This is a genomic window from Bacillus sp. GW821-FHT01G09 (assembly GCF_059422205.1).
The window spans coordinates 1-55,294 of the sequence record NZ_JBWKWL010000008.1; the positions used below are offsets into that span (position 1 = coordinate 1).

At 42.7% G+C, this 55,294-nt stretch carries 59 protein-coding genes, 2 tRNA genes and 1 rRNA gene; 61 read left to right on the top strand and 1 reads right to left on the bottom strand.

Annotation, left to right across the window (positions count from 1 at the left end):
* From rrf to rsmI, 14 genes are all read left to right on the top strand, one after another.
* Positions 1-74, top strand: a 5S ribosomal RNA gene (rrf, locus tag AC07VD_RS20345); the annotation flags it as partial.
* Positions 75-252: 178 nt separating this feature from the next.
* Positions 253-447, top strand: a complete 195-nt coding sequence (csfB, locus tag AC07VD_RS20350) for an anti-sigma-G factor (RefSeq protein WP_003243294.1) — start codon at positions 253-255, stop codon at positions 445-447.
* A 119-nt stretch (positions 448-566) separates the two neighbouring features.
* Positions 567-1,181 carry a 5-bromo-4-chloroindolyl phosphate hydrolysis family protein gene (locus AC07VD_RS20355; protein WP_014475561.1) on the top strand — a complete coding sequence of 205 codons (615 nt, stop codon included), beginning with the start codon at positions 567-569 and terminating at the stop codon, positions 1,179-1,181.
* An 18-nt stretch (positions 1,182-1,199) separates the two neighbouring features.
* A complete protein-coding gene (locus tag AC07VD_RS20360) occupies positions 1,200-2,360 on the top strand; it encodes a toxic anion resistance protein (protein ID WP_015715091.1) in 1,161 nt (386 codons plus the stop codon).
* A gap of 81 nt (positions 2,361-2,441) precedes the next feature.
* The gene (locus AC07VD_RS20365; RefSeq protein WP_494721969.1) at positions 2,442-3,884 is read left to right on the top strand and encodes an aminotransferase class I/II-fold pyridoxal phosphate-dependent enzyme; all 1,443 of its coding nucleotides are present in this window, start codon (positions 2,442-2,444) and stop codon (positions 3,882-3,884) included.
* Positions 3,881-4,519 carry a dTMP kinase gene (gene tmk, locus AC07VD_RS20370; RefSeq protein WP_003226776.1) on the top strand — a complete coding sequence of 213 codons (639 nt, stop codon included), beginning with the start codon at positions 3,881-3,883 and terminating at the stop codon, positions 4,517-4,519. Before AC07VD_RS20365 ends, tmk begins: the two co-directional genes overlap by 4 nt.
* Positions 4,520-4,592: 73 nt before the next feature.
* A complete protein-coding gene (gene darA / locus AC07VD_RS20375) occupies positions 4,593-4,922 on the top strand; it encodes a cyclic di-AMP receptor DarA (RefSeq protein ID WP_003242755.1) in 330 nt (109 codons plus the stop codon).
* Positions 4,923-4,934: 12 nt separating this feature from the next.
* The gene (locus AC07VD_RS20380) at positions 4,935-5,375 is read left to right on the top strand and encodes a YaaR family protein (RefSeq protein WP_009966249.1); all 441 of its coding nucleotides are present in this window, start codon (positions 4,935-4,937) and stop codon (positions 5,373-5,375) included.
* Positions 5,376-5,386: 11 nt separating this feature from the next.
* Entirely contained in the window at positions 5,387-6,376 is a 990-nt protein-coding gene (gene holB / locus AC07VD_RS20385) for a DNA polymerase III subunit delta' (RefSeq protein ID WP_003226770.1), read from the top strand.
* Between the two features lie 2 nt (positions 6,377-6,378).
* The gene (gene ricT, locus AC07VD_RS20390) at positions 6,379-7,206 is read left to right on the top strand and encodes a competence/sporulation regulator complex protein RicT (protein ID WP_003226767.1); all 828 of its coding nucleotides are present in this window, start codon (positions 6,379-6,381) and stop codon (positions 7,204-7,206) included.
* Between the two features lie 14 nt (positions 7,207-7,220).
* On the top strand, positions 7,221-7,580 hold the full coding sequence (gene yabA, locus AC07VD_RS20395) for a DNA replication initiation control protein YabA (RefSeq protein ID WP_003218308.1): 360 nt from the start codon (positions 7,221-7,223) through the stop codon (positions 7,578-7,580).
* A 58-nt stretch (positions 7,581-7,638) separates the two neighbouring features.
* Positions 7,639-8,382, top strand: coding sequence for a tRNA1(Val) (adenine(37)-N6)-methyltransferase (locus AC07VD_RS20400; protein ID WP_003244526.1), 744 nt, complete (start codon positions 7,639-7,641; stop codon positions 8,380-8,382).
* Entirely contained in the window at positions 8,369-8,668 is a 300-nt protein-coding gene (locus tag AC07VD_RS20405) for a GIY-YIG nuclease family protein (RefSeq protein ID WP_003242983.1), read from the top strand. Before AC07VD_RS20400 ends, AC07VD_RS20405 begins: the two co-directional genes overlap by 14 nt.
* A complete protein-coding gene (rsmI, locus tag AC07VD_RS20410; protein ID WP_003243457.1) occupies positions 8,643-9,521 on the top strand; it encodes a 16S rRNA (cytidine(1402)-2'-O)-methyltransferase in 879 nt (292 codons plus the stop codon). Before AC07VD_RS20405 ends, rsmI begins: the two co-directional genes overlap by 26 nt.
* A 48-nt stretch (positions 9,522-9,569) precedes the next feature.
* On the opposite strand, the gene abrB is transcribed toward rsmI, so the two are convergent.
* A complete protein-coding gene (gene abrB, locus AC07VD_RS20415; protein WP_003226760.1) occupies positions 9,570-9,860 on the bottom strand; it encodes a transition state genes transcriptional regulator AbrB in 291 nt (96 codons plus the stop codon).
* A 494-nt stretch (positions 9,861-10,354) separates the two neighbouring features.
* Here abrB and metG point away from each other — a divergent pair, with 494 nt between their 5' ends.
* From metG to lysS, 47 genes are all read left to right on the top strand, one after another.
* On the top strand, positions 10,355-12,349 hold the full coding sequence (gene metG, locus AC07VD_RS20420; RefSeq protein WP_342819784.1) for a methionine--tRNA ligase: 1,995 nt from the start codon (positions 10,355-10,357) through the stop codon (positions 12,347-12,349).
* Positions 12,350-12,427: 78 nt separating this feature from the next.
* Positions 12,428-13,195 (top strand): TatD family hydrolase, encoded by a 768-nt coding sequence (locus AC07VD_RS20425; RefSeq protein WP_336805678.1) that lies wholly within the window; start codon positions 12,428-12,430, stop codon positions 13,193-13,195.
* Positions 13,196-13,350: 155 nt separating this feature from the next.
* A complete protein-coding gene (locus AC07VD_RS20430) occupies positions 13,351-14,664 on the top strand; it encodes a ubiquitin-like domain-containing protein (protein WP_015715099.1) in 1,314 nt (437 codons plus the stop codon).
* Between the two features lie 144 nt (positions 14,665-14,808).
* Positions 14,809-15,369 (top strand): ribonuclease M5, encoded by a 561-nt coding sequence (gene rnmV, locus AC07VD_RS20435; RefSeq protein WP_015253010.1) that lies wholly within the window; start codon positions 14,809-14,811, stop codon positions 15,367-15,369.
* Positions 15,362-16,240: a 16S rRNA (adenine(1518)-N(6)/adenine(1519)-N(6))-dimethyltransferase RsmA gene (rsmA, locus tag AC07VD_RS20440; protein WP_040081077.1), complete on the top strand. Its 879-nt coding sequence runs from the start codon at positions 15,362-15,364 to the stop codon at positions 16,238-16,240. Before rnmV ends, rsmA begins: the two co-directional genes overlap by 8 nt.
* A gap of 161 nt (positions 16,241-16,401) precedes the next feature.
* Entirely contained in the window at positions 16,402-17,274 is an 873-nt protein-coding gene (prtG, locus tag AC07VD_RS20445; RefSeq protein ID WP_014475574.1) for a sporulation-specific protease PrtG, read from the top strand.
* A 210-nt stretch (positions 17,275-17,484) separates the two neighbouring features.
* Positions 17,485-17,745 (top strand): biofilm formation stimulator Veg, encoded by a 261-nt coding sequence (veg, locus tag AC07VD_RS20450; RefSeq protein ID WP_003218330.1) that lies wholly within the window; start codon positions 17,485-17,487, stop codon positions 17,743-17,745.
* A 158-nt stretch (positions 17,746-17,903) separates the two neighbouring features.
* Positions 17,904-18,089 carry a small, acid-soluble spore protein, alpha/beta type gene (locus tag AC07VD_RS20455; RefSeq protein ID WP_003218333.1) on the top strand — a complete coding sequence of 62 codons (186 nt, stop codon included), beginning with the start codon at positions 17,904-17,906 and terminating at the stop codon, positions 18,087-18,089.
* 147 nt (positions 18,090-18,236) lie between these two features.
* The gene (gene ispE, locus AC07VD_RS20460) at positions 18,237-19,106 is read left to right on the top strand and encodes a 4-(cytidine 5'-diphospho)-2-C-methyl-D-erythritol kinase (protein ID WP_003226742.1); all 870 of its coding nucleotides are present in this window, start codon (positions 18,237-18,239) and stop codon (positions 19,104-19,106) included.
* 55 nt (positions 19,107-19,161) lie between these two features.
* Entirely contained in the window at positions 19,162-20,019 is an 858-nt protein-coding gene (gene purR / locus AC07VD_RS20465) for a pur operon repressor (protein ID WP_003218342.1), read from the top strand.
* The gene (gene ridA, locus AC07VD_RS20470) at positions 20,016-20,393 is read left to right on the top strand and encodes a 2-iminobutanoate/2-iminopropanoate deaminase (RefSeq protein WP_003226738.1); all 378 of its coding nucleotides are present in this window, start codon (positions 20,016-20,018) and stop codon (positions 20,391-20,393) included. Before purR ends, ridA begins: the two co-directional genes overlap by 4 nt.
* A gap of 194 nt (positions 20,394-20,587) precedes the next feature.
* Entirely contained in the window at positions 20,588-20,881 is a 294-nt protein-coding gene (gene spoVG / locus AC07VD_RS20475) for a septation regulator SpoVG (protein ID WP_003218346.1), read from the top strand.
* Positions 20,882-21,073: 192 nt separating this feature from the next.
* Entirely contained in the window at positions 21,074-22,444 is a 1,371-nt protein-coding gene (glmU, locus tag AC07VD_RS20480; protein ID WP_015382564.1) for a bifunctional UDP-N-acetylglucosamine diphosphorylase/glucosamine-1-phosphate N-acetyltransferase GlmU, read from the top strand.
* Between the two features lie 22 nt (positions 22,445-22,466).
* The gene (locus AC07VD_RS20485; protein WP_003218353.1) at positions 22,467-23,420 is read left to right on the top strand and encodes a ribose-phosphate diphosphokinase; all 954 of its coding nucleotides are present in this window, start codon (positions 22,467-22,469) and stop codon (positions 23,418-23,420) included.
* Positions 23,421-23,504: 84 nt separating this feature from the next.
* The gene (locus tag AC07VD_RS20490) at positions 23,505-24,119 is read left to right on the top strand and encodes a 50S ribosomal protein L25/general stress protein Ctc (protein ID WP_029317167.1); all 615 of its coding nucleotides are present in this window, start codon (positions 23,505-23,507) and stop codon (positions 24,117-24,119) included.
* A gap of 106 nt (positions 24,120-24,225) precedes the next feature.
* A complete protein-coding gene (pth, locus tag AC07VD_RS20495) occupies positions 24,226-24,792 on the top strand; it encodes an aminoacyl-tRNA hydrolase (RefSeq protein WP_003226727.1) in 567 nt (188 codons plus the stop codon).
* A gap of 59 nt (positions 24,793-24,851) precedes the next feature.
* The gene (gene fin, locus AC07VD_RS20500; protein ID WP_003243417.1) at positions 24,852-25,082 is read left to right on the top strand and encodes an anti-sigma-F factor Fin; all 231 of its coding nucleotides are present in this window, start codon (positions 24,852-24,854) and stop codon (positions 25,080-25,082) included.
* Positions 25,083-25,151: 69 nt separating this feature from the next.
* Positions 25,152-28,685, top strand: a complete 3,534-nt coding sequence (mfd, locus tag AC07VD_RS20505) for a transcription-repair coupling factor (protein ID WP_494721968.1) — start codon at positions 25,152-25,154, stop codon at positions 28,683-28,685.
* Positions 28,686-28,820: 135 nt separating this feature from the next.
* Positions 28,821-29,357 (top strand): stage V sporulation protein T, encoded by a 537-nt coding sequence (gene spoVT / locus AC07VD_RS20510; RefSeq protein WP_003218365.1) that lies wholly within the window; start codon positions 28,821-28,823, stop codon positions 29,355-29,357.
* A gap of 181 nt (positions 29,358-29,538) precedes the next feature.
* Complete coding sequence (locus AC07VD_RS20515) at positions 29,539-31,137, top strand: putative polysaccharide biosynthesis protein (RefSeq protein ID WP_494721967.1); 1,599 nt, start codon at positions 29,539-29,541, stop codon at positions 31,135-31,137.
* Complete coding sequence (gene yabN, locus AC07VD_RS20520) at positions 31,127-32,596, top strand: bifunctional methyltransferase/pyrophosphohydrolase YabN (protein ID WP_257437835.1); 1,470 nt, start codon at positions 31,127-31,129, stop codon at positions 32,594-32,596. Before AC07VD_RS20515 ends, yabN begins: the two co-directional genes overlap by 11 nt.
* A gap of 2 nt (positions 32,597-32,598) precedes the next feature.
* Positions 32,599-32,859: an RNA-binding S4 domain-containing protein gene (locus tag AC07VD_RS20525; RefSeq protein WP_003226716.1), complete on the top strand. Its 261-nt coding sequence runs from the start codon at positions 32,599-32,601 to the stop codon at positions 32,857-32,859.
* Positions 32,860-32,937: 78 nt separating this feature from the next.
* Positions 32,938-33,240 carry a sporulation protein YabP gene (gene yabP, locus AC07VD_RS20530; protein WP_003226714.1) on the top strand — a complete coding sequence of 101 codons (303 nt, stop codon included), beginning with the start codon at positions 32,938-32,940 and terminating at the stop codon, positions 33,238-33,240.
* A complete protein-coding gene (yabQ, locus tag AC07VD_RS20535) occupies positions 33,237-33,872 on the top strand; it encodes a spore cortex biosynthesis protein YabQ (RefSeq protein ID WP_003226711.1) in 636 nt (211 codons plus the stop codon). The genes yabP and yabQ overlap by 4 nt, the downstream gene beginning before the upstream one ends.
* Before the next feature lie 17 nt (positions 33,873-33,889).
* Positions 33,890-34,267 (top strand): cell division protein DivIC, encoded by a 378-nt coding sequence (gene divIC, locus AC07VD_RS20540; protein WP_003243211.1) that lies wholly within the window; start codon positions 33,890-33,892, stop codon positions 34,265-34,267.
* An 80-nt stretch (positions 34,268-34,347) separates the two neighbouring features.
* Positions 34,348-34,734 carry a S1 domain-containing RNA-binding protein gene (locus AC07VD_RS20545; protein WP_003218379.1) on the top strand — a complete coding sequence of 129 codons (387 nt, stop codon included), beginning with the start codon at positions 34,348-34,350 and terminating at the stop codon, positions 34,732-34,734.
* A 168-nt stretch (positions 34,735-34,902) separates the two neighbouring features.
* Positions 34,903-34,979, top strand: a tRNA-Met gene (locus tag AC07VD_RS20550).
* Positions 34,980-34,988: 9 nt separating this feature from the next.
* A tRNA-Glu gene (locus AC07VD_RS20555) sits at positions 34,989-35,060 on the top strand.
* A gap of 199 nt (positions 35,061-35,259) precedes the next feature.
* Positions 35,260-37,743, top strand: coding sequence for a stage II sporulation protein E (gene spoIIE / locus AC07VD_RS20560; protein ID WP_015253002.1), 2,484 nt, complete (start codon positions 35,260-35,262; stop codon positions 37,741-37,743).
* A gap of 84 nt (positions 37,744-37,827) precedes the next feature.
* Entirely contained in the window at positions 37,828-38,565 is a 738-nt protein-coding gene (locus tag AC07VD_RS20565; RefSeq protein WP_003243782.1) for a vWA domain-containing protein, read from the top strand.
* Positions 38,531-39,547: a serine/threonine protein kinase PrkT gene (gene prkT / locus AC07VD_RS20570; protein ID WP_185184624.1), complete on the top strand. Its 1,017-nt coding sequence runs from the start codon at positions 38,531-38,533 to the stop codon at positions 39,545-39,547. Before AC07VD_RS20565 ends, prkT begins: the two co-directional genes overlap by 35 nt.
* Before the next feature lie 103 nt (positions 39,548-39,650).
* The gene (gene tilS, locus AC07VD_RS20575) at positions 39,651-41,069 is read left to right on the top strand and encodes a tRNA lysidine(34) synthetase TilS (protein ID WP_185184623.1); all 1,419 of its coding nucleotides are present in this window, start codon (positions 39,651-39,653) and stop codon (positions 41,067-41,069) included.
* Positions 41,066-41,608, top strand: a complete 543-nt coding sequence (gene hpt / locus AC07VD_RS20580; protein ID WP_003226700.1) for a hypoxanthine phosphoribosyltransferase — start codon at positions 41,066-41,068, stop codon at positions 41,606-41,608. Before tilS ends, hpt begins: the two co-directional genes overlap by 4 nt.
* Positions 41,609-41,705: 97 nt before the next feature.
* The gene (ftsH, locus tag AC07VD_RS20585) at positions 41,706-43,619 is read left to right on the top strand and encodes an ATP-dependent zinc metalloprotease FtsH (protein WP_003243881.1); all 1,914 of its coding nucleotides are present in this window, start codon (positions 41,706-41,708) and stop codon (positions 43,617-43,619) included.
* Positions 43,620-43,813: 194 nt separating this feature from the next.
* Positions 43,814-44,590: a type III pantothenate kinase gene (locus AC07VD_RS20590; RefSeq protein ID WP_010886388.1), complete on the top strand. Its 777-nt coding sequence runs from the start codon at positions 43,814-43,816 to the stop codon at positions 44,588-44,590.
* 11 nt (positions 44,591-44,601) lie between these two features.
* Positions 44,602-45,477 (top strand): redox-regulated molecular chaperone HslO, encoded by an 876-nt coding sequence (gene hslO / locus AC07VD_RS20595; protein WP_003226695.1) that lies wholly within the window; start codon positions 44,602-44,604, stop codon positions 45,475-45,477.
* A 46-nt stretch (positions 45,478-45,523) separates the two neighbouring features.
* A complete protein-coding gene (locus AC07VD_RS20600; RefSeq protein ID WP_024571698.1) occupies positions 45,524-46,417 on the top strand; it encodes a peptidyl-prolyl cis-trans isomerase in 894 nt (297 codons plus the stop codon).
* 75 nt (positions 46,418-46,492) lie between these two features.
* Positions 46,493-47,419, top strand: coding sequence for a cysteine synthase A (gene cysK / locus AC07VD_RS20605; RefSeq protein WP_003218399.1), 927 nt, complete (start codon positions 46,493-46,495; stop codon positions 47,417-47,419).
* Between the two features lie 165 nt (positions 47,420-47,584).
* Positions 47,585-48,997, top strand: a complete 1,413-nt coding sequence (locus AC07VD_RS20610) for an anthranilate synthase component I family protein (protein ID WP_044052656.1) — start codon at positions 47,585-47,587, stop codon at positions 48,995-48,997.
* A gap of 13 nt (positions 48,998-49,010) precedes the next feature.
* Positions 49,011-49,595: an aminodeoxychorismate/anthranilate synthase component II gene (gene pabA, locus AC07VD_RS20615; RefSeq protein ID WP_015715111.1), complete on the top strand. Its 585-nt coding sequence runs from the start codon at positions 49,011-49,013 to the stop codon at positions 49,593-49,595.
* Positions 49,595-50,476 carry an aminodeoxychorismate lyase gene (gene pabC / locus AC07VD_RS20620; protein ID WP_003226685.1) on the top strand — a complete coding sequence of 294 codons (882 nt, stop codon included), beginning with the start codon at positions 49,595-49,597 and terminating at the stop codon, positions 50,474-50,476. Before pabA ends, pabC begins: the two co-directional genes overlap by 1 nt.
* Positions 50,458-51,315, top strand: coding sequence for a dihydropteroate synthase (gene folP, locus AC07VD_RS20625; RefSeq protein ID WP_144530805.1), 858 nt, complete (start codon positions 50,458-50,460; stop codon positions 51,313-51,315). The genes pabC and folP overlap by 19 nt, the downstream gene beginning before the upstream one ends.
* Positions 51,308-51,670, top strand: a complete 363-nt coding sequence (folB, locus tag AC07VD_RS20630) for a dihydroneopterin aldolase (RefSeq protein WP_024571694.1) — start codon at positions 51,308-51,310, stop codon at positions 51,668-51,670. Before folP ends, folB begins: the two co-directional genes overlap by 8 nt.
* A complete protein-coding gene (gene folK / locus AC07VD_RS20635) occupies positions 51,667-52,170 on the top strand; it encodes a 2-amino-4-hydroxy-6-hydroxymethyldihydropteridine diphosphokinase (RefSeq protein WP_124060169.1) in 504 nt (167 codons plus the stop codon). The genes folB and folK overlap by 4 nt, the downstream gene beginning before the upstream one ends.
* The gene (locus tag AC07VD_RS20640; RefSeq protein WP_003226678.1) at positions 52,122-52,331 is read left to right on the top strand and encodes a helix-turn-helix domain-containing protein; all 210 of its coding nucleotides are present in this window, start codon (positions 52,122-52,124) and stop codon (positions 52,329-52,331) included. The genes folK and AC07VD_RS20640 overlap by 49 nt, the downstream gene beginning before the upstream one ends.
* A gap of 23 nt (positions 52,332-52,354) precedes the next feature.
* On the top strand, positions 52,355-53,356 hold the full coding sequence (gene dusB / locus AC07VD_RS20645) for a tRNA dihydrouridine synthase DusB (protein WP_494721966.1): 1,002 nt from the start codon (positions 52,355-52,357) through the stop codon (positions 53,354-53,356).
* A gap of 91 nt (positions 53,357-53,447) precedes the next feature.
* Positions 53,448-54,947 carry a lysine--tRNA ligase gene (lysS, locus tag AC07VD_RS20650; RefSeq protein ID WP_003226674.1) on the top strand — a complete coding sequence of 500 codons (1,500 nt, stop codon included), beginning with the start codon at positions 53,448-53,450 and terminating at the stop codon, positions 54,945-54,947.
* The last annotated feature ends 347 nt before the right edge of the window (positions 54,948-55,294 follow it).

Genomic DNA, 55,294 nt, shown 5'->3' on the forward strand with positions numbered 1-55,294 from the left:
AACACGGAAGTTAAGCTCTTCAGCGCCGATGGTAGTCGGGGGTTTCCCCCTGTGAGAGTAGGACGCCGCCAAGCAAGTTTAAACCCAGCTCATTGAGCTGGGTTTTTTGTTTACTCAAGATCGAGAAAATCAAACAAATACAAACACCGAGGGCTTATATAGCCCATATACTGATTTAAAGTTTCAAAAAGATCTAAATAGTGTATACAATATCCGTTTTAAGGGGAGGCTAATTGTACGGAGGTGGAGAAGATGGACGAAACAGTTAAACTTAATCATACATGTGTGATTTGTGATCAAGAGAAGAATAGAGGCATTCATCTTTATACGAAATTCATATGCTTAGATTGTGAGAGAAAAGTAATTTCTACATCAACTTCTGATCCTGACTATGCCTTTTACGTAAAAAAATTAAAGAGCATTCATACACCGCCATTATATTCATAGACCTGAAAAGGTCTTTTTTTGTACTCTTAATAATAAAAAGAAGATGAAACTTGTTTAAGGATTGAACGTAGTAGATAATAATATTAAAACTGAGTATAGACACAGGAGTCGATTATCTCATGCAGAGATTTTTTCACTTTTTGATGTGGAGTTTAACTAGCAGTGCGACTTTTGTTTTCATAGGAATATTGAGCTTTTTTGGTTTAAACCAGTCGCTTTTTTTATCTTTTGTTTATGGGCTTGCTTCTGGAGCAGCCGTATATACAGCTGGCATCTGGAATGCAAGACGGTTATTTCTTAAAAAGCATGAATTGACAGGAAGAGAGTATGCTTACATTAAGAAAAACTTAGAGGAAGCAAGGCAGAAAATGATCCGTCTTAGAAAAGCCTTGTTTCAGGCTAAAAGCATTCAAATGTTTAAGCAAAATGCAGAAATGCTAAGGATTGTGAGAAGGATTTATCTCCTCACCAAAAAAGAGCCAAAACGGTTTTATCAGGCAGAACGATTTTTTTATCAAACTCTCGATTCGGTTGTTGAATTGACAGAGAAGTATGCTTTTCTATCATCTCACCCAAAAAAAAGCAAAGAACTGTCGATGTCGTTAAGTGAGACACGCATCACTCTTACTGAATTGACCAAGCGTTTAGAGGAAGATTTAACTCAAGTAATGGGTGATGAAATTGACGAGTTGCAGTTTGAATTAGACGCAGCAAAACATTCATTAAAGAAATAAGGGAAGAGGGTAAGAGCGATGAACCGAGACCAAAGCGACCTTCATATAGATGAATTATTGGCAGATCCTTTTGGTGGTAACATAGAGATACCAGGTTCGGAGGCTGTAAAAGCAGAGAAAGAGCAAGTACGGCTTGTTGATGTTCTTCCTGAGGAAAACAAGGAAAAAGCAATTCAGCTTGCTGGACAGATTGATCATAAAAATATGCAAAGTATTGTCTTATACGGTTCACAAGCTCAATCTAAACTGCTGAACTTTTCTCATGATATGATTAATCATGTTCAAAAGAAGGATGTCGGGGAGATTGGCGAAATACTTGGAGAGCTGATGAAAAAGCTGGAGCAAGTAAATCCTGATGATCTCCAATCTAAGAAAAAGGGTTTTTTGGCACGCATGTTTGGAAGAGTATCAAGTTCTCTTCAAGAGGTGCTGTCTAAATACCAAAAGACCAGTGTGCAGATAGACAGAATCAGCTTGAAGCTGGAGCACTCTAAAAATGCTTTAATCAGTGACAACAAGCTGTTAGAGCAGTTATATGAAAAAAATAAAGAATATTTTGCCGCGCTGAATGTTTATATTGCTGCAGGAGAACTGAAGCTGGAGGAATTAAAAACAAAAACGATTCCTGAACTGAAGCAACAGGCTGAATCGAGTGATCATAACCAAATGGCCGTTCAAGAGGTGAATGATTTAATTCAATTTGCTGACCGGTTAGATAAAAGGGTGCATGATTTGCTGCTGAGCAGGCAAATTACAATCCAAAGTGCACCGCAAATCAGGCTGATTCAAAATACAAACCAAGCGTTAGCTGAAAAGATTCAGTCATCCATTGTGACAGCGATTCCGCTATGGAAAAATCAAGTTGCCATTGCACTGACGCTTTTAAGGCAGCGCAATGCAGTGGATGCACAACAGAAAGTATCTGATACAACCAATGAGCTTTTGTTGAAAAATGCGGAGCTTTTAAAAACCAATACAATTGAAACTGCACGGGCAAATGAACGGGGCCTGGTTGATATAGATACCTTGAAGAAGGTGCAGGAAAGCTTAATAAGCACGCTTGAAGAAACACTGACTATACAAGAAGAAGGACGAATCAAACGCCGTCAGGCAGAAGAAGAGCTTATGATGATGGAAGGCGACCTGAAGCAAAAGCTGCTTACAATAAAGGAAAGATAGTTACCAGTAAGTCTGGCTTTAAGTTCTCTCAGAGGCACGATATAATAAGGTGTAAGAAGACACATTCAAAGGATTGTTTTCATGAACACACCTTTATATAAAGCATTAATTCAACATGCGAGAAGAAATTCTCATTCATTTCATGTTCCGGGACATCACAATGGAGATGTCTTTTTTGATGACGCTAAGTCAATATTCGATCCGCTTCTCACCATTGATGTAACTGAACTGGCAGGACTGGATGATCTCCATCATCCTTCTGGGGTGATTAAGGAAGCTCAGGAGCTTGCCAGTCAATTATATGGATCAGCAGAAAGTTTTTTTCTGGTAAATGGTACGACTGTCGGAAACTTAGCGATGATTTTATCTGTTTGTGAACCTGGTGATACAATTCTGGTTCAAAGAAACTGTCATAAATCTGTATTTCATGCTGTTGATTTTGCCGGTGCTGAGCCGGTTTATCTTGCACCTGACGTTGATTCAGCGATGCATGTGCCTACGCATGTTCCGCTTGGAACAATTAAAGAGGCCCTGGAAGCATATCCAGATGCGAAAGGCTTGGTACTGACCAATCCGACATATTACGGACATAGTGCTGATTTGACTGAGATCATTACTGAAGCCCATCATTACGGAATTCCTGTTTTGGTCGATGAAGCTCATGGCGCACATTTTATTTTAGGTGAGCCTTTTCCGGTCTCAGCTTTAAAAATGGGGGCAGATATTGTTGTTCAGTCGGCCCACAAAACGTTGCCTGCCATGACGATGGGTTCTTATTTGCATCTCAACAGCAGCTGCAGGATTAACAGGGATCGGGTTGCAGAGTATTTATACCGATTACAAAGCAGCAGCCCGTCTTATCCGATTATGGCTTCGTTAGATATTGCCCGCGCTTATGTACAGCATATTATAGAAGAACAAAAGCTTTCTGACATTCTGCAGCGGATACAAACACTTAAACAAACGTTTGATTCACTTACAAATGCAGAAGCTGTTAACCCTGCTAATCCACTGATCATCACGGACCCGCTGAAGCTCACAATTCGTTCAAAACGCGGGCATTCTGGCTATACGCTGCAAAGCATTTTAGAGCGTGCCAACATATTCACTGAGCTTGCTGATGAAAATCAAGTTCTGCTCGTTCTCCCATTGGGAGGAAAACGGAGAATAAACGCTGAAACCATTAGAAGCATCGATGAAGAGATTGAGAAAACACCTCCGGATCAGACGTTTGTTTCTGCAGAATGGGGTGTGCAGCCTGTTACTGTCTTGCCTTATCCAAAAAAGGTCTTACATTCGTTTAAGAAAGAATATGTGAGCTTTGAGGAAGCAGCTGGCCGGCTGAATGCAGAAGATATCATCCCTTATCCTCCGGGTATCCCGATGATTATGGCGGGAGAAAGAATAACAAAAGAAAGTGTGCAAAAGCTCAGCCGCTTGATCAGCATGAAAACGCATGTTCAAGGGAATATGAAAATCAAAGAGAAACAACTACTTGTTTATATAGAAGAGGAGAAATCATGAGCGGTTTATTTATTACATTCGAAGGTCCTGAAGGTGCAGGGAAAACGACTGTTCTGCAGGAGATCAAAAACATACTGACAGCAGAAGGCCTTCAGGTTATGGCAACTCGAGAGCCAGGCGGAATAGATATTGCAGAACAAATTCGAGAGGTTATTCTGAATGAGAACAATACATTAATGGACCCAAAAACAGAAGCTCTCTTATATGCGGCTGCAAGACGCCAGCATTTAGTTGAAAAAGTAAAACCTGCTTTAGAACAGGGGTTTATCGTTCTTTGCGACAGATTCATAGACAGTTCTCTTGCGTATCAAGGATATGCAAGAGGGCTTGGAATTGATGAGGTTCTGTCCATTAATGAATTTGCCATTGGAGATATGATGCCCCATGTAACGGTTTATTTTTCAATTGATCCGGAAGAAGGACTGAAGCGTATTTACGCAAACGGCTCACGGGAGAAAAACAGGCTCGATTTAGAAAAACTGGACTTTCATACAAAAGTACAAGAAGGTTATCAAGAGCTGATGAAGCGATTTCCGGAAAGATTTCATTCAGTTGATGCCGGGCAATCCAAAGGCCTCGTCGTTCAGGATGTTCTAAAGGTAATCGATGAAGCGTTGAAAAAAATTCAATTGTGACCTGTTTCCCAATAGTTGATATAATAATGTAAACGAGATCACGTTGTTTCCAATCTAAAGGAGGCCTTCACAGATGAAATTGATAGTGGCAGTTGTACAAGATCAGGACAGCAACAGACTTTTGAAAACCTTAACGGATCACAACTTCAGAGTCACAAAGCTTGCGACGACAGGAGGATTTCTTAAATCAGGCAATACAACGTTTATGATCGGTGTCGAGGATATACGCGTCAATAAAGCGTTGAGTCTCATTAAAGAAAACGGGCAGAAACGTGATCAGATGATTGCCCCTGTATCTCCAATGGGTGGAAATGCTGATTCCTATGTCCCTTATCCAGTCGAAGTTGAAGTTGGCGGAGCGACAGTATTTGTCCTTCCAGTCGATGAATTTCATCAATTTTAAGGATCTGAAACTGTGAAAATTAATAAAGATATACGTACATTTATAGATAATAAGCAGATTCCCTCTGTGAAAACATCTGAGATCACAGCATCGTTTAAAACATCAATGGAAAACCAAAGCAGCAAAATGAAGCTTGATCAGCTTACCAGGCTGTTATCTGATATAGAAGCATTCGGAAAAAGGCTAACGAAATCTCGGAATTTTAAAGACTTAGCGAGATTTAAAGGACTTGTGAAACGTTTTGTCAAAGAAGCTGTGGACAGCGGCCTTTCACATGAAACATCGAAAAGCTTTGACCTTTACGGGAACAGCAGAACGCTGGGACTTGTGAAAGAAATAGATGACAAATTGATACAGCTTACGGAAGAGATGATGGATCAGGAAAAACCGGCAATAGATTTGCTGGAGCGTATTGGCGAAATAAAAGGTTTATTAATTAACCTTTACACATAGAGAGTGATACAATGGCAATATCCTGGAAGGAAATGAACGAGCTTCAGCCCAGAGTGATGAAGCTTTTATATAATAGTATTGAGAAGGACAGACTATCACACGCTTATTTGTTTGAGGGGAAAAAAGGAACAGGCAAGCTTGATGCCGCGCTGCTTCTTGCAAAAAGCTTCTTTTGTCTGGAGGATGGCGCGGAGCCTTGTGAGAGCTGCCGAAACTGTAAACGGATAGAGTCAGGGAACCATCCTGATCTCCATCTTGTTCAGCCTGATGGCTTATCAATCAAAAAGGCGCAAATTCAAGCGCTCCAAGAAGAGTTTTCTAAGACAGGACTTGAATCGCATAAAAAGCTGTATATTATTTCGCACGCAGATCAAATGACAGCAAATGCGGCGAACAGCCTGCTGAAGTTTTTAGAAGAACCGAACAAAGACACAATGGCCGTCCTCATCACTGAGCAGCCCCAAAGGTTATTGGATACCATCATTTCAAGATGCCAAACCCTTCCTTTTCAGCCTTTGCAGCCGAAAGCAATTGAAGACAGACTGATCGAACAGGACGTCTCGCCTCATATGGCAAGGCTTCTGGCCAACATGACTAATAATGTAGCAGAAGCAGTCGAATTAAGTCGAAATGATGAGTTTGCAGAGTCTAGAGCGAAAGTGATAAAATTGTATGAAGTCCTACACCAGCGGAAAGGACATGCTTTTTTCTTTATTCAAGATCAATGGATGCCCTTTTTCAAAGAAAAAACCCATCAAGAAATGGGTCTTGATATGCTCTTATTGATATATCGTGATGTGTTGTCCATCCAAATAGGAAATGAAGATAAATTGATTTATCAAGACTTATTCCAATCAATAAAACAGCATGCGCTACAATCAACACAACAAAGCGTTACGAATCAGATACTTGCTGTTTTAGAAGCAAAGAAACGGCTTCATTCCAATGTGAATGTACAAGGATTAATGGAGCACTTGGTGTTAATGTTGCAGGAGGGATAAGCTTGTACAATGTAATTGGTGTCCGCTTTAAGAAAGCGGGTAAAATATATTATTTTGATCCGAATGGATTTCATATAGAACATGACAGCTGCGTAATTGTAGAAACTGTCAGAGGCGTTGAGTACGGCCAGGTCGTAATTGCAAATAAACAGGTGGATGAGCATGATGTGGTGCTTCCCCTTCGAAAAGTGATACGTGTGGCAGACGAGCGCGATCTTCTCATTGTAGAAGAAAATAAACAGGAAGCACTATCAGCATTTGATATCTGCCAAAAGAAAGTGATTGAGCATGGCTTGGATATGAAGCTGGTCGATGTTGAATTCACGTTTGATCGCAATAAAGTCATTTTTTACTTCACTGCTGACGGCCGAGTCGACTTTAGAGAGCTTGTAAAGGATTTGGCTTCTATCTTTAAGACAAGAATTGAGCTGCGCCAAATCGGAGTAAGGGATGAGGCAAAAATGCTCGGAGGAATCGGTCCTTGCGGAAGAATGCTTTGCTGTTCAACGTTCCTTGGAGATTTTGAACCCGTTTCCATTAAAATGGCCAAGGATCAGAACTTGTCTTTAAATCCTACGAAGATTTCGGGCCTTTGCGGACGATTGATGTGCTGTCTAAAATATGAGAACGATGAGTATGAGACGGCAAAAGAACAGCTTCCGGATATAGGAGAAATGATTACGACAGCAAACGGTCCCGCGAAGGTCGTCGGACTAAATATTCTGGAACGGGTGCTTCAGGTGGAACTGATAAACCGTGAAAAAGTGATAGAATATACTTGGGAAGAGCTCTTGGAAGAGGGCGTCGTATCCGCACAAACCACAGATTAACGAGGTGTGGAACCTTGGATAAAAAAGAGTTATTTGATACAGTCATTAACTTAGAAGAACAAATTGGCTCACTGTACCGGCAGCTGGGGGATTTGAAGCAGCATATCGGTGAGATGATTGAGGAAAATCATCATTTACAGCTTGAAAACAAGCATTTGCGCAAACGGCTGGACGATACGACGCAGCAGATTGAAAAGTTCAAAGCTGATAAAAAAGAATCAAAAACACAGAAGACAGAGCAAACTGATATAGGGGAAGGATATGATAATCTGGCACGTCTGTATCAAGAAGGATTTCATATCTGCAATGTCCACTATGGAAGTGTTCGAAAAGAGGATTGTCTTTTCTGTCTGTCATTCTTAAATAAAAAATAGGGAAAAGGCTTCCGCATAAGACGGGAGCCTTTTTCAAAGGTACTGAAAGGATAAGAAGATGGTTTCATTACATGATGATGAAAGATTAGATTATTTGCTGGCAGAGGACATGAAAATCATACAAAGCCCAACAGTGTTTGCTTTTTCGTTGGACGCTGTGCTTCTGTCCAAATTTGCGTACGTTCCGATTCAAAAAGGGAAAATCGTTGATTTATGCACCGGCAATGGTATTGTGCCGCTGCTGCTCAGTACAAGATCAAAAGCAGACATTCTGGGAGTCGAAATTCAAGAAAGGCTGCATGATATGGCTGTTCGCAGCGTGGAGTATAATAAGCTGGACGATCAGATCCAGATCATACATGATGACCTGAAAAACATGCCGGAGAAACTTGGACATAATCGATATGATGTTGTCACCTGCAATCCGCCGTATTTTAAAACGCCGAAACAAACTGAACAAAACATGAACGAGCATCTCCGAATCGCAAGACATGAAATCCACTGCACGCTGGAGGATGTCATTTCAGTCAGCAGCAAACTGCTCAAGCAAGGGGGAAAAGCAGCTCTTGTTCACCGGCCGGGAAGGCTTCTGGAGATTTTTGAACTGATGAAGGCTTATCAAATCGAGCCGAAACGTGTACAATTTGTCTATCCGAAGCAAGGGAAAGAAGCCAATACCATTCTGGTTGAAGGTATCAAAGGCGGGCGTCCAGATTTGAAAATTCTTCCTCCCTTATTCGTTTATGATGAACAAAATGAATATACAAAAGAAATCAGGACCATTTTATATGGAGACAAATAACCATTTCTTCTACGTCGTGAAATGTAAGGACAATAGCTGGTATGCCGGATATACCAACGATCTGCATAAACGAGTGAAAACGCACAATGATGGAAAGGGCGCAAAGTACACAAAAGTAAGACGTCCGGTTGAATTAATTTTTGCCGAGAGCTTTTCAACAAAGCGGGAAGCTATGCAGGCGGAATATTATTTCAAAAAACTAACTCGGAAGAAAAAAGAGCTTTATATAGAAGAAAAGCGGAACAGCAAGGAGGCTGTATATGTTAAGGCGCCAAATGAGCTTTAATGGAAAGTCGGACATGGGGATTCTTTACTTGGTCCCAACCCCAATCGGAAATCTAGAGGATATGACATTCCGGGCGATCGACACGCTGAAATCAGTGGATGCGATTGCTGCGGAAGATACGAGGCAAACGAAAAAGCTTTGTCATGTATATGAAATTGAAACACCGCTCGTCAGCTATCACGAACACAATAAAGAAAGCAGTGGGCACAAAATTATTGAATGGCTGAAGTCGGGAAAAAACATTGCTCTTGTCAGTGATGCCGGTCTGCCGACGATTTCTGATCCCGGAGCGGAAATTGTAAAGGATTTTACGGATATAGGCGGTTATGTTGTTCCGTTGCCGGGAGCAAATGCCGCATTAACAGCTCTTATTGCTTCAGGTATTGTACCGCAGCCTTTTTTCTTTTACGGTTTTCTCAACAGACAGAAAAAAGAAAAGAAGAAGGAGCTTGAAGCCCTTAAAAAACGGCAGGAAACAATCATTTTTTATGAAGCGCCCCACAGATTGAAGGAAACCTTGTCAGCGATGGCAGAGATATTAGGAGATCGGGAAATTGCTGTAACGCGTGAACTCACTAAGAAATATGAAGAGTTTATCCGAGGAACCATATCTGAGGTCATTGGATGGGCAAACGAAGATCAGATACGCGGCGAGTTTTGTCTTGTCGTAGAAGGAAGTAATAATGAAGAGGTAGATGAGGAAGAACAATGGTGGGAAACCCTCACTGCGAAAGAACATGTCGAGCATTACATCTCGAAAGGCGCTACGTCTAAAGAAGCCATTAAAAAAGCAGCAGTCGATCGCAATGTACCAAAGCGTGAAGTGTACGATGCTTACCATATTAAGCAATAAAAAAACGTTCTTGTGTCATAACAAGAACGTTTTTTGTACAAGAAATGATTATTTAAGGTTTTGAAGCTGGTTTTGGATTTCGCTGATGATTTGCTCAGCGCCTTCTTTACTAAGAACCAATTTACCGCCTGCAAGTTTAAGGTTATCATCAGAAACTTCACCAGTTACTTGGCAAGTCATGTTTGGTTTATATTTTTTAAGGATGATTTTTTCATCATCAACATAGATTTCAAGAGCATCTTTTTCTGCGATTCCAAGAGTACGACGCAGTTCGATAGGAATAACTACACGTCCTAATTCATCAACTTTACGTACAATACCAGTAGATTTCATAAACATTCTCCTCCCAAGAGATACTTATTTGTTTAAATTATATTTTTCTTCGTCATTATTCGACAAAATCCTTACCTTCATAGCATAACAAGGTTTCCAATAATCGTCAATCATTTTGTTTACTATTGATTGTAAGAATTAGTTCTTATAGTCAGTAATGTCTTAGAAACTACCGAAATAACAGCATTTTATAAATATTTAATAAAGCTATTATCCTACTAAAAATCCTTTTAAATCAAGACTTTCGAACCAAAGTTTTTTATTTCATTTGATTATATACGACAAAATTCGACACGAACAGACTTTTTTTATTTTCATTAAAGATTTTTAATTTTAATTATTCTTTTTCAGGGTGTATGTATATATTCTTGATCTTAAAGGCTAAGATGGTATCATAGATAAAGGATAAATATAAATAATATTCATATATGATTTGCACTTATCGCCGCTCTCGTCCTTTGGGCGGGAGCTTTTTGACATTCTGATTAGGAGGTTTCAAGATGCCGCAAGAAAACAATACATTTTACATTACAACACCGATTTATTATCCGAGCGGAAAATTACATATCGGCCATGCATATACGACAGTCGCAGGAGATGCAATGGCACGTTACAAAAGATTAAAAGGGTTCGATGTTCGCTATTTAACGGGAACGGACGAGCATGGACAAAAGATCCAGCAAAAAGCTGAACAGGAAAACATTACACCTCAGGAGTATGTGGATCGCGCAGCGGCAGATATTCAAAAACTGTGGAAGCAGCTTGAAATCTCAAACGACGACTTTATCCGCACGACAGAAAAACGGCATAAAGTTGTCATTGAAAAGGTGTTTCAAAAGCTTCTTGATAACGGGGACATCTATCTTGATGAGTATGAAGGCTGGTACAGCATCCCTGATGAAACGTTCTACACGGAAACTCAGCTCGTTGATATTGAGCGGAATGAAAAGGGAGAGGTCATCGGCGGAAAAAGCCCTGACAGCGGTCACCCAGTTGAATTGATCAAAGAGGAATCTTATTTCTTCCGCATGGGGAAATACGCGGATCGCCTTCTGAAATACTATGAAGAAAACCCGACATTCATTCAGCCAGAATCACGCAAAAACGAAATGATTAATAACTTTATCAAACCTGGACTTGAGGATTTGGCAGTATCACGTACCACTTTTGATTGGGGCGTGAAGGTGCCGGGAAATCCAAAGCATGTTGTATATGTTTGGATTGACGCACTATTTAACTATTTAACGGCACTCGGTTATGATACAGAAAATGATGAGCTTTATCAAAAATATTGGCCTGCCGATGTTCATTTAGTCGGTAAGGAGATTGTACGGTTCCATACTATTTACTGGCCAATTATGCTGATGGCGCTGGATCTTCCGCTGCCGAAGCAAGTATTCGCGCATGGCTGGCTTTTGATGAAAGACGGAAAAATGTCGAAATCAAAAGGAAACGTTGTAGATCCGGTTACATTAATTGAGCGCTATGGTTTAGACGAGCTTCGCTATTACCTGCTTCGCGAAGTGCCGTTCGGATCTGACGGTGTATTCACGCCGGAAGGATTTGTTGAGCGGATTAACTATGATTTAGCGAATGATTTAGGAAATCTATTGAATCGTACTGTTGCGATGATTAATAAGTATTTTGACGGACAAATCGGTTCTTACAAAGGTGCTGTTACGGAATTTGACCAAACGCTCACTTCGGTTGCTGAAGAAACAGTGAAAGCTTATGAGAAAGCAATGGAAAATATGGAGTTCTCGGTAGCACTTTCGACTTTATGGCAGCTCATCAGCCGCACAAACAAATACATTGATGAGACAGCTCCATGGGTGCTTGCGAAAGATCCGGCAAAAGAAGAAGAATTGCGATCAGTTATGTATCATCTCGCTGAATCATTGCGTATTTCAGCGGTACTGCTTCAGCCATTCTTAACAAAAACACCAGAAAAAATGTTCGAGCAGCTGGGCATTACCGATGAATCTCTAAAAGCTTGGGACAGCATTACAACTTTCGGCCAGCTGAAAGATACAAAAGTACAAAAAGGCGAGCCATTGTTCCCTCGTTTAGAGGCAGAAGAAGAAATTGCTTACATCAAAGGGAAAATGCAAGGTTCGGCACCAGCGAAAGAAGAAACAAAAGAAGAAGAGCCGCAAGAGGTCGATCGTTTACCTGAAATTACGATTGATCAATTTATGGATGTAGAGCTTCGCGTAGCTGAGGTCATTGAGGCAGAACCAGTGAAAAAAGCAGACCGTTTATTGAAGCTGCAGCTTGATCTTGGTTTTGAAAAGCGCCAAGTGGTATCCGGCATTGCGAAGCATTATACGCCTGAAGAGCTTGTTGGAAAAAAACTCGTTTGTGTAACAAATCTAAAACCGGTTAAACTCAGAGGAGAGCTTTCTCAAGGTATGATCCTTGCAGGAGAAGCAGACGGCGTTTTAAAGGTCGTATCTATCGATCAGTCGTTACCAAAAGGCACAAGAATTAAATAATGATAAACAAAAGGTGTTTCACGTGTAACAATTCGTCGAACACCTTTTGTGTTTCGACAAGAAAGGAGTTTTTCACTTATGTTGTTTGACACTCACGCGCATTTAAATGCAGAACAATATGATACTGATCTGGATGAGGTTATTGAACGGGCAAAAGCTGAAAAAGTTGAACGAATTGTCGTAGTTGGTTTTGACCGTCCGACGATTACCCGTGCGATGGAAATGATTGAGGAATATGATTTTATTTATGCAGCCATTGGCTGGCACCCTGTTGACGCTATTGACATGACAGAGGAAGACTTAGCGTGGATTAAAGAGCTTTCTGCTCATGAGAAAGTGGTAGCGATAGGGGAAATGGGACTGGATTATCATTGGGATAAATCACCTAAAGATATTCAAAAAGAGGTGTTTAGAAAACAAATCGCCTTAGCGAAAGAGGTCAATTTGCCTATTATCATTCATAACCGTGATGCAACGGAGGATGTCGTGAGCATTTTGAAAGAGGAAGGCGCAGAAGCTGTGGGCGGAATCATGCACTGCTTTACAGGAAGTGCGGAAGTGGCAAGAGAATGCATGAAAATGAATTTTTATTTATCATTTGGGGGACCGGTGACATTTAAAAATGCGAAGAAACCGAAGGAAGTAGTGAAGGAAATTCCCAATGACCGGTTGCTGATTGAAACGGACTGCCCGTTTCTCACACCGCACCCTTTCCGCGGGAAAAGAAATGAGCCAAGCTATGTGAAATATGTGGCAGAACAAATCGCCGAATTAAAAGAAATGACCTTTGAAGAGATTGCGTCAATCACGACTGAAAATGCGAAAAGACTTTTCCGTATAAACTGACAAAAAACGCTAGCGGGTTTTGTAAGAGCTTGTCCCTTACAGCGTTTTTCTATAAAAGTTCTACATGCTTTCTTCTCCTCATAGGATAGGTTTGTCGACAAGTCTTTCTTCCGTTTCTCAGTGTATTTCAGGATAATGAAGAGGACACTGAGCTTTTGGGAGAAAGAGAAGGGAGGGTTGACAGCCTTTTAGATACTCTATATAATCTCTCCGAGGAGAAGGAGGCGTTTTTCATCACACAAAAAATGAAAAAGCTGTTTTCCGTAAAGCTTAGCAAAAGCAAAGTCATTCTGGTTGCTGCTTGTTTGCTTTTGGCAGGAAGCGGGACTGCGTACGCGGCTCATGAGCTGACGAAACAATCAGTCTCAGTTTCTATCAATGGCAAAAAGAAACATATACGCACACATGCAAATACAGTCGGTGATCTTTTGGAGACGCTTGATATAAAGACAAGAGACGAAGACAAGATCACACCTGCTAAACAGACAAAGATAACAGCAGACATGGACGTTGTGTATGAGGCTGCAAAACCTGTGAAGCTTACAATAAACGGGGAAGAAAAGACATTATGGTCAACAGCAAAAACGGTCGGTGCATTACTGGACGAACAAGATGTTGATGTGAAAGAACAAGATCAAATTGATCCTGCAATAGATACAGATATTTCGAAAGACATGAAGATTAACATAGAGCCCGCATTTCAGGTTACTGTGAATGATGCAGGGAAACAAAAGAAGATCTGGACGACTTCGACTACGGTCGCTGACTTTTTAAAACAGCAAAAGATGAACATAAAAGACGAAGATAAAATCAAGCCTGCGTTAGATGCAAAGCTGACGAAAGGAAAGGCTGATATTACAATTACTCGTATCGAAAAGGTCACCGATGTAGTTGAAGAGAAGATTGCGTTCGATGTGAAAAAGCAAGAAGACGCTTCTCTTGAAAAAGGGAAAGAAAAGGTCGTCCAAAAAGGAAAAGAAGGCAAGCTAAAAAAACATTTCGAAGTCGTTAAAGAAAACGGTAAAGAAGTGTCCAGAGAGCTTGTAAAAGAAGAAACAGCTGAACAAAGCAAAGATAAAGTGATTGCTGTCGGCACAAAGCAAAGCAGTCCAAAAGTTGAAACGGTTAGTGCTTCAGGTGATTCAAAAACAGTTGTGTCCCGCAGCAATGAATCAACAGGCAAAGTCATGACTGTATCATCTACGGCTTATACGGCAAGCTGCAGCGGTTGTTCAGGACATACAGCGACAGGCGTCAATTTAAAAAATAATCCGAATGCCAAAGTCATCGCTGTGGATCCAAATGTCATTCCGCTAGGCTCCAAAGTCCACGTGGAAGGCTATGGATATGCCATTGCTGCAGATACCGGTTCAGCGATTAAAGGGAACAAGATAGACGTCTTTTTCCCAGAGAAATCATCGGCGTACCGATGGGGAAATAAAACAGTCAAAATTAAAATCTTAAATTAATATGTACTTATGTATTCAGAGGGTTTTGCGCCCTCTGTTTTTTTCGTTATAATAGACAAAGTGCATTTTCTGCTTATTAGACGCTCGACATAAGAAAAAGTTTCATGAATATACAAAAGTTTTTATTTTGTCTTGGAGGAAATAATGAAAATTAAAGAGATCATTGTGGTCGAGGGGCGTGACGATACGGCCCGCATCAAATTGGCTGTTGATGCAGACACAATTGAAACAAATGGTTCAGCCATCGATGATCATGTGATTGACCAAATCCGTTTGGCCCAGAAGACCAGAGGCGTCATTATTTTAACGGATCCGGACTTTCCGGGAGAGAAGATTCGCAAAACCATCTCAGAGGCTGTACCCGGCTGTAAGCATGCATTTTTGCCAAAACATCTTGCCAAACCTAAAAACAAGCGGGGAATTGGTGTGGAGCATGCATCGGTTGAAAGCATTAGGGCATGTTTAGAAAATGTGCATGAGGAGATGGAAGCGCAGCCGAGTGACATTTCAGCTGAGGATTTGATTCATGCCGGACTAATAGGCGGACCTGCGGCCAAACGCCGCCGGGAACGACTGGGTGATCTGTTGAAAATCGGCTATACAAATGGCAAACAGCTTCAAAAACGGCTGCAAATGTTTCAAATTAAAAAAAGTGATTTTATGAGTGCGCTCGATACCGTTATGCGGGAGGAACAGAATGAATAAAGATATTGCGACACCGATTAGAACGAAAGAGATACTGAAGAAATACGGTTTTTCTTTTAAAAAGAGCTTAGGACAGAATTTCTTAATTGATACGAACATTTTAAACAGAATTGTCGATCACGCGGAAGTGACAGAGAAAACAGGTGTCATTGAAATCGGCCCGGGAATCGGGGCTTTAACCGAACAGCTTGCCAAGCGGGCGAAAAAGGTCGTGGCATTTGAGATTGACCAGCGATTATTGCCGATTCTGAAGGATACACTGTCACCTTACGACAATGTCACTGTCATTCATCAGGACGTGTTAAAGGCTGATGTCAAATCAGTCATTGAAGAACAATTTCAAGATTGTGATGAGATCATGGTAGTTGCCAACCTTCCTTATTACGTAACAACACCGATTATCATGAAACTGCTTGAAGAGCATCTTCCGCTGAAAGGGATTGTGGTCATGCTGCAAAAAGAAGTGGCTGAGCGCATGGCGGCTGATCCTTCATCTAAGGAGTACGGCTCGCTTTCAATCGCGGTGCAGTTTTATACAGAAGCCAAAACGGTGATGATCGTTCCGAAAACCGTATTTGTTCCTCAGCCTAATGTCGATTCCGCAGTCATCCGTCTGATTCTCCGAGACGGTCCGGCAGTGGACGTGGAAAACGAATCCTTTTTCTTTCAGCTCATCAAGGCAAGCTTTGCACAGCGCCGTAAAACGCTGCTCAATAACTTAGTTAACAATCTGCCTGAAGGAAAAGCACAAAAATCAACGATTGAGCAAGTGCTCAAAGAAACAAATATTGACGGTAAGCGCCGAGGTGAATCCCTGTCTATTGAGGAGTTCGCAGCGCTGTCTAACGGATTGTATAAAGCCCTTTTCTAAAAGGGCTTTTTGTTTTGCGCACCACATGGACTGCCGCTACATAGGCTAGAGAAGGACCTTTCATTCAATGATAAGAAAAAACTTGGACTCAGCGAAAAAAGGCGCTTTCTCAAGGCTCTTTCTTTCATGATGAGGCTTAGTCTATGTGTGGAGTGAGGAATGTGCAATTTCAAATAGGGGATATGGTAGCCAGAAAATCCTATCAGATGGATGTTTTGTTTCGAATTATAGGAATAGAGCAAACAAGCAAAGGAAATTCAATTGCCATTTTGCATGGAGATGAAGTCAGGCTGATTGCTGATTCGGATTTTTCTGATCTGGTAGCAGTGAAAAAAGATGAGCAGATGATGCGGAAAAAGAAAGATGAGAGCAGAATGAATGAGTCGCTCGAATTGCTCCGCCAGGATTATAAGCTGCTCAGAGAAAAACAGGAGTACTATGCGACAAGCCAATATCAGCATCAGGAGCATTATTTCCATATGCCGGGCAAAGTGCTTCATCTGGATGGCGATGAAGCATATCTGAAAAAATGCCTGAATGTCTATAAAAAAATTGGAGTGCCGGTCTATGGCATCCATTGCCATGAAAAGAAAATGTCTGCTTCTATTGAAGAATTGCTCGACAAATATCGACCTGACATCCTGGTGATCACAGGGCATGATGCTTACTCGAAGCAAAAGGGCGGTATTGATGATTTGAATGCGTACAGACATTCTAAGCACTTTGTTGAAACAGTTCAAACAGCCCGAAAAAAGATCCCTCACTTAGATCAGCTTGTTATTTTTGCGGGGGCTTGCCAATCCCATTTTGAATCACTCATCAGAGCGGGTGCGAATTTTGCGAGTTCGCCATCAAGAGTCAATATTCATGCGCTTGATCCGGTATATATCGTCGCGAAGATCAGCTTTACGCCGTTTATGGAACGGATTAATGTATGGGAAGTGCTCCGTAATACGCTGACAAGAGAGAAAGGGCTTGGAGGTATTGAAACAAGAGGAGTTCTGAGAATTGGTATGCCTTATAAGTCCAATTAACAGTTGAAAACCTGCATAGGAGAGCTATGCGGGTTTTTTATTTTGCATAATGATACATAATTTACCGAAACTTGCGGAACATAATTGAGGAATCATAGAATTTTGTCAAAATAATTTTATTGACAACGTCTTATTAACGTTGATATAATTTAAATTTTATTTGACAAAAATGGGCTCGTGTTGTACAATAAATGTAGTGAGGTGGATGCAATGGCGAAGACGTTGTCCGATATTAAAAGATCGCTTGATGGGAATTTAGGTAAAAGGCTGACGTTAAAAGCAAACGGTGGCCGCCGAAAAACGATTGAGCGTTCGGGCATTTTAGCTGAGACGTACCCTTCTGTTTTTGTGATACAACTAGATCAAGACGAGAACTCGTTTGAAAGAGTTTCATACAGTTATGCTGATATTTTGACTGAGACTGTTGAGCTGACATTTAATGATGACGCCGCAAGCTCAGTGGCATTTTAACGGGCAGTGAACCTTTTGTTTACTGCTTTTTGTTTTGCCCTTTTTTGTTTCCAGTAATTTTAACGAAAGTTCCATCTGATTTAACAAAAGATAAAACAGTCACATATTATCGTGACGTGCACGAATGGCTATCACTTCTAAAAAAGGGGTTGTTTCGTTTGGGCAGACGTCGTGGAGTTATGTCAGATGAGTTTAAATATGAGCTGGCTAAAGACCTTGGTTTTTATGACACAGTAAAAAATGGCGGCTGGGGTGAAATTCGGGCCCGCGATGCCGGTAACATGGTGAAGCGTGCCATTGAAATCGCCGAACAGCAAATGGCTCAGAATCAGAATAACCGATAAGGATGTGACCCGGGGGACGTGCTGTTCCCTGGTTTTTTTATTTTGGATATAAATACATAATGGGCTGAATATGGATATGTTCATCCTGTACTTCAAATGTGATACAATGTTCATACTTATGTTTAGATGGAGAAGTAGGTGAAAGCTATGCGTATTTTAGAAAAAGCGCCAGCTAAGATCAATCTGTCACTTGACGTCACCCGAAAACGCCCGGATGGCTATCATGAAGTCGAAATGATCATGACGACAATTGATTTAGCTGATCGAATTGAATTGACGGAGCTTGCAGAGGATGAAGTGAGGGTTTCCTCCCACAACCGATTTGTGCCTGATGACCAAAGAAACTTAGCTTATCAGGCTGCCAAGCTGATCAAGGACAGATACAACGTGAAAAAGGGAGTTTCCATCATGATTACGAAGGTAATTCCGGTGGCTGCCGGTCTTGCCGGCGGAAGCAGTGATGCGGCGGCGACGCTCAGAGGGCTGAACAGACTGTGGAATTTAAATCTGTCTGCGGAAACGCTTGCTGAGCTTGGAGCGGAAATTGGCTCTGACGTTTCATTTTGTGTCTATGGCGGAACTGCATTAGCAACAGGGCGCGGCGAGAAAATTAAACATATCAGCACGCCTCCGCACTGCTGGGTCATTTTAGCGAAGCCGACAATTGGTGTTTCAACTGCTGAAGTGTACAGAGCCCTGAAACTGGATGGTATAGAGCATCCTGATGTACAAGGCATGATCGAGGCGATAGAAGAAAAGAGTTTTCAGAAGATGTGCAGCCGTTTAGGCAATGTGCTTGAATCTGTTACACTCGATATGCATCCTGAAGTTGCGATGATCAAAAACCAGATGAAACGCTTTGGTGCAGATGCCGTGCTAATGAGCGGGAGCGGCCCGACAGTGTTTGGACTGGTTCAGTATGAGTCGAAGGTGCAGAGAATTTATAACGGGTTAAGAGGCTTCTGCGATCAAGTTTATGCGGTGAGAATGATCGGCGAACAGAACGCTCTTGATTAAATCCGTATGTTAAGTTATATTGATCTTAAAATATTCGGATTTTGGGGGTAAGTTCATGAAGTTTCGTCGCAGCGGCAGATTGGTGGACTTAACAAATTATTTGTTAACCCATCCGCACGAGTTAATACCGCTAACCTTTTTCTCTGAGCGGTATGAATCTGCAAAATCATCCATCAGTGAAGATTTAACAATTATTAAACAAACCTTTGAACAGCAGGGGATTGGTACTTTGCTTACTGTTCCCGGAGCTGCCGGAGGCGTTAAATATATTCCGAAAATGAAGCAGGCTGAAGCTGAAGAGTTTGTGCAGACACTTGGACAGTCGCTGGCAAATCCTGAGCGTATCCTTCCGGGCGGTTATGTATATTTAACGGATATCTTAGGGAAGCCATCTGTACTCTCCAAGGTAGGGAAGCTGTTTGCTTCCGTGTTTGCAGAGCGCGAAATTGATGTTGTCATGACCGTTGCCACGAAAGGCATCCCTCTTGCGTACGCAGCTGCAAGCTATTTGAATGTGCCTGTTGTGATCGTTCGTAAAGACAATAAGGTAACAGAGGGCTCCACAGTCAGCATTAATTACGTTTCAGGCTCCTCAAACCGCATTCAAACAATGTCACTTGCGAAAAGAAGCATGAAAACGGGTTCAAACGTACTCATTATTGATGACTTTATGAAAGCAGGCGGCACAATTAATGGTATGATTAACCTGTTGGATGAGTTTAACGCAAATGTGGCGGGAATCGGCGTCTTAGTTGAAGCCGAAGGAGTAGATGAACGTCTTGTTGATGAATATATGTCACTTCTTACTCTTTCAACCATCAACATGAAAGAGAAGTCCATTGAAATTCAGAATGGCAATTTTCTGCGTTTTTTTAAAGACAATCTTTTAAAGAATGGAGAGACAGAATCATGACAAAAGCAGTCCACACAAAACATGCCCCAGCGGCAATCGGGCCTTATTCACAAGGGATTATCGTCAACAATATGTTTTACAGCTCAGGCCAAATCCCTTTGACTCCTTCAGGCGAAATGGTGAACGGCGATATTAAGGAGCAGACTCATCAAGTATTCAGCAATTTAAAGGCGGTTCTGGAAGAAGCGGGTGCTTCTTTTGAAACAGTTGTAAAAGCAACTGTATTTATCGCGGATATGGAACAGTTTGCGGAAGTAAACGAAGTGTACGGACAATACTTTGACACTCACAAACCGGCGAGATCTTGTGTTGAAGTCGCGAGACTCCCGAAGGATGCGTTAGTCGAGATTGAAGTTATTGCACTGGTGAAATAATAAGAAAAGTGATTCTGGGAGAGCCCGGGATCACTTTTTTATTTACCTTATGCCCGAAATGAAAGCTTTATGACCTAATTGTGTAACTATATCCTATTTTTTCAAAAAATATTTTAAAAACGAGCAGGATTTCAGAAAAAATCGTGGAATTGATACACTAATGCTTTTATATAGGGAAAAGGTGGTGAACTACTGTGGAAGTTACTGACGTAAGATTACGCCGCGTGAATACCGATGGTCGCATGAGAGCGATTGCATCCATCACGCTGGATCACGAATTTGTTGTACATGATATTCGTGTGATTGATGGAAACAATGGTCTTTTCGTTGCGATGCCGAGTAAACGCACCCCTGATGGAGAGTTCCGCGATATTGCTCATCCTATTAATTCAAGCACGCGAGGAAAGATTCAAGATGCCGTGTTAAATGAGTATCATCGTCTGGGTGACACTGAAGCATTAGAATTCGAAGAAGCTGGAGCTTCTTAAAAAATAACCAAAAAGCAAGGACTGCTGAAAGGGCTGACATAAGCCTTTTGCCGGCGGTCCTTTTTTAATTCTGATTTTTCAAACTTAGTTGCACTCAATAGAAAATTCTTGCACTTCATGAAGTCTCCTTGAAATCAGAAGATATTTAGGATATATTTTTCTATGGATAAAAGGGATATTGGAGGCCAATAAATGGATAAGCGGTTTGCAGTTGTTTTAGCGGCTGGACAAGGAACGAGAATGAAATCGAAGCTTTATAAAGTCCTTCATCCAGTTTGCGGTAAGCCTATGGTAGAGCACGTCGTGGACGAAGCCTTAAAATTATCTTTATCGAAGCTTGTCACGATTGTCGGACATGGTGCGGAAGAAGTGAAAAAGCAGCTTGGTGATAAAAGCGAGTACGCGCTTCAAGCAGAACAGCTTGGCACTGCTCATGCTGTAAAACAGGCACAGCCATTTCTTGCTGACGAAAAAGGCGTCACGATTGTCATTTGCGGAGATACGCCGCTTTTGACAGCAGAGACGATGGAACAGATGCTGAAAGAACATACACAAAGAGAAGCAAAAGCTACGATTTTAACTGCGGTTGCAGAAGATCCAACCGGATACGGCCGCATTATTCGCAGCGAAAACGGAGCGGTTCAAAAAATCGTTGAGCATAAGGACGCCTCTGAAGAAGAACGTCTTGTAACTGAGATCAACACCGGTACGTATTGTTTTGACAATGAAGCGCTATTTCGGGCTATTGATCAGGTGTCTAATGATAATGCCCAAGGCGAGTATTATTTGCCGGATGTCATAGAGATTCTTAAAAATGAAGGCGAAACTGTTGCCGCTTACCAGACTGGTAATTTCCAAGAAACGCTCGGAGTTAATGATAGAGTTGCTCTTTCTCAGGCAGAACAATTTATGAAAGAGCGCATTAATAAACGGCATATGCAAAATGGCGTGACGTTGATCGACCCGATGAATACGTATATTTCTCCTGACGCTGTTATCGGAAGTGATACTGTGATTTACCCTGGAACTGTGATTAAAGGTGAGGTGCAAATCGGAGAAGATACGATTATTGGCCCTCATACGGAGATTATGAATAGTGCCATTGGCAGCCGTACGGTTATTAAACAATCGGTAGTCAATCACAGTAAAGTGGGGAATGATGTAAACATAGGACCTTTTGCTCACATCAGACCTGATTCTGTCATCGGGAATGAAGTGAAGATCGGGAATTTTGTAGAAATTAAAAAGACTCAATTCGGAGACCGAAGCAAGGCATCTCATCTAAGCTATGTCGGCGATGCTGAGGTAGGCACTGATGTAAACCTGGGCTGCGGTTCAATTACTGTCAATTATGATGGAAAGAATAAGTATTTGACAAAAATTGAAGATGGCGCGTTTATCGGCTGCAATTCCAACTTGGTTGCCCCTGTCACAGTCGGAGAAGGCGCTTATGTGGCGGCAGGTTCAACTGTTACGGAAGATGTACCTGGAAAAGCACTTGCTATTGCCAGAGCGAGACAAGTAAATAAAGACGATTATGTGAAAAATATTCATAAAAAATAATCCTAAATTCGGAGGTTTATCCATGTCTAATCAATACGGAGATAAGAATTTAAAGATTTTTTCTTTGAATTCGAATCCAGAGCTTGCAAAAGAAATCGCAGATATAGTTGGAGTTCAATTAGGGAAATGTTCTGTCACAAGATTTAGTGACGGGGAAGTCCAAATTAATATCGAAGAAAGTATTCGTGGATGTGATTGTTACATCATCCAGTCTACAAGTGACCCCGTTAACGAGCATATTATGGAACTGCTGATTATGGTAGATGCGTTAAAACGCGCTTCTGCAAAAACGATTAACATTGTTATTCCTTATTACGGTTATGCGCGTCAAGACAGAAAAGCAAGATCCCGTGAGCCAATCACAGCTAAACTTTTCGCTAACCTGCTTGAAACAGCCGGTGCGACTCGTGTGATTGCACTTGACCTGCATGCGCCGCAAATTCAAGGATTCTTTGATATACCGATTGACCACTTAATGGGTGTTCCGATTTTAGGAGAATATTTTGAAGGCAAAAATCTTGAAGATATCGTCATTGTTTCACCAGACCATGGCGGTGTGACACGTGCCCGCAAACTGGCTGACCGACTAAAAGCGCCAATTGCGATTATCGATAAACGCCGTCCGCGTCCAAACGTGGCGGAAGTCATGAATATTGTAGGTAACATCGAAGGGAAGACTGCTATCCTCATCGATGACATTATTGATACTGCAGGTACGATTACACTTGCTGCTAATGCGCTCGTTGAAAACGGAGCGAAAGAAGTATATGCATGCTGTACACACCCTGTACTATCAGGCCCTGCGGTTGAACGGATTAATAATTCAACAATTAAAGAGCTTGTTGTGACAAACAGCATCAAGCTTCCTGAAGAAAAGAAAATTGAACGCTTTAAGCAGCTTTCAGTCGGACCGCTTCTGGCCGAAGCGATTATTCGCGTTCATGAGCAGCAATCAGTCAGCTATCTGTTCAGCTAAACCATTTTTCGAGGTTTAAATCCTTATCGTTATGGGTATTGTTTGTAATAGGACAACTAAAACGACAATAGGATGGTGCTGAATATGGCAACTTTAACGGCAAAAGAAAGAACGGACTTTACTCGTTCGTCTCTTCGGAATATCCGTACTTCAGGACATGTTCCAGGTATCATATATGGGAAGGATACGGGCAACAAACCTGTGTCATTAGACAGTGTGGAGCTCATCAAAACGCTGAGGGACGAAGGCAAAAATGCAGTCATTACGCTTGAGGTCAGCGGAGAAAAACACTCAGTCATGGTAACAGACCTGCAGACGGACCCGTTGAAAAATGAAATCACTCATGCTGATTTTCAAGTAGTTAATATGAGTGAGGACATTGAAGTGGAAGTTCCGATTCATCTGACCGGAGAAGCCATTGGAGTGAAAAACGGAGGCGTACTGCAGCAGCCGTTATATGCACTTACTGTAAAGGCCAAGCCAAAAGCCATTCCGCAAACGATCGAGGCCGATATTACAAGCCTCGATGTAAATGAAGTACTGACGATTGCGGATTTGCCTGCTGGCGGTGACTACTCCTTTAATCATGAATCAGATGAGGTTGTGGCTTCAATCCTTCCTCCGCAGCAGCAGGAAGCAGCTGAGGTCGATGAAGAGGAATCTGCCGATGCTCAGCCTGAAGGTGAAAACGAACAATAAAAGCTTAAGGCGTAACCCTCCCGCGGTTACGTCTTTTGTGCTAGAATGAGAAGAATTATAGCCCGTTTATGAAGACGGGAGTTATGTGACTAAGGGAGGATTCGCCATGCTTGTGATTGCCGGTCTCGGAAACCCGGGGAAGAACTATGAAAATACACGGCATAATGTCGGATTTATGGTGATAGATCAGCTTGCAAAGGAATGGAATATAGAGCTGAATCAAAATAAATTTAACGGATTATACGGAACCGGATTTGTTTCCGGCAAAAAGGTTCTACTTGTTAAACCGCTTACATATATGAATTTATCAGGAGAATGTTTGCGGCCTTTAATGGACTACTATGATGTCGATAATGAAGATTTGACAGTCATTTACGACGACCTTGACCTTCCTACTGGCAAGATCCGTTTAAGAACGAAAGGAAGCGCCGGAGGGCACAATGGCATCAAATCACTGATCCAGCATCTTGGTACATCCGAGTTTGACCGTATCCGCATCGGAATCGGCCGGCCTGTAAACGGCATGAAGGTCGTTGATTATGTGTTAGGCTCCTTTACCAAGGAGGAGGCACCTGAGATCGAAGAAGCGGTTGATAAATCTGTGAAGGCTTGTGAGGCTTCTTTGAGTAAACCGTTTTTAGAAGTCATGAACGAATTTAACGCAAAGGTATAAAATGTAACAACAAAGTCCATACTACACCAAAATGACTTTTTCATCAGGAGGTCCCTTGTATGGCTTTGCATTATTATTGTCGTCATTGCGGAGTGAAAGTAGGCAGTCTCGAATCTTCAATGGTATCGACAGACTCACTTGGATTTCAGCACTTAACAAATGAGGAAAGAAACGATATGATTTCTTATAAAGAAAATGGAGATGTCCATGTTTTGACGATATGTGAAGACTGCCAAGAGGCGCTTGACCGAAATCCGCATTACCACGAATATCACACATTTATTCAATAAAAAGCTTTGGTGTAGACACTAGACCAAAGCGTTTTTCTGTTCTCACAGGAAACAGAGAGGAGGGGCCATATGGACAACATTCAAACCTTTATAAAAGAAAGCGATGACTTTAAATCCATCATCAACGGTTTACACGAGGGCCTGAAGGAACAGCTGCTCGCGGGTCTGTCGGGTTCCGCGCGTTCTGTTTTTACTTCTGCTCTGGCTAATGAAACGAATAAGCCTATCTTTCTAATCACCCATAACTTATATCAAGCCCAGAAAGTAACAGATGATCTGACTTCACTTCTAGAGGATCGGTCTGTCCTTTTGTACCCCGTCAATGAACTCATTTCATCAGAAATCGCAGTTGCAAGCCCTGAATTGCGGGCGCAGCGATTAGATGTCATTAATAGACTAACGAATGGAGAAGCGCCAATTGTCGTTGCTCCGGTAGCTGCAATCAGAAGAATGCTGCCGCCTGTAGAGGTGTGGAAAAGCAGCCAGATGCTCATTCAAGTAGGCCATGATATCGAACCTGACCAGCTTGCCTCACGGCTGGTAGAGGTAGGGTATGAGCGGTCTGATATGGTTTCTGCGCCCGGGGAATTCAGTATTCGCGGTGGAATCATTGACATTTATCCGTTGACTTCAGAGAATCCGGTGAGAATTGAACTTTTTGACACCGAGGTGGATTCAATCCGCAGCTTTAATTCAGATGATCAGCGGTCAATTGAGACCCTTACCTCGATCAATATCGGTCCCGCGAAGGAATTAATTATCAGACCGGAAGAAAAAGCGCGGGCGATGGAGAAAATCGATAGTGGGCTTGCCGCGAGCTTGAAAAAATTAAAGACTGACAAACAAAAAGAAATACTTCATGCGAATATTTCTCACGATAAAGAACGCTTGTCTGAAGGCCAGACAGATCAGGAGCTCGTGAAGTATCTCTCATATTTCTATGAAAAGCCTGCTAGTTTACTAGATTATACACCTGATAATACACTTCTGATTTTGGATGAAGTCAGTCGGATTCATGAGATGGAAGAACAGCTTCAAAAAGAAGAAGCGGAGTTTATAACAAATCTTCTTGAGGAAGGGAAGATTTTGCATGACATTCGTTTGTCATTCAGCTTCCAAAAAATAGTGACTGAGCAAAAACGGCCTCTGCTGTACTACTCTTTATTTTTGCGGCATGTACACCATACGAGCCCGCAAAATATTGTCAATGTGTCAGGCCGGCAAATGCAGAGTTTCCATGGCCAAATGAACGTGCTTGCGGGCGAAATGGAGCGTTTTAAAAAATCAAATTTCACTGTTGTGTTCTTAGGAGCAAACAAGGAACGTACACAGAAATTGTCATCTGTTTTGGCTGATTATGATATCGAGGCCGCCGTGACAGACAGCAAAAAAGCGCTTGTTCAGGGACAGGTCTATATCATGGAAGGCGAGCTCCAATCGGGATTTGAGCTGCCGTTAATGAAGCTTGCCGTTATCACGGAAGAAGAACTGTTCAAAAACCGTGTAAAGAAGAAGCCGCGAAAACAGAAGCTTACCAATGCAGAGCGCATCAAAAGCTATTCTGAGCTTCAAATTGGAGATTATGTCGTTCATATTAATCACGGGATCGGAAAATACCTGGGGATCGAAACTCTTGAAATCAACGGCATTCATAAAGACTATTTAAATATACATTATCAGGGAAGTGACAAGCTTTACGTCCCTGTAGAACAAATTGATCAGGTCCAAAAATATGTTGGCTCCGAAGGAAAAGAGCCAAAGCTGTATAAATTAGGCGGAAGTGAATGGAAGCGGGTCAAGAAAAAAGTAGAGACATCCGTTCAGGATATTGCTGATGACTTAATTAAGCTGTATGCCGAAAGAGAAGCGAGCAAGGGCTATGCGTTTTCTCCTGACCATGAGATGCAGCGGGAATTCGAATCGGCTTTCCCTTATCAAGAGACTGAGGATCAGCTCCGTTCTATTCACGAAATCAAAAAAGACATGGAAAGAGAACGTCCGATGGACCGCTTGCTGTGCGGAGATGTGGGCTACGGTAAAACAGAGGTTGCCATACGTGCCGCGTTTAAGGCGATCGGTGACGGAAAGCAGGTAGCTCTGCTCGTTCCGACAACAATTTTGGCACAGCAGCACTATGAAACCATAAAAGAGCGCTTCCAGGACTATCCGATTAATATCGGCCTTCTCAGCAGGTTCAGAACGAGAAAAGAAGCAAACGAAACAATCAAAGGGCTGAAAAACGGAACGGTTGATATCGTCATCGGGACGCATCGGCTGCTATCAAAGGATGTCGTGTATAAAGATTTAGGGCTCCTCATCATTGATGAAGAGCAGCGTTTCGGTGTAACCCATAAAGAAAAGATCAAGCAAATAAAAGCCAATGTTGATGTATTAACGTTAACAGCAACGCCGATTCCGCGTACGCTGCATATGTCTATGCTTGGCGTAAGGGACCTTTCAGTCATCGAGACTCCGCCGGAAAATCGCTTCCCCGTACAGACGTATGTTGTGGAATATAACGGCGCTCTTGTCAGAGAGGCGATTGAACGTGAGCTTGCACGCGGGGGCCAGGTCTATTTCTTGTACAACCGGGTAGAGGACATTGAGCGGAAAGCGGATGAAATTTCAATGCTAGTCCCTGACGCGAAGGTAGCATATGCGCATGGGAAAATGACAGAAAATGAATTAGAAACCGTTATGCTAAGTTTTCTTGAAGGAGAATCAGACGTTCTCGTCAGCACAACCATTATCGAAACTGGCGTGGACATCCCGAACGTCAATACGCTGATCGTATTTGACGCTGACAAGATGGGTCTTTCTCAGCTTTACCAGCTGCGGGGGCGTGTCGGCCGTTCTAACCGTGTGGCGTATGCGTATTTCACGTACCGCCGGGATAAAGTGCTGACAGAAGTGGCTGAAAAAAGGCTGCAGGCTATTAAAGAATTCACAGAGCTAGGTTCCGGTTTTAAAATCGCAATGCGTGACTTAACGATTCGCGGAGCCGGGAATCTTCTTGGTGCCCAGCAGCATGGCTTCATCGATTCGGTCGGATTTGACCTCTATTCACAAATGCTGAAGGAGGCCATTGAGGAGCGTAAAGGAGACACAGCGAAGACAGAGCAGTTTGAAACAGAAATTGATGTCGAGCTTGATGCGTATATTCCGGAAACTTATATTCAAGACGGCAAACAGAAAATTGATATGTATAAACGCTTCAGGTCTGTGGCGACAATCGAAGAGAAGAATGAGCTTCAAGATGAAATGATCGACCGCTTTGGAAACTATCCAAAAGAAGTCGAATACTTGTTTACTGTTGCAGAAATGAAAGTCTATGCGAGACAGGAACGTGTCGAGCTGATTAAGCAGGATAAAGATGCTGTCAGATTGACGATTTCTGAAGAAGCAAGTGCTGAAATTGACGGACAGAAGCTGTTTGAGCTTGGCAATAAATATGGCAGACAAATCGGACTGGGAATGGAAGGGAAAAAACTCAAAATCTCCATACAGACGAAAGGCCGTAGTGCCGATGAATGGCTCGACACCGTGCTGGGCATGCTGAAGGGCTTAAAAGATGTGAAAAAGCAAACCATTTCATCAACGTAAATTTTGTTACTCTCTGGTGTATATTACATTTGATGTGACGGATACTAATTTCAAGCGAGGCGGAAGGTACATAAAGTAACTGCTTTAGGTCTTTCCCACATGTATATACCATCAAATGAAAGAGAGGCACCAGAGATGAAAGCAACCGGTATCGTACGTCGTATTGATGACTTAGGTCGGGTCGTGATTCCTAAAGAAATTCGAAGAACTCTGAGAATCAGGGAAGGCGATCCGCTTGAGATTTTTGTAGATCGTGACGGAGAAGTGATTTTGAAAAAGTACTCTCCGATCAGTGAGCTTGGAGACTTTGCAAAGGAGTATGCAGACGCGCTTTACGACAGCCTCGGCCATTCAGTGCTGATTTGTGATCGTGATGTATATATTGCCGTGTCCGGCAGCTCCAAAAAAGATTACTTAAACAAGTCAATCAGCGAAATGCTGGAAAGAACAATGGATCAGCGCAGCTCCGTGCTTGAGAGTGATGCGAAATCAGTACAGCTTGTGAATGGAATTGATGAGGACATGAATTCTTATACTGTCGGCCCAATTGTGGCGAACGGTGATCCGATAGGTGCTGTGGTGATCTTTTCAAAAGATCAGACAATGGGCGAAGTAGAGCATAAAGCCGTTGAAACAGCAGCTGGATTTTTGGCTCGTCAAATGGAACAGTAGGTCTTATTCCTTTCTTCGAAAATAGGTATGTAAAGAACAGCTCTCCTTGGGACGCTGTTCTTTTTCATGCGTGCCGAAAAAGGAATCCAAGGGTTGGGATGTGGTATAATAACCTCGTTTTTATTTGTGCCGCGGTAATACGTGAACCGTATTGCCCCTGACGTTGGGAAGGAGCTTTTGGATGGACGATTCAATAGGCGTTAAACGACATTGGATTTGGCAGGGGGCTTTTGTTTTAATTCTGGCAGGCGTCATCACAAAAATTTTAAGCGCTGTTTACAGAGTCCCATTTCAAAACATTGTCGGCGATGTTGGATTTTATATATATCAGCAGGTATATCCCTTTCTTGGTATTGCGGTCATGCTGTCCACATCAGGATTTCCAGTCATTATTTCAAAGCTGATGAATGATTATAGTGAAAAAAATCATCACACCATATTAAAAATATCAGCGTTATTTTTGTCTTTAATCGGTATTTTATTATTTCTTTGTTTATATATGGGCGCTGTTCCTATTGCACTCTTTATGGGAGATTCGCATCTAGCCGTGTTAATTCAAGTGGCCGCATACGCGTTTCTGCTTTTCCCATTTGTCGCGTTGCTTAGAGGCGGTTTTCAGGGGCGGCACGAAATGCTCCCTTCAGCCTTATCACAGATGACAGAGCAGTTTCTCCGTGTTGCAGTGCTCTTGGGCTTATCATTTTGGCTCGTGAAAAAGGGAGCCTCGCTTTATACTGCGGGAGCGGCAGCCGCTTCAGGCTCCCTTGCCGGAAGTTTGGTTGCATTGATGATACTGGGGTTTTTTTGGTTTAAAACGAATAGAGACAACCAAACGGATAGGCAAAATGAAAATGTCATCACAACAAAAGAATTGACGAAAAAACTGCTTTTATATTCGGTTACAATTTGTGTAAGCAGTTTGCTGCTTTTGTTTATCCAGCTTGTTGATGCTTTGAATTTATATGCATTGCTTTCGGGTGGTGAGGCAAGCGAAGAAGCAAAACGCCTAAAGGGGATCTATGATCGGGGACAACCCTTGCTGCAGCTCGGTTCAATTTTCGCGGTAAGCATTGCGACGTCACTCGTTCCGTATATTTCTATGGCTGTAAAAAACAATGAGCTGAAGATCATGAAAGAAAAAATCACGTCATCTTTGAAACTATGCCTTGTGCTCGGTACAGGCGCATCGGCTGGGTTGATTTGCATTCTAAAGCCGGTAAATATCATGCTGTTTCAAAATGGAGAAGGGACAGGTGCGTTACAAGTATTTAGCTGCTCCATTTTGTTTGCATCTATGGCGGTAACGGCAGCGGCAGTCTTACAGGGAGCGGGGTACACAGTTTTTCCAGCGATAGCGGTGGGCGCGGGTGTTGCGGTGAAATGGGTGTTAAACACACTTTTGGTTCCGCGCTATGGGATTGAAGGCGCATCGTTTGCGACAGCTGCTTCCTTTGCGGCTGTCGCCGGCCTTAACTTGTATCAGCTTCGGCAAAAGGGATGGCTCGATACGCTTAGAGGCGTTTTGATTCCGATTATTGGATCTGCTCTTTTGATGTCAGCTGTTTTGCTTGCGTATACGCGTCTATGGACTTTCTTGTTTCCTGCAACAGGAAGAGGAGCGGCTGTGATTGAGAGCCTTTCTGCTGTTGCCATTGGTGGCGCGGTGTTTATTTATTGTATGATGAGATTGGGAATATTTACAGATGAAGAGCTGAACAGTGTGCCATTCGGCAGCAAGTTAAGCAAATTCATGAGAAGGAGAGAACAAAATGGCGGGTAAAATTACAGTCGTGGGACTTGGTGCCGGAGACATGGACCAGTTGACAATTGGTATACACAAGCTGCTGACGAAGGCAGATACGCTGTATGTCAGAACCAAGGATCATCCTTTAATTGAGGAGCTTGAAAAAGAAACGAAGAACATCCGTTTCTTTGATGATATATATGAGAAACATGATCAGTTCGAGGCGGTATATGAAGAAATTGCTGATATCCTCTTTGAAGCGGCGCAGCGTGAGGATGTGGTTTACGCTGTACCGGGACATCCGTTTGTCGCAGAAAAAACAGTTCAGCTGCTGACGGAGCGGCAGGAAAAGGAAAACGTTCAAGTGAAAGTCGCGGGGGGACAAAGTTTCCTTGATGCCACATTCAATGCCTTGCAAATTGACCCGATTGAAGGTTTTCAATTTGTGGATGCCGGCACATTGTCCGCGGACGAGCTTGAGCTCAGACATCATCTGATCATATGTCAGGTTTACGACCAAATGACGGCTTCTGAAGTCAAGCTGACATTGATGGAGAAGCTGCCTGATGATTATGAGGTTGTCATTGTGACTGCAGCAGGCAGCCGTGGCGAGGAGATCAGGACAGTGCCATTATTTGAGCTGGACCGCAATGTCGCCTTGAACAACTTAACAAGTGTGTATATTCCGCCGATTAAAGAAGAGAAGCTGCTTTATCACGAATTCTCCACGTTCCGAAGCATCATCAGAGAGCTTCGCGGACCTAATGGATGTCCGTGGGATAAAAAGCAGACGCATCAGTCATTAAAGCAGTACATGATTGAAGAATGTTATGAGCTTCTCGAAGCTATTGACGAAGAAGACACAGACCATATGATCGAAGAGCTTGGCGACGTTTTGCTTCAGGTCTTGCTTCACGCGCAAATTGGTGAAGATGAAGGTTATTTCACAATTGATGATGTCATAAAAGGAATCAGTGAAAAAATGGTCAGAAGACATCCCCATGTGTTTAAAGATGTTAAGGTTCAGGATGAAAACGATGTTTTGGCCAATTGGGAAGATATAAAAAAGGCCGAAAAAAATACATCTGAATCATCGTTACTAGACAGCGTACCGAAAACCCTTCCAGCTCTTTCGAAAGCTGCTAAATTGCAGAAAAAAGCAGCGAAGGTCGGTTTTGACTGGGAAGACGTCAGCGATATTTGGGAAAAGGTAAGTGAGGAAATGAAGGAATTTTCTTCTGAGGTTTCTGAAGCTCCTCATGAACACAATCTTAAAGCTGAGTTTGGCGACATTTTATTCGCGCTGGTGAATGTAGCCCGCTTCTACAAAATAGAGCCAGAGGAAGCGCTGGCCATGACTAATGACAAATTCCGGAGACGGTTCTCATACATTGAGGAAACAGCGAAGGAAGAGGGAGTCGAGTTGGCTGATATGTCCCTTGAGGACATGGACAAACTGTGGAATGAAGCAAAAGAAACTGAGAGGAGATCATAGATATGAGATTAGATAAATTTTTGAAAGTATCACGGCTGATCAAACGGCGTACACTAGCGAAGGAAGTAGCTGACCAAGGACGAATCTCTATTAACGGAAACCAAGCTAAAGCTAGCTCTGACGTAAAACCGGGAGATGAACTAACGGTCCGCTTCGGCCAAAAGCTTGTAACGGTTCAAGTTAATGAATTGAAAGACACGACGAAAAAAGAAGAAGCTGCAAACATGTACACGATTCTAAAAGAAGAAAAACTCGGCGAATAGGCTTGTTCTAAAAAAATCCCCCTCCTCATACAATGCAGTAATAATGCTAAAAGTATCGAGGATATGGGGGCTGAATAGATGAATTCATATTATGATCAAAAAGGTTCTTCGTCTGTTCCGGAACAGCATGATGTGACAATGAAAGGCCGGAAGCATTTAGATATTTCTGGGGTTAAGCATGTGGAGAGTTTTGATAACGAAGAATTCCTGCTGGAAACGGTGATGGGAATGCTCTCCGTCAGAGGCCAAAACCTGCAGATGAAAAATCTTGATGTGGAAAAAGGGATTGTTTCGATTAAAGGCAGGGTATTTGATTTAGTGTACTTAGACGAACAACAAGGGGATAAAGCTAAAGGGTTTTTTAGCAAGTTGTTTAAATGACGCTGACGACACAATTCTATACAATGCTGGCGATGTCCGGTATGGGTCTCTGGCTTGGTGCTTCGCTTGATACATACCGGCTCTTTGTCATTCGTGCCAAAACAGCCAGATGGCTATTATTTATTCATGATATTCTTTTCTGGATTGTGCAAGGGCTGCTTTTCTTTTATGTCTTGCTTCATGTAAATGAGGGAGAATTCAGGATTTACATCTTTTTAGCGGTTCTGCTGGGCGTTGCGACGTATCAGAGCCTTTGCAAACGAATCTATATAAAAATACTGAAATTCGTCATTTACCTTGTTGTTTCTGTTTATCAATTCTTCAAAAAACTCATTCAGCACGTGTTATTTCGTCCTATTGTGTGGACATGCGGAGCGATCATCTGGATGGCGGCATTTTTATTCAAGAAAACATACAGCCTGATAGGTTTTCTCCTGCTGTGTCTATATAAAATAGTCATGGTTCTGTGTTTTCCGATCCGTTTTATCGCGAAACAATGTTTGAAACTTCTTCCTGTGAAAATGCGTCTAACTTTTAGACGTTATTTTGAAAAAGGTGCAGGATTTCTCAAAAAGAAGAAGAAACTATTGATAACCATAAGAACGACCATCACACGGTTTTTGAAGAAATGAAAGGAGGACCGTCTGGTTTGAATTTTTCCAGGGAACGAACGATAACTGAAATACAAAACGACTATAAAGAACAAGTAGAACGGCAAAATCAGCTGAAGAAACGAAGACGCAAAGGGCTGTACAGACGGTTAACTGTATTCGGCGCCCTAGTATTCCTGACGGCAATTGTGCTGGCAAGCTCTGTATGGTCCCAAACATCTTCCCTTAGTGCAAAAGAAGAAAAGAAAGAACAGCTTGAAAAAGAACTCAAAAGTTTAAAGACAAAACAAACGGATTTAAAAGAAGAAATATCCAAATTGAAGGATGAAGATTACGTCACAGAGCTTGCCAGAAGGGACTTATTCATGTCTGGAGACGGAGAAATTATCTTCAATGTGGAGAAGAAGAGTAAGTAGCCTTGTTGACACTTAAATTTTTATTTAGGTATAATTAAGCAAACGATCTTTTTATAAGCCTAAGGAGGAGCACTTTTTTTATGTCGATTGAAGTTGGCAGCAAGTTGCAAGGGAAAATTACAGGTATTACAAATTTTGGAGCATTTGTTGAATTGCCTGGAGGCTCAACCGGTCTCGTTCACATTAGTGAGGTAGCTGATAATTATGTCAAAGACATTAACGACCACTTAAAAGTCGGCGACCAAGTTGAAGTGAAAGTCATCAACGTTGAAAAAGACGGGAAAATTGGTTTATCTATTAAAAAAGCTAAAGACCGTCCGCAAGCCAGACCTAGAAATGATTTCCGTCCGAAAGAATCTTTTGAACAGAAAATGAATAAGTTTTTAAAAGACAGCGAAGATCGCTTGTCATCTTTAAAACGCAATACGGAATCAAAACGTGGAGGGCGCGGAGCAAGAAGAGGATAACTTGCTGCTTTCTATAAAATAAATGAAGCATCCGTTCATCCCGACGGATGCTTTTTTATTATCCTCACCCTCTTTAAAAGTCAGAAAATTACAACATTAAAGTTTCTGTTGACGAAAGAGACAAACCTTTGTATTATATAACTTGTGCTTAGAAGCACAAAACAATATGGCGGTGTAGCTCAGCTGGCTAGAGCGTACGGTTCATACCCGTGAGGTCGGGGGTTCGATCCCCTCCGCCGCTACCATATTTGTTTGGCCCGTTGGTCAAGCGGTTAAGACACCGCCCTTTCACGGCGGTAACACGGGTTCGAATCCCGTACGGGTCATCCTAAAAAATCGGTTTCTCTTGCAGAAGCCGATTTTTTTCATTTTTAGACAACATTCCGGAAATTCTTTTCATAAACGAATATCAAGGCAGAAACCGTCGAAGATTTCTTTGGTATTGTTACCTTCTTTTGACAAAATCCTATCTGTGCTTTCGCTATAATGACAGGCAACGAATATAACAGGTGGGAGATGAGAGGAATGGAAAAAGCAGAAAGAAGAGTGAACGGGCCAATGGCGGGACAAGCTTTGGAAAAACTCCAATCGTTTTTTAACAGGGGCACGAAGCTGGTGACTCATCATTTGCATTCACTGTTTTTCTATAAAGGATTCATTTATGTTGTTATCGGATTTTTGCTTGGACGGGCTTTCATATTATCCGAGGTGCTTCCTTTCGCACTTCCTTTCTTTGGAGCGATGCTTCTCATCAGAAGAGACAAAGCATTTTATGCGGTTTTGGCTGTGCTTGCAGGTGCGCTGACCATATCTCCAAAGCACTCATTGCTCATACTGGCGGCATTGCTGGCATTCTTCGTATTTTCTAAAGTGGCTGCCTTCATTACCGACGATCGTGTTAAAGCACTCCCGATTGTCGTGTTCTTCTCCATGGCTGCAGCAAGAGCCGGGTTTGTTTATGCCCAAAATGGCGTATTTACAACCTATGATTATGTAATGGCTATCGTTGAGGCTGGACTGTCGTTTATCTTAACACTGATTTTCCTTCAGAGCCTTCCGATTTTTACTGTGAAAAAAGTGAAACAATCATTAAAAATAGAGGAAATCATTTGCTTTATGATTCTTATTGCCTCTGTTTTAACGGGGCTGGCCGGCTTGTCCTACCAAGGGATGCAGGCAGAACATATATTGGCTCGTTATGTTGTATTGAGTTTTTCCTTTATTGGCGGAGCAAGCATCGGCTGTACGGTTGGTGTTGTGACCGGCCTGATTCTTGGCTTGGCGAATATCGGAAACCTATATCAAATGAGTCTGCTTGCTTTTTCCGGTTTATTGGGCGGTTTGCTGAAGGAAGGAAAAAAAGCGGGTGCAGCAATCGGTCTGATCGTTGGATCACTTCTTATATCTTTATATGGTGAAGGCTCTGCCGGTCTGATGACAACGCTCTATGAGTCATTAATCGCAGTCGGCCTGTTTTTACTCACACCTCAATCTATTACAAGGAAAGTGGCGAGATATATTCCGGGAACTGTCGAGCATCTTCAAGAGCAACAGCAATACGCTAGAAAAATCCGAGATGTCACTGCTCAGAAGGTAGACCAGTTCTCCAATGTATTTCACGCGCTGTCTGAAAGCTTTGCAACCTTTTACCAAGCATCAGACGAACAGACAGATGACAGCGAAGTTGATCTGTTCTTAAGCAAAATCACGGAGCATTCCTGTCAGACGTGCTACAAGAAAAACAGGTGCTGGGTACAGAACTTTGATAAAACATATGATTTAATGAAACAAGTTATGCTTGAAACAGAGGAAAAAGAATATGCATCAAACCGAAGGCTGAAAAAAGAGTTTCAACAGTATTGTTCTAAATCCAAGCAGGTTGAAGAGCTGATTGAGGATGAGCTCGCACATCACCATGCCCATTTGACTCTCAAGAAAAAAGTCCAGGACAGCAGACGCCTAGTTGCTGAACAGCTTTTAGGCGTTTCTGAAGTCATGGCCGACTTTTCTCGGGAAATAAAAAGAGAGCGAGAACAGCACTTTCTGCAGGAAGAGCAAATCATAGAGGCGCTTCAACATTTCGGAATTGAGATTCAGCATGTCGAGATCTATAGTCTTGAACAAGGAAATATCGATATTGAAATGACCATTCCGTTCAGCGGACATGGAGAAAGTGAAAAAATCATTGCCCCTATGCTGTCTGACATTCTGGAAGAACAAATTCTTGTGAAAGCCGAACAGCACTCTCCGCATCCGAATGGATACAGCCATGTCGCCTTTGGATCAACAAAATCATACAGGGTGTCCACGGGAGCTGCTCACGCTGCGAAGGGCGGCGGCCTTGTCTCCGGCGACAGCTACAGCATGATGGAGCTTGGAGCCAGAAAATATGCTGCAGCAATCAGTGACGGAATGGGCAATGGCGCAAGAGCGCACTTTGAAAGCAATGAAACGATCAAGCTTCTTGAAAAAATCCTTGAATCGGGAATTGATGAAAAAATAGCAATTAAAACGATCAACAGCATACTGTCTCTAAGGACAACTGACGAAATATATTCCACGCTTGACCTGTCTATTATCGATCTTCAAGATGCCAGCTGTAAATTTTTGAAGGTTGGATCGACGCCTAGCTTTATCAAACGGGGTGACCAGGTCATGAAAGTTCAAGCGAGCAATCTGCCAATCGGTATTATTAATGAATTCGATGTGGAGGTTGTGAGTGAACAGCTGAAAGCGGGTGACCTCTTAATTATGATGAGTGATGGCATTTTTGAGGGGCCTAAGCATGTGGAAAATCACGACTTATGGATGAAACGTAAAATGAAAGGGTTGAAAACAAATGACCCGCAGGAGATTGCCGATTTGCTTATGGAAGAAGTCATCCGCACAAGATCCGGCCAAATTGAGGACGATATGACTGTTGTTGTTGTCCGGATTGATCACAATACACCGAAGTGGGCATCCATTCCTGTTCCGGCAATCTTTCAAAACAAACAAGAAATTTCATAACGCTTCCGTATAAATCAAATTTCTTCTGGCGAAGATGGGAATATATGAATCTGAGAATCCTCGTATTCTCCAGGAGGAATGAATGTGAACAACGGACATTTAAATCAAATTTTGCTGATAACGGATGGCTGCTCAAACCATGGGGAAGACCCGCTTGCAATGGCTGCTTTTGCTAAAGAGCAGGGGATTACGGTAAATGTCATTGGTATAATGGAAGAAAATCAAATTGACCCTGAGGCAATGAAGGAAGTCGAAGGGATTGCACTTGCCGGAGGAGGCGTGCACCAAGTCGTTTATGCATCTCAGCTTTCACAAACTGTTCAAATGGTAACAAAAAAAGCGATGACGCAAACCTTACAAGGTGTAGTCAATCAAGAACTGAAACAGATTCTCGGAAAGAATGTGGAAATGGAAGAGCTTTCCCCGGAAAAACGCGGCGAAGTCATGGAAGTGGTAGACGAGCTTGGAGAAACGGTGCATCTTCAGGTTTTGGTTCTTGTTGATACAAGTGCAAGTATGGCGCCAAAGCTTCCAACAGTAAAAGAGGCACTGATTGATTTGTCTGTAAGCCTCAATTCCCGAATCGGGAATAACGAATTTGCGATGTGTATATTTCCCGGGAAAAAACAAGAGGTCGAGCTTGTGCTGAACTGGACACCGAAGCTGCAATCTCTTTCCACACTCTTTGCAAAGCTTTCGACAGGCGGCATCACGCCGACAGGTCCGGCAATTCGTGAAGCGACACTGCAGTTTGAAAAAATACGCTCAAGAAGGGGCATGCTGGCAGATGATGAACGACGCTTTGACGAGTTTGGCATGTAGCCTCAAGCCGGGTACGACAATCAAAGGCAAGTGGAATGGAAACACTTATACATTGCGTAAACAGCTTGGTAAAGGGGCCAATGGAATTGTGTATTTGGCAGAAGCATCAGATGGACATGTTGCCTTAAAGGTGAGTGATGACAGCCTGTCTATTACTTCTGAAGTGAATGTCTTGAAATCTTTCTCAAAGGCCCAGTCCGTTACGATGGGGCCTTCTTTTTTTGATACGGATGATGCCTATATTCCCAGTGCCAATACGAAAGTTTCATTTTATGCAATGGAATACATAAAAGGGCCGCTGCTTTTGAAGTATGTCAGTGATAAAGGAGCAGAGTGGATACCTGTATTAATGATTCAGCTGTTATCCAGCTTATCGGTGCTTCACCAGCAAGGATGGATATTCGGCGATCTTAAACCTGATAATCTGATCGTAACTGGTCCGCCCGCAAGGATCCGCTGCATTGATGTGGGCGGCACGACAAAGGAAGGCCGGGCGATAAAAGAGTATACGGAGTTTTATGACAGAGGCTATTGGGGGTATGGAACAAGGAAGGCAGAGCCATCCTATGATTTGTTCGCAGTTGCCATGATTATGATCAACAGTGTGCATAAAAAAGAATTTAAGAAAACGAACCAGCCCAAAGAACAGCTTAGGTCTCTCATCGAAGGAAACCCGCTGCTTCAAAAGTATAAAAAAGTGCTTTTTTCAGCCTTGAACGGAGATTATCAATCCGCAGATGAAATGAAAAAGGATATGCTAGACGCGGGGCAAAAAGCAGCACAAAGAAAACAGCCTATAAAAGCATCACCGCAGCCTGCCACACGACAAAGACAGCAAAAACCGCGCCAAGGAAAAATAACGAAGACGCGATATACCCCAAAACAGAAACCGGCTAAGTCAGGGGGGTTATTTGAAACAACGCTGATCGTGATCAGTGTTTTAGCGCTTTATTTCGCCTATATTATCTTTTTCTTAATCTGAATGTTGCAAACTGCAGAGCCTATGCTTCTTCTTTGCTTGGAGGGGTTGAAAGTGTTAGGATATGAATATCTTTAAAATACCTGCTCATTGTGAGGAGGACATTGTGAAAAGTGTCAAAGATTTTTTAAACAAACACAATCTTACGTTAAAAGGGGCGACAATCATTGTAGGCGTTTCCGGCGGTCCGGACTCAATGGCTCTTCTTCACGCGTTGCATACGTTATGCGGCCGTTCAGCGAATGTTATTGCAACTCACGTTGACCATCGGTTCAGAGGTGCGGAATCCGAGGAGGACATGCGTTTTGTCCAAGCTTATTGTAAAGCTGAACAGCTCGTGTGCGAAACGGCTCAAATCAATGTAACCGCATATGCACAGGAAAAAGGACTCAATAAGCAGGCTGCAGCACGCGATTGCCGCTACCAGTTTTTTGAGGAAATCATGTCGAAGCACCAAGCGGACTATCTGGCTCTTGCGCATCATGGTGATGACCAGGTTGAAACAATGCTTATGAAACTGGCTAAGGGTACGCTTGGAACGGGACTTGCGGGAATGCAGCCGGTTAGACGTTTTGGGACGGGGCGGATCATCAGGCCGTTCTTAACCATTACAAAGGAAGAGATCCTTCACTATTGCCGTGAAAACGGCTTGAGCTACCGGACGGATGAAAGCAACGCCAAAGATGACTACACAAGAAACAGATTCAGAAAAACAGTGCTCCCGTTTTTGAAGCAGGAATCTCCGGATGTGCATAAAAGGTTTCAGAAAGTGAGTGAAGCACTGACGGAAGATGAGCAATTCTTACAGTCATTAACGAAAGATGAAATGAATAAAGTAATCACAAGCCAGTCTAATACATCAGTTGAAATCAATTCCTCTCAATTGCTTGCCCTCCCGATGCCTTTACAAAGAAGAGGAGTTCAACTAATATTAAACTATCTTTATGAAAACGTTCCATCATCCTTTTCGGCCCATCACATTCAGCAGTTTCTCGATTGGGCGGAAAATGGCGGTCCTTCAGGAGTACTGGACTTTCCGAAAGGGCTGAAGGTGGTCAAATCATATCAGACATGTTTGTTTACATTTGAACAATGGCAGTGCAAAAATGTTCCCTTTGAATACCAAATTAGCGGAGCTGCTGATGAAACGGCAGTGCTCCCTAATGGATATCTGATAGAGGCAAAGCATTATGCGGACTCGCCTGAAGAACATGGGAATGCTGTTTTTATCACAAGTGAAAAAAAGGTGCGGTTTCCCTTAACAATCCGGACGAGAAAAGCTGGAGACCGGATCAAACTAAAAGGGATGAACGGCTCAAAAAAGGTAAAGGATATATTTATTGATAAGAAACTGCCTCTCCAAGAAAGAGACAACTGGCCGATTGTGACGGACGCAAGCGGTGAAATTATCTGGATACCTGGCTTGAAAAAATCAATTTTTGAAGATCTTGTGATTCCAAACAGCGACCGCATTGTATTACAATATAGACAGCATGAAAAGTGTAGGGGGCAAGCAAAATCATGATGAAACATGATATCGAGAAAGTACTGATCTCAGAGGAAGAGATACAAAAGAAAGTAAAAGAGTTAGGTGCAGAATTAACGAGCGAGTATCAAGATACATTTCCGTTGGCAATCGGTGTGTTAAAAGGAGCACTTCCTTTTATGGCGGATCTTATCAAGCATATTGATACATATTTGGAAATGGATTTCATGGATGTATCAAGCTACGGAAATTCTACGGTTTCTTCTGGAGAAGTAAAAATCATTAAAGATTTGGATACATCTGTAGAGGGCCGGGACATCTTAATTATTGAAGATATCATCGACAGTGGGTTAACCTTAAGTTATCTCGTAGAGCTCTTCCGATACCGTAAAGCAAAATCAATTAAGATTGTTACCCTTTTGGATAAACCGAGCGGAAGAAAAGCGGACATCAAAGCAGACTTTGTCGGTTTTGAAGTTCCTGACGCGTTTGTAGTGGGTTACGGACTTGATTATGCTGAGCGCTATCGCAATCTGCCTTATATCGGAGTGTTAAAACCGGCAGTTTATGAAAGCTGATCGGCAGCCTGCTTCCGAGATGGTTATTGTTTGTATTGGAATGATTTTCTATGGTACTATTGAACATAGTTGTGCTTACTGTGGGAGGAGGTAAGGAATGAATCGGGTCTTCCGTAATACCATTTTTTATTTACTTATTTTATTAGTAGTAATCGGGGTTGTGAGCTACTTCCAGACCTCAAATCCGAAAACAGAAAATATGTCGTACAGTACGTTCATCAAAAACCTGGATGACGGGAAAGTTGATAGCGTATCGGTTCAGCCTGTCAGAGGTGTTTATGAGGTAAAAGGGCAGCTGAAAAACTACGACAAAGATCAATACTTTTTGACTCATGTTCCTGAAGGAAAGGGAGCAGACCAGATATTTAACGCTTTGAAAAAGACAGACGTAAAGGTTGAGCCCGCTCAAGAAACAAGCGGATGGGTGACGTTCCTGACGACCATCATCCCATTTGTCATTATCTTTATTCTGTTTTTCTTCCTGCTCAATCAGGCTCAAGGCGGCGGCAGCCGTGTCATGAACTTTGGCAAGAGTAAAGCGAAGCTGTATACAGAGGAAAAGAAACGCGTCAAATTTAAAGACGTTGCAGGGGCTGACGAAGAAAAGCAAGAACTTGTTGAAGTTGTTGAGTTTCTGAAAGATCCCCGCAAGTTTGCCGAGCTTGGCGCCAGAATACCGAAAGGCGTGCTTTTAGTCGGGCCTCCGGGTACCGGTAAAACATTGCTTGCCAAGGCTTGTGCAGGAGAAGCCGGCGTACCTTTCTTCAGCATCAGCGGATCTGATTTCGTTGAAATGTTTGTAGGGGTCGGTGCTTCCCGTGTGCGTGACTTGTTTGAAAATGCGAAAAAGAATGCGCCTTGTTTGATCTTCATTGATGAAATTGACGCAGTCGGACGTCAGCGTGGCGCTGGTCTCGGCGGTGGACACGATGAACGTGAACAGACGCTAAACCAATTGCTTGTTGAAATGGACGGATTCAGCGCTAATGAAGGAATTATCATCATTGCTGCGACGAACCGTGCGGACATCTTGGACCCAGCCTTACTTCGTCCGGGACGTTTTGACCGTCAAATCACAGTGGACCGCCCAGATGTCATTGGCCGTGAAGCTGTATTGAAAGTCCATGCGAGAAACAAACCGCTGGATGAAACGGTTAACCTAAAATCAATTGCCATGAGAACACCAGGCTTCTCGGGCGCTGACTTAGAAAACCTCTTGAATGAAGCTGCGCTTGTAGCAGCTCGTCAAAACAAGAAAAAAATCGATGCGCGTGATATTGACGAAGCGACGGACCGTGTAATTGCCGGACCCGCTAAGAAGAGCCGCGTTATCTCCAAGAAAGAACGCAATATCGTGGCTTATCACGAAGGCGGACACACCGTTATCGGTCTCGTTTTAGATGAGGCAGATATGGTTCATAAAGTAACGATTGTTCCTCGGGGCCAGGCTGGCGGTTATGCTGTTATGCTGCCAAGAGAAGACCGTTATTTCCAAACAAAGCCGGAGCTGCTTGATAAAATTGTCGGCCTCTTGGGCGGACGTGTTGCTGAAGAGATTATCTTCGGTGAAGTCAGCACAGGGGCGCACAATGACTTCCAGCGTGCGACGAATATTGCAAGACGAATGGTTACGGAATTCGGTATGTCAGAAAAACTGGGACCGTTGCAATTTGGACAGTCTCAGGGCGGTCAGGTATTCTTAGGTCGTGATTTCAACAACGAACAGAACTACAGTGATCAAATCGCTTACGAAATTGATCAGGAAATTCAGCGTATCATCAAAGAATGTTATGAGCGTGCGAAACAAATCCTGACTGAAAATCGTGACAAGCTTGAATTGATTGCCCAAACGCTTCTGAAAGTTGAAACGCTTGACGCTGAACAGATCAAACACCTTATCGATCATGGAACATTACCTGAGCGTAATTTCTCAGATGATGAAAAGAATGATGATGTGAAAGTAAACATTCTGACAAAAACAGAAGAAAAGAAAGACGATACGAAAGAGTAATTCGCTTTCTTTCTAAAAAAACTGCCGGCTGACGCTGGCAGTTTTTTTATGTAAATGATGGGCTCAGGTGCGGCTTTTACAATCATCCAATTCTGGTATCGATTTGTTTACAAATGAGCCGCTGATCGTGTATGTTATTGTAGAATGTTTGTAAAAAGTAAAGTAGAGAAACTATTCAAAAGTGGTGATAGAGGTTGTTACTGGTTATCGATGTGGGGAACACCAATACTGTACTTGGTGTATATCATGATGGAAAATTAGAATATCACTGGCGTATAGAAACAAGCAGGCATAAAACAGAAGATGAGTTTGGGATGATTTTGCGCTCCTTATTTGATCACTCCGGGCTTATGTTTGAACAGATAGATGGCATTATTATTTCGTCAGTAGTGCCGCCAATCATGTTTGCGTTAGAAAGAATGTGCACAAAATACTTTCATATCGAGCCTCAAATTGTTGGTCCAGGTATGAAAACCGGTTTAAATATAAAATATGACAATCCGAAAGAAGTGGGGGCAGACAGAATCGTAAATGCTGTCGCTGCGATACACTTATACGGCAATCCATTAATTGTTGTCGATTTCGGAACCGCCACAACGTACTGCTATATTGATGAAAACAAACAATACATGGGCGGGGCGATTGCCCCTGGGATTACAATTTCGACAGAGGCGCTTTACTCGCGTGCAGCAAAGCTTCCGCGTATCGAAATCACCCGGCCCGACAATATTATCGGAAAAAACACTGTTAGCGCGATGCAATCTGGGATTTTATTTGGCTATGTCGGCCAAGTGGAAGGAATCGTTAAGCGAATGAAATGGCAGGCAAAACAGGAACCAAAGGTCATTGCGACAGGAGGCCTGGCGCCGCTCATTGCGAACGAATCAGATTGTATAGACATCGTTGATCCATTCTTAACCCTTAAAGGGCTGGAATTGATTTATGAAAGAAACCGCGTAGGAAGTGTATAGGAGGTTTAGTAATGGATTATTTAGTAAAAGCACTTGCGTATGACGGAAAAGTTCGGGCTTATGCAGCGAGAACGACTGATATGGTAAATGAGGGGCAGAGACGCCATGGTACGTGGCCGACAGCATCCGCTGCATTGGGCCGCACAATGACAGCTTCACTTATGCTCGGCGCTATGCTGAAGGGCGATGATAAGCTGACCGTGAAAATCGAGGGCGGAGGTCCGATCGGAGCTATTGTAGCTGATGCCAATGCCAAAGGAGAAGTCAGAGCCTATGTCTCTAACCCGCAAGTTCATTTTGATTTAAATGAACAAGGCAAGCTTGATGTCAGACGTGCGGTTGGAACAAACGGAACGTTAAGTGTCGTAAAAGATTTAGGTTTGCGCGAGTTCTTCACAGGACAAGTAGAAATCGTTTCAGGAGAATTAGGCGATGATTTCACTTACTATCTTGTGTCATCTGAGCAGGTTCCTTCATCAGTGGGCGTAGGTGTGCTCGTAAATCCTGACAATACCATTCTTGCGGCAGGGGGCTTTATTATTCAGCTGATGCCGGGAACAGATGATGAAACAATCACAAAAATTGAACAGCGTCTATCTCAAGTAGAGCCGATTTCTAAGCTCATCCAAAAAGGGCTGACACCAGAAGAAATTTTAGAAGAAGTCCTAGGCGAGAAACCTGAGATTTTGGAAACGATGCCTGTCAGATTCCATTGCCCTTGTTCAAAAGAACGGTTCGAAACAGCCATTTTAGGACTAGGCAAAAAAGAAATTCAAGATATGATAGAAGAAGATGGACAAGCCGAAGCAGTATGCCATTTTTGTAATGAAAAGTACTTATTTACAAAAGAAGAGCTGGAAGGGCTTCGTGACCAAACTACCCGCTAAGCTCTTTAGCGGGTTTTTAATTTGAGAAAAGGGGCTGAAAGCAGGTTTGAAATCAAGAACAATCTGGACCATTATTTTAGGGGCGCTGTTGGTTTGCTGTATTGCTGTTGCATATACGCTGACGAAATCCCAAGCTGGCGCATCGTCATCCGGTGAGTCTATTGCGACTATCGGAGGCAAGAGTGTGACAAGAGAAGAATGGCTGAAAGAAATGGAAGATCAGTATGGTAAGTCAACGCTTGAAGATATGATCAATGTCCGAGTTGTTGAGCAGCTGGCTAAAAAGAACAACCTTAAAATATCCAAAAGCGAAGTTGATCGTGAGTTTTTGCTGATTAAAGCGGTCAATAATTCCTTTTACGAAGATGAACATACGACGGAGAAAGAGTGGAAAGACCAAATTCGTTATAATATCCTCCTTGAGGAATTGTTAACAAGGGATATCGATATCTCAAACAAAGAATTGGAATCATTCTATAATAAAAATAAGGAACTATATCAGTTTGATGATTCGTATCGAATTCGGCACATTGTTGTAAAAGATGAAGAAGAAGCGAGAGAAGTCCTAAAAGAACTGAAAGGCGGATCAAGCTTTGAAGCTGTCGCTGCCGAAAGATCTACAGACAGATATACATCACCATACGGCGGAGATTTAGGTTTTGTCACAGAGGCATCAGACAACATTCCATCAGCATACATTGAAGAGGCGAAAACACTCAAAGAGGATGAATGGTCTCAGGAACCAATAAAGGTCAGCAACGGATATGCCATTATCCAGCTGAAAGAAAAACTAAAGGCAAGAACGTTCTCATTTGATGAAGTAAAGGACCAGATCAGACGGCAAATCGCAATGGATCAGCTAGGCGATAAAGCGACAGTTAAGACACTTTGGAAAGAAGCCGATGTATCTTGGTTTTATGGGGAAAAAAGTACTAAGTGATTGACAAAAAATTTTGAAATTGATAGATTATATACATAATACCAATACAAATAGTCGGAAATTGAGGTGTCGAGAATGGTACGTGTAGCAAACTCCATTACTGAATTAATTGGGAATACGCCAATCGTTAAATTAAATCGACTTGCAGATGAAAACAGTGCGGATGTATATCTAAAACTTGAATACATGAACCCTGGAAGCAGTGTAAAAGACCGTATCGGTTTAGCCATGATTGAAGCGGCTGAAAAAGAAGGAAAATTAAAAGCCGGTGATACAATCATTGAACCGACAAGCGGAAATACTGGAATCGGGCTTGCAATGGTTGCTGCTGCTAAAGGATTAAAAGCCATTTTGGTTATGCCTGATACAATGAGCATGGAGCGCCGCAACCTTCTTCGCGCATACGGTGCTGAGCTTGTGCTGACTCCTGGTGCGGAAGGCATGAAAGGTGCCATTAAGAAAGCTGAAGAGCTTGCTGAAAAGCACGGATACTTTGTGCCGCAGCAGTTTAACAACCCTTCTAACCCAGAAATTCACCGCCAAACAACGGGTAAAGAAATCGTTGAGCAATTCGGTGATGATCAGCTTGACGCATTTGTAGCCGGAATCGGAACGGGCGGAACGATTACGGGAGCGGGCGAAGTGCTGAAGGAAGCATACCCTTCCATCAAGATTTATGCTGTTGAACCGTCAGATTCCCCAGTGCTTTCAGGAGGAAAACCAGGCCCCCACAAAATTCAGGGAATCGGAGCGGGATTCGTGCCGGACATCTTAAACACTGAAGTATATGATGAAATCTTCCCTGTGAAGAATGAAGAAGCATTCGAATATGCCCGTAGAGCTGCACGTGAAGAAGGAATTCTCGGAGGCATCTCATCAGGTGCGGCAATTTATGCTGCTCTTCAAGTAGCAAAAAAACTCGGAAAAGGCAAAAAAGTATTGGCCATCATTCCAAGTAACGGCGAACGTTATCTAAGCACGCCGCTGTATCAATTCGATTAAAAAACCCAAAACTCCCGGTCCGCCGGGAGTTTTTTTATATTTCGTACATCAAATATGCCATGTCTGCGACGAATGTTATTCTTGGAAGAGAAATTCACTTTTTTCACTAACAACATTGCTTTACAATTAAAAACAAGTAAAAAAGAAAATAGAGGAATGATACAAATGGCACAACGCAGACCGGCAGGCAAAAAAATACCTTTTCAAAAAGACTCATTCTTACAACAATTTGAGAAACTTGCGCAATCCCGGAAACATCATGTACTTCTCGAAAGTGCAAGAGGCGGCAGATATAGTATAGCCGGTCTTGATCCAATTGCGACTGTGAAAGGGAAAGACGGAATAACTACAATTAAGCATGGTGATGAGATGCTGTTTAAAGAAGGTGATCCATTACGGGCCTTCCACAGCTGGTTTAAAACACTGGAAACAGAAACGAATCATGAGTTCCCTGACTTTCAAGGCGGGGCAATCGGGTTTCTCAGCTATGATTACGCACGGTACATTGAAAATTTTAAAATGCTCTCATTAGATGATCTAGAAACACCAGATATTTATTTTCTTGTTTTTGATGATATAGCAGTTTATGACCATCAAGAAGAGTCTCTATGGCTGATTACTCATGTTAATGGTTCTGATCAGGAAACAGCGGATGTGAAGCTATCTGAGTTAGAGCAGATGTGGCTGACTGAGCTTCCCGCTGTCTCTTCGCGAGAGATGAACCCTGAAACAGATGGTTCTTTCGCGGCGCCATTTACCGAGGATGGGTTCTCACAAGCTGTAGAGAAAATCAAACAATACATTGCCAGCGGAGATGTGTTTCAAGTCAATCTATCAATAAGGCAGTCACAGTCACTGTCTGCCCACCCATATCAAATTTACAAAACCTTGAGAGAAGTAAATCCTTCTCCTTATATGGCGTATTTAGAAACACCTGATTTCCAAATCATTTGCGGATCGCCTGAACTGCTTGTCAGCAAAAAGGGCAAGCTATTAGAGACAAGACCGATTGCGGGCACCCGTTCCAGAGGGAAAACAAATGAAGAAGACGAGGCGCTTGCAAACGAATTGATACACAATGAAAAAGAACGCGCGGAACATGTCATGCTGGTTGATCTTGAGCGAAATGATCTGGGAAGAGTATCACGTTACGGGTCTGTGCGCGTAAATGAATTCATGGCAATTGAAAAATACTCGCATGTGATGCACATTGTGTCTAATGTCCAAGGTGAACTGCAGGATGGGTATGATGCTGTAGATATTATTCATGCTGTGTTTCCCGGAGGAACCATTACTGGTGCACCGAAAGTAAGAACGATGGAAATTATAGAAGAACTTGAGCCGACACGCCGAGGGCTTTATACTGGATCTATAGGATGGTTTGGATATAATCACGATCTGCAGTTTAATATCGTCATTCGAACCATTTATGCAACCGGAGGGCAGGCATTTATGCAGTCCGGCGCAGGAGTTGTGATTGATTCTGTTCCGAAGCACGAATACAAGGAATCATTCAAAAAAGCTTTTGCGATGCAAAGAGCATTAGAGCTGAGCAAAGAAGAGACAAAAATTAGATGAGGTGAGCGGAGAAATGATTTTAATGATTGATAACTACGATTCATTCACGTACAACTTGGTACAGTATTTGGGCGAGCTTGGGGAAGAGCTGGTTGTGAAACGCAATGACAGCATCACAATCGAAGAAATTGAAGAACTGTCTCCGGACTTTCTGATGATATCTCCCGGACCGTGCAGCCCTGATGAGGCGGGAATAAGCCTCGAAGCAATTAAACATTTCGCAGGGAAAATTCCTATTTTCGGTGTATGTCTCGGACATCAGTCCATCGCACAAGTGTTCGGTGGTGATGTTGTTAGGGCAGAACGGCTTATGCACGGGAAAACCTCGGATATCGAGCATGACGGCAAAACCATTTTTGAAGGGTTGAAAAACCCCCTTGTTGCGACGCGATACCACTCGCTGATCGTAAAACCTGAGACGCTGCCAAACTGTTTTACAGTAACAGCACAAACGAAAGAAGGAGAAATCATGGCTATTCGCCACAATGACCTCCCGATAGAGGGCGTGCAATTTCACCCAGAGTCTATTATGACCTCCTTTGGGAAAGAAATGCTCAGAAATTTTATTGAGACATATCGCAAGGAAGTTATTGCGTGATGATATATGTGAACGGCCGGTATATGGAGGAGAAAGATGCAGTTCTTTCTCCTTTTGACCATGGGTTTTTATATGGGATCGGTGTTTTCGAAACCTTCAGGCTCTACGAAGGCTGCCCGTTTTTGCTTGATTGGCATATAGAAAGGCTTGAACGCGCGCTTAAGGATCTGCAAATCGAATATACTGTTTCAAAGCATGAGATCCTTGAGATGCTGGACAAGCTGCTTAAGCTAAATGATATCAAGGATGGCAATGCCCGCGTCAGACTGAACATATCAGCGGGAATCAGCGATAAAGGCTTTGTCGCCCAGACGTACGATAAGCCGACCGTTTTATGCTTTGTGAATCAGCTGAAACCAGAAAGTCTTCCTTTGCAAAAAGAAGGAAAGGTTTTATCGATACGGAGAAACACTCCAGAGGGATCGTTCCGGTTAAAATCTCATCATTATCTAAATAATATGTATGCGAAACGGGAAATTGGAAATGATCCGCGTGTCGAGGGAATTTTCTTAACGGAGGATGGAGCTGTTGCAGAGGGTATCATATCTAATGTCTTCTGGAGAAAAGGTCGCTGTATCTATACGCCATCGCTTGATACCGGTATTCTGGACGGCGTCACGAGACGTTTTATCATAGAAAATGCAAAGAATATCGGCCTGGAGCTCAAAACGGGCCGATATGAGCTAGAAGCTCTCTTGACAGCTGACGAAGCGTGGATGACGAACTCGGTTCTTGAAATCATCCCGTTTACTAAAATAGAAGAAGTAAACTATGGAAGTCAAAGCGGAGAAGCAACCTCCGCTCTTCAATTGTTATACAAAAAAGAAATAAAGAACATGATGTATGAAAAGGGAGGAAGAGCATGGCGCAGCACACAATAGATCAAACACAAGTAATCCACACTAAGCCCAGCGCTTTATCATATAAAGAGAAGACGCTGGTGATGGGAATTTTAAACGTAACGCCTGACTCTTTCTCGGACGGTGGAAAATATGACAGCTTGGACAAGGCGCTGCTGCACGCGAAAGAGATGATCGATGATGGTGCCCATATCATTGATATCGGAGGGGAATCGACAAGGCCTGGCGCTGAGTGCGTATCTGAGGATGAGGAGATGTCCAGAGTCATTCCGGTGATTGAGCGGATTACGAAAGAGCTTGGTGTTCCTATTTCTATAGACACGTACAAGGCTTCTGTCGCAGATGAAGCAGTGAAAGCCGGCGCATCCATTATCAATGATATTTGGGGAGCCAAACATGATCCGAAGATGGCTTCCGTTGCAGCTGAACATAATGTTCCAATTGTTCTCATGCATAACCGCCCTGAAAGAAACTACAATGACTTATTGCCGGATATGCTGACGGACTTAATGGAGAGTGTAAAAATTGCTGTTGAGGCCGGAGTAGACGAGAAGAACATTATTCTTGATCCCGGTATCGGTTTCGCGAAAACCTATCACGATAACTTGGCAGTGATGAACAAACTGGAGATTTTCAGCGGGTTGGGATATCCGGTTCTTCTGGCAACCTCCCGAAAAAGATTCATCGGACGTGTTCTGGATCTTCCGCCTGAGGAGCGGGCTGAGGGCACAGGCGCGACTGTGTGTCTCGGCATTCAAAAAGGCTGTGACATTGTCAGGGTCCATGATGTAAAACAAATTGCCAGAATGGCGAAAATGATGGACGCGATGCTGAATAAGGGAGGGGTGCACCATGGATAAAGTTTATGTAGAAGGTATGGAGTTTTACGGATATCACGGTGTGTTCAAAGAAGAAAACAAACTTGGCCAGCGGTTTAAAGTCGATTTAACCGCTGAGCTGGATTTAAGCAAGGCCGGACAAACAGACGACCTTGAACAAACAATTAACTATGCTGAGCTCTATCACGTATGTAAAGATATCGTGGAAGGGGAGCCTGTAAAATTGGTGGAAACGCTGGCAGAACGTATTGCTGACACTGTTCTCGAAAAATTTCAGCCGGTTCAGCAATGTACGGTGAAAGTGATTAAGCCAGACCCGCCAATTCCCGGACACTATAAATCAGTAGCAATTGAAATCACGAGAAAAAAGTCATGAACAACATAGCTTATATTGCACTTGGATCTAATATTGGAGATAGAGAAACGTATTTAAGGCAAGCAGTGGCTTTACTGCATCAGCATGCTGCGGTGACAGTCACTAAAGTGTCGTCTATTTACGAAACTGAACCGGTCGGATACGAAGATCAAGCTGAATTTTTGAATATGGCTGTTGAAATCAAGACATCACTGAACCCTTTTGAACTCCTTGAACTGACGCAGCAGATAGAAAATGAATTAGGCAGAACAAGGGAAGTAAGATGGGGGCCGCGGACGGCAGACCTTGACATTTTGTTATTTAATCGTGAAAATATTGAAACAGAGCAACTAATTGTTCCGCATCCGAGAATGTATGAGCGTTTGTTTGTCCTTGCGCCGCTTGCGGAAATTTGCCAGCAGGTTGAAATAGAGGCTACAAGCGCCGAAACAGACCAAGAAGGTGTAAGAGTATGGAAGCAGAAATCTGGGGTAGACGAATTCGTGCATTCAGAAAGCTGAAAGGTTATACTCAAGAAGGATTTGCAAAAGCATTAGGTATATCAGTTTCTATTCTCGGCGAAATTGAACGCGGAAACCGATTGCCGTCAGCTGCCATCATTCAAGATGCAGCAGATGTTTTAAATATAAGTGCGGACGAATTGGCGCCGCCAGAAAAATAGAACAAATGAAAGGAGGAGAAAAATTGTTCAAAATCGGAGATATTCGATTGAAAAACCGGGTTGTGCTCGCACCTATGGCTGGTGTCTGCAACTCTGCGTTCAGATTGACTGTAAAGGAATTCGGAGCCGGATTGGTATGCGCTGAAATGGTCAGTGACAAAGCGATCCTTTACAACAATGCAAGAACAATGGGTATGCTTTATATCGATGAACGTGAGAAACCACTGAGCCTTCAAATTTTCGGAGGAAAAAAGGAAACCCTTGTGGAAGCGGCGAAGTTTGTAGACCAAAACACAACTGCTGATATCATTGATATTAACATGGGATGTCCCGTGCCGAAGATTACAAAATGCGATGCGGGAGCCAAATGGCTTCTCGACCCTGATAAGATTTACGAAATGGTTTCTGCAGTAGTGGATGCTGTTAATAAACCAGTTACAGTGAAAATGAGAATGGGCTGGGATGAAGACCACATTTTCGCAGTGAAAAATGCACAGGCTGTAGAACGTGCGGGCGGTAAAGCAGTGGCGCTTCACGGCCGTACGAGAGTGCAGATGTACGAAGGAACGGCAAACTGGGATATCATCAAAGAAGTAAAACAATCAGTATCGATTCCGGTTATCGGAAACGGCGATGTTAAGACACCGCAGGATGCTAAGCGTATGCTCGATGAGACAGGAGTAGACGGGGTCATGATCGGACGCGCTGCATTGGGCAACCCGTGGATGATTTACCGTACGGTTCAGTATCTTGAAACAGGTGAATTAAAAGAAGAGCCGCAAGTACGCGAAAAAATGGCCGTATGCAAACTGCATCTTGACCGCCTGATTGACTTAAAAGGTGAAAACGTAGCGGTAAGAGAAATGAGAAAGCACGCTGCATGGTATCTGAAAGGCGTGAAAGGCAATGCGAACGTTCGTAATGAAATCAATCATTGCGAGACGAGAGAAGAGTTTGTACAGCTTTTAGATGCATTTACGGTTGAAGTTGAGGCAAAAGAGCTTCAAAATGCAAAAGTAGGATAATACTCACCTCTATTTGCTGCTCACTGCTAGTTTTACGCTGGCAGTTTTTCTGCTTTTTTCATGAAACAATATCTGTAATGGAGTGATAACAATGAGTCAAGAAGAGCATAACCATGAAGAATTGAACGATCAGCTGCAAGTCAGACGCGATAAAATGAATCAGCTGAGAGATAACGGCATCGATCCATTCGGCGCACGTTTTGAAAGAACTCATCAGTCTCAAGAAGTTATTTCGGCATATCAAGATCTAACCAAAGAAGAGTTAGAAGAAAAAGCGATTGAAGTTACAATCGCAGGCCGTATGATGACAAAACGCGGCAAAGGAAAAGCCGGCTTTGCCCATCTTCAGGATTTAGAAGGCCAAATCCAAATCTACGTAAGAAAAGACAGTGTCGGTGACGACCAATATGAAATCTTCAAGTCTTCTGACCTCGGTGATCTTATCGGCGTAACCGGAAAAGTCTTCAAAACAAATGTAGGCGAATTGTCTGTTAAAGCAACTTCCTTTGAATTGCTGACAAAAGCGCTTCGTCCGCTTCCTGACAAATACCATGGTTTAAAAGACGTTGAGCAGCGCTACCGTCAGCGCTACCTGGATCTTATCGTAAACCCAGACAGCAAACATACGTTCATTACACGAAGCAAGATCATTCAAGCTATGAGAAGATACCTTGATGATCATGGATACTTAGAAGTAGAAACACCTACAATGCACAGCATTCCTGGGGGAGCTTCTGCACGTCCGTTTATCACTCACCACAACGCGTTAGACATTCCACTCTATATGCGTATTGCTATCGAACTGCACCTAAAACGTCTAATTGTCGGCGGTTTAGAAAAAGTATATGAAATCGGCCGTGTTTTCCGTAACGAAGGTGTCTCTACACGCCATAACCCTGAATTTACAATGATTGAGTTATATGAAGCATATGCGGACTATAAAGATATCATGAGCTTAACTGAAAACCTTGTCGCTCATATCGCCCAAGAAGTGCTTGGCACAACTACGATTCAATACGGGGAAGAGCAAATCGACCTTAAACCGGAGTGGAAAAGAATCCATATGGTTGACGCAGTCAAAGAAGCGACCGGCGTTGATTTCTGGGAAGAGGTTACTGTTGAACAGGCGCGTGAATATGCAAAAGAACATGGAGTAGAAATTAAAGACTCTATGACAGTAGGCCATATCATCAACGAATTCTTCGAGCAAAAAATTGAAGAAACGCTTATTCAGCCAACGTTTATTTACGGGCATCCTGTAGAAATTTCTCCTCTTGCTAAGAAAAACCCTGAGGACCCGCGTTTTACAGACCGTTTTGAGCTGTTTATCGTTGGCCGTGAACATGCCAACGCGTTTACAGAGCTGAATGATCCTATTGATCAAAGAGAACGCTTTGAAGCGCAATTAAAAGAGCGTGAAGCCGGTAATGATGAAGCTCATCTAATGGATGAAGACTTTGTTGAAGCTCTGGAATACGGTATGCCGCCAACAGGAGGTTTAGGCATCGGTATCGACCGTCTGGTTATGCTGCTGACGAATGCCCCTTCTATTCGCGATGTGCTGTTATTCCCGCAAATGAGACAACGCTAATAAAGAAGAGCGGTATCCTCCATAGAGAAAGGATGCCGCTCTTTTTAAATCCCTTAGTATTTCTTCAAAAAAACTATTGCACTATTATTTACTAGGTGGTATATTATTATTCGTTGCCGCTAAACAAGGCGATAACGAAAAAATAACTTAAAAAAAGTTATTGACTTCACTGAGTCAACGAGTTATACTAATAAAGTCGCTTGAACGAAGTGAACAAAATGATCTTTGAAAACTAAACAAGACAAAACGTACCTGTTAATTCAGTTTTTAAAAAATCGCACAGCGATGTGCGTAGTCAGTCAAACTACTTTATCGGAGAGTTTGATCCTGGCTCAGGACGAACGCTG

Bases quoted from the DNA above. Each gene is read 5' to 3' on its own strand.
- csfB (WP_003243294.1), top strand. From the start codon at position 253: ATGGACGAAACAGTTAAACTTAATCATACATGTGTGATTTGTGATCAA.
- AC07VD_RS20355 (WP_014475561.1), top strand. From the start codon at position 567: ATGCAGAGATTTTTTCACTTTTTGATGTGGAGTTTAACTAGCAGTGCG.
- AC07VD_RS20360 (WP_015715091.1), top strand. From the start codon at position 1,200: ATGAACCGAGACCAAAGCGACCTTCATATAGATGAATTATTGGCAGAT.
- AC07VD_RS20365 (WP_494721969.1), top strand. From the start codon at position 2,442: ATGAACACACCTTTATATAAAGCATTAATTCAACATGCGAGAAGAAAT.
- tmk (WP_003226776.1), top strand. From the start codon at position 3,881: ATGAGCGGTTTATTTATTACATTCGAAGGTCCTGAAGGTGCAGGGAAA.
- darA (WP_003242755.1), top strand. From the start codon at position 4,593: ATGAAATTGATAGTGGCAGTTGTACAAGATCAGGACAGCAACAGACTT.
- holB (WP_003226770.1), top strand. From the start codon at position 5,387: ATGGCAATATCCTGGAAGGAAATGAACGAGCTTCAGCCCAGAGTGATG.
- AC07VD_RS20400 (WP_003244526.1), top strand. From the start codon at position 7,639: ATGGTTTCATTACATGATGATGAAAGATTAGATTATTTGCTGGCAGAG.
- AC07VD_RS20405 (WP_003242983.1), top strand. From the start codon at position 8,369: ATGGAGACAAATAACCATTTCTTCTACGTCGTGAAATGTAAGGACAAT.
- rsmI (WP_003243457.1), top strand. From the start codon at position 8,643: ATGTTAAGGCGCCAAATGAGCTTTAATGGAAAGTCGGACATGGGGATT.
- abrB (WP_003226760.1), bottom strand. From the start codon at position 9,860: ATGTTTATGAAATCTACTGGTATTGTACGTAAAGTTGATGAATTAGGA.
- metG (WP_342819784.1), top strand. From the start codon at position 10,355: ATGCCGCAAGAAAACAATACATTTTACATTACAACACCGATTTATTAT.
- AC07VD_RS20425 (WP_336805678.1), top strand. From the start codon at position 12,428: ATGTTGTTTGACACTCACGCGCATTTAAATGCAGAACAATATGATACT.
- rnmV (WP_015253010.1), top strand. From the start codon at position 14,809: ATGAAAATTAAAGAGATCATTGTGGTCGAGGGGCGTGACGATACGGCC.
- rsmA (WP_040081077.1), top strand. From the start codon at position 15,362: ATGAATAAAGATATTGCGACACCGATTAGAACGAAAGAGATACTGAAG.
- veg (WP_003218330.1), top strand. From the start codon at position 17,485: ATGGCGAAGACGTTGTCCGATATTAAAAGATCGCTTGATGGGAATTTA.
- ispE (WP_003226742.1), top strand. From the start codon at position 18,237: ATGCGTATTTTAGAAAAAGCGCCAGCTAAGATCAATCTGTCACTTGAC.
- purR (WP_003218342.1), top strand. From the start codon at position 19,162: ATGAAGTTTCGTCGCAGCGGCAGATTGGTGGACTTAACAAATTATTTG.
- ridA (WP_003226738.1), top strand. From the start codon at position 20,016: ATGACAAAAGCAGTCCACACAAAACATGCCCCAGCGGCAATCGGGCCT.
- glmU (WP_015382564.1), top strand. From the start codon at position 21,074: ATGGATAAGCGGTTTGCAGTTGTTTTAGCGGCTGGACAAGGAACGAGA.
- AC07VD_RS20485 (WP_003218353.1), top strand. From the start codon at position 22,467: ATGTCTAATCAATACGGAGATAAGAATTTAAAGATTTTTTCTTTGAAT.
- AC07VD_RS20490 (WP_029317167.1), top strand. From the start codon at position 23,505: ATGGCAACTTTAACGGCAAAAGAAAGAACGGACTTTACTCGTTCGTCT.
- pth (WP_003226727.1), top strand. From the start codon at position 24,226: ATGCTTGTGATTGCCGGTCTCGGAAACCCGGGGAAGAACTATGAAAAT.
- fin (WP_003243417.1), top strand. From the start codon at position 24,852: ATGGCTTTGCATTATTATTGTCGTCATTGCGGAGTGAAAGTAGGCAGT.
- mfd (WP_494721968.1), top strand. From the start codon at position 25,152: ATGGACAACATTCAAACCTTTATAAAAGAAAGCGATGACTTTAAATCC.
- spoVT (WP_003218365.1), top strand. From the start codon at position 28,821: ATGAAAGCAACCGGTATCGTACGTCGTATTGATGACTTAGGTCGGGTC.
- AC07VD_RS20515 (WP_494721967.1), top strand. From the start codon at position 29,539: ATGGACGATTCAATAGGCGTTAAACGACATTGGATTTGGCAGGGGGCT.
- yabN (WP_257437835.1), top strand. From the start codon at position 31,127: ATGGCGGGTAAAATTACAGTCGTGGGACTTGGTGCCGGAGACATGGAC.
- AC07VD_RS20525 (WP_003226716.1), top strand. From the start codon at position 32,599: ATGAGATTAGATAAATTTTTGAAAGTATCACGGCTGATCAAACGGCGT.
- yabP (WP_003226714.1), top strand. From the start codon at position 32,938: ATGAATTCATATTATGATCAAAAAGGTTCTTCGTCTGTTCCGGAACAG.
- yabQ (WP_003226711.1), top strand. From the start codon at position 33,237: ATGACGCTGACGACACAATTCTATACAATGCTGGCGATGTCCGGTATG.
- AC07VD_RS20545 (WP_003218379.1), top strand. From the start codon at position 34,348: ATGTCGATTGAAGTTGGCAGCAAGTTGCAAGGGAAAATTACAGGTATT.
- spoIIE (WP_015253002.1), top strand. From the start codon at position 35,260: ATGGAAAAAGCAGAAAGAAGAGTGAACGGGCCAATGGCGGGACAAGCT.
- prkT (WP_185184624.1), top strand. From the start codon at position 38,531: ATGATGAACGACGCTTTGACGAGTTTGGCATGTAGCCTCAAGCCGGGT.
- hpt (WP_003226700.1), top strand. From the start codon at position 41,066: ATGATGAAACATGATATCGAGAAAGTACTGATCTCAGAGGAAGAGATA.
- ftsH (WP_003243881.1), top strand. From the start codon at position 41,706: ATGAATCGGGTCTTCCGTAATACCATTTTTTATTTACTTATTTTATTA.
- hslO (WP_003226695.1), top strand. From the start codon at position 44,602: ATGGATTATTTAGTAAAAGCACTTGCGTATGACGGAAAAGTTCGGGCT.
- cysK (WP_003218399.1), top strand. From the start codon at position 46,493: ATGGTACGTGTAGCAAACTCCATTACTGAATTAATTGGGAATACGCCA.
- AC07VD_RS20610 (WP_044052656.1), top strand. From the start codon at position 47,585: ATGGCACAACGCAGACCGGCAGGCAAAAAAATACCTTTTCAAAAAGAC.
- pabA (WP_015715111.1), top strand. From the start codon at position 49,011: ATGATTTTAATGATTGATAACTACGATTCATTCACGTACAACTTGGTA.
- pabC (WP_003226685.1), top strand. From the start codon at position 49,595: ATGATATATGTGAACGGCCGGTATATGGAGGAGAAAGATGCAGTTCTT.
- folP (WP_144530805.1), top strand. From the start codon at position 50,458: ATGGCGCAGCACACAATAGATCAAACACAAGTAATCCACACTAAGCCC.
- folB (WP_024571694.1), top strand. From the start codon at position 51,308: ATGGATAAAGTTTATGTAGAAGGTATGGAGTTTTACGGATATCACGGT.
- folK (WP_124060169.1), top strand. From the start codon at position 51,667: ATGAACAACATAGCTTATATTGCACTTGGATCTAATATTGGAGATAGA.
- AC07VD_RS20640 (WP_003226678.1), top strand. From the start codon at position 52,122: ATGGAAGCAGAAATCTGGGGTAGACGAATTCGTGCATTCAGAAAGCTG.
- lysS (WP_003226674.1), top strand. From the start codon at position 53,448: ATGAGTCAAGAAGAGCATAACCATGAAGAATTGAACGATCAGCTGCAA.